General features: G+C 42.1%; 49 protein-coding genes, 16 tRNA genes and 1 pseudogene (1 of these 66 running past the window's edge). 56 read left to right on the forward strand and 10 right to left on the reverse strand.

All coding sequences use genetic code 11. The features are described from left to right. The first annotated feature begins 26 nt into the window (after positions 1-26). The 21 genes from ABEQ24_RS03130 (at position 27) to ABEQ24_RS03230 (ending at position 11,068) form a co-directional block, all read left to right on the forward strand. Positions 27-115, forward strand: a tRNA-Leu gene (locus tag ABEQ24_RS03130). 14 nt (positions 116-129) lie between these two features. Then, positions 130-206 (forward strand) — tRNA-Arg (locus ABEQ24_RS03135). Positions 207-210: 4 nt separating this feature from the next. Next, positions 211-287: transfer RNA gene (locus ABEQ24_RS03140), tRNA-Pro, on the forward strand. Positions 288-302: 15 nt separating this feature from the next. Then, positions 303-378, forward strand: a tRNA-Ala gene (locus tag ABEQ24_RS03145). A gap of 31 nt (positions 379-409) precedes the next feature. Next, positions 410-486: transfer RNA gene (locus ABEQ24_RS03150), tRNA-Met, on the forward strand. A 5-nt stretch (positions 487-491) separates the two neighbouring features. Beyond that, positions 492-568 (forward strand) — tRNA-Ile (locus tag ABEQ24_RS03155). A 16-nt stretch (positions 569-584) separates the two neighbouring features. After that, a tRNA-Ser gene (locus tag ABEQ24_RS03160) sits at positions 585-677 on the forward strand. Between the two features lie 127 nt (positions 678-804). Continuing rightward, a tRNA-Met gene (locus ABEQ24_RS03165) sits at positions 805-881 on the forward strand. Between the two features lie 3 nt (positions 882-884). Beyond that, positions 885-960: transfer RNA gene (locus tag ABEQ24_RS03170), tRNA-Asp, on the forward strand. 268 nt (positions 961-1,228) lie between these two features. Continuing rightward, positions 1,229-1,304 (forward strand) — tRNA-Phe (locus ABEQ24_RS03175). A gap of 40 nt (positions 1,305-1,344) precedes the next feature. Further along, positions 1,345-1,420: transfer RNA gene (locus ABEQ24_RS03180), tRNA-His, on the forward strand. A gap of 16 nt (positions 1,421-1,436) precedes the next feature. Next, positions 1,437-1,510, forward strand: a tRNA-Gly gene (locus ABEQ24_RS03185). A gap of 4 nt (positions 1,511-1,514) precedes the next feature. Further along, positions 1,515-1,591 (forward strand) — tRNA-Ile (locus ABEQ24_RS03190). A gap of 34 nt (positions 1,592-1,625) precedes the next feature. Further along, positions 1,626-1,700, forward strand: a tRNA-Asn gene (locus ABEQ24_RS03195). A gap of 5 nt (positions 1,701-1,705) precedes the next feature. Continuing rightward, a tRNA-Ser gene (locus tag ABEQ24_RS03200) sits at positions 1,706-1,796 on the forward strand. Between the two features lie 15 nt (positions 1,797-1,811). Then, a tRNA-Glu gene (locus ABEQ24_RS03205) sits at positions 1,812-1,883 on the forward strand. Between the two features lie 1,201 nt (positions 1,884-3,084). Then, the gene (gene glgB, locus ABEQ24_RS03210; RefSeq protein ID WP_430005431.1) at positions 3,085-5,016 is read left to right on the forward strand and encodes a 1,4-alpha-glucan branching enzyme; all 1,932 of its coding nucleotides are present in this window, start codon (positions 3,085-3,087) and stop codon (positions 5,014-5,016) included. Further along, positions 4,970-6,115: a glucose-1-phosphate adenylyltransferase gene (locus ABEQ24_RS03215; RefSeq protein WP_430005640.1), complete on the forward strand. Its 1,146-nt coding sequence runs from the start codon at positions 4,970-4,972 to the stop codon at positions 6,113-6,115. The genes glgB and ABEQ24_RS03215 overlap by 47 nt, the downstream gene beginning before the upstream one ends. Positions 6,116-6,196: 81 nt before the next feature. Beyond that, positions 6,197-7,225 carry a sugar phosphate nucleotidyltransferase gene (locus ABEQ24_RS03220; RefSeq protein ID WP_430005432.1) on the forward strand — a complete coding sequence of 343 codons (1,029 nt, stop codon included), beginning with the start codon at positions 6,197-6,199 and terminating at the stop codon, positions 7,223-7,225. Continuing rightward, a complete protein-coding gene (gene glgA / locus ABEQ24_RS03225; RefSeq protein ID WP_430005433.1) occupies positions 7,222-8,673 on the forward strand; it encodes a glycogen synthase GlgA in 1,452 nt (483 codons plus the stop codon). Before ABEQ24_RS03220 ends, glgA begins: the two co-directional genes overlap by 4 nt. After that, complete coding sequence (locus tag ABEQ24_RS03230) at positions 8,663-11,068, forward strand: glycogen/starch/alpha-glucan phosphorylase (protein ID WP_430005434.1); 2,406 nt, start codon at positions 8,663-8,665, stop codon at positions 11,066-11,068. The genes glgA and ABEQ24_RS03230 overlap by 11 nt, the downstream gene beginning before the upstream one ends. Before the next feature lie 235 nt (positions 11,069-11,303). Here ABEQ24_RS03230 and ABEQ24_RS03235 read toward each other — a convergent pair whose 3' ends face one another. Next, entirely contained in the window at positions 11,304-12,098 is a 795-nt protein-coding gene (locus tag ABEQ24_RS03235; protein WP_430005435.1) for a TIGR00266 family protein, read from the reverse strand. 105 nt (positions 12,099-12,203) lie between these two features. Between ABEQ24_RS03235 and ABEQ24_RS03240 the strand changes: the two genes are divergently transcribed. Continuing rightward, positions 12,204-12,656, forward strand: coding sequence for an SRPBCC family protein (locus ABEQ24_RS03240; RefSeq protein WP_430005436.1), 453 nt, complete (start codon positions 12,204-12,206; stop codon positions 12,654-12,656). A 101-nt stretch (positions 12,657-12,757) separates the two neighbouring features. Here the strand turns inward: ABEQ24_RS03240 and ABEQ24_RS03245 are convergent, their stop codons facing one another. Continuing rightward, positions 12,758-13,501 carry a TraR/DksA C4-type zinc finger protein gene (locus tag ABEQ24_RS03245; RefSeq protein WP_430005437.1) on the reverse strand — a complete coding sequence of 248 codons (744 nt, stop codon included), beginning with the start codon at positions 13,499-13,501 and terminating at the stop codon, positions 12,758-12,760. Positions 13,502-13,777: 276 nt separating this feature from the next. Continuing rightward, entirely contained in the window at positions 13,778-14,713 is a 936-nt protein-coding gene (locus ABEQ24_RS03250) for a 1,4-dihydroxy-2-naphthoate polyprenyltransferase (RefSeq protein ID WP_430005438.1), read from the reverse strand. Between the two features lie 299 nt (positions 14,714-15,012). On the opposite strand from ABEQ24_RS03250, the gene ABEQ24_RS03255 reads away from it, so the two are divergent. The 10 genes from ABEQ24_RS03255 to ABEQ24_RS03300 all read left to right on the forward strand — a co-directional run bounded on the left by ABEQ24_RS03255 (position 15,013) and on the right by ABEQ24_RS03300 (position 26,988). Next, positions 15,013-16,437: an isochorismate synthase gene (locus ABEQ24_RS03255; RefSeq protein ID WP_430005439.1), complete on the forward strand. Its 1,425-nt coding sequence runs from the start codon at positions 15,013-15,015 to the stop codon at positions 16,435-16,437. Continuing rightward, a complete protein-coding gene (gene menD, locus ABEQ24_RS03260; RefSeq protein ID WP_430005440.1) occupies positions 16,424-18,181 on the forward strand; it encodes a 2-succinyl-5-enolpyruvyl-6-hydroxy-3-cyclohexene-1-carboxylic-acid synthase in 1,758 nt (585 codons plus the stop codon). The genes ABEQ24_RS03255 and menD overlap by 14 nt, the downstream gene beginning before the upstream one ends. Further along, positions 18,178-18,981 (forward strand): 2-succinyl-6-hydroxy-2,4-cyclohexadiene-1-carboxylate synthase, encoded by an 804-nt coding sequence (menH, locus tag ABEQ24_RS03265; RefSeq protein WP_430005441.1) that lies wholly within the window; start codon positions 18,178-18,180, stop codon positions 18,979-18,981. The genes menD and menH overlap by 4 nt, the downstream gene beginning before the upstream one ends. A 28-nt stretch (positions 18,982-19,009) precedes the next feature. After that, positions 19,010-19,828, forward strand: coding sequence for a 1,4-dihydroxy-2-naphthoyl-CoA synthase (gene menB, locus ABEQ24_RS03270; protein WP_070878739.1), 819 nt, complete (start codon positions 19,010-19,012; stop codon positions 19,826-19,828). 152 nt (positions 19,829-19,980) lie between these two features. Further along, entirely contained in the window at positions 19,981-21,432 is a 1,452-nt protein-coding gene (locus ABEQ24_RS03275; RefSeq protein ID WP_430005442.1) for an o-succinylbenzoate--CoA ligase, read from the forward strand. After that, entirely contained in the window at positions 21,425-22,534 is a 1,110-nt protein-coding gene (gene menC, locus ABEQ24_RS03280) for an o-succinylbenzoate synthase (protein ID WP_430005443.1), read from the forward strand. The genes ABEQ24_RS03275 and menC overlap by 8 nt, the downstream gene beginning before the upstream one ends. Before the next feature lie 534 nt (positions 22,535-23,068). Further along, positions 23,069-23,995 carry a metal ABC transporter solute-binding protein, Zn/Mn family gene (locus ABEQ24_RS03285; protein ID WP_430005444.1) on the forward strand — a complete coding sequence of 309 codons (927 nt, stop codon included), beginning with the start codon at positions 23,069-23,071 and terminating at the stop codon, positions 23,993-23,995. Positions 23,996-24,010: 15 nt separating this feature from the next. Next, positions 24,011-24,769: a metal ABC transporter ATP-binding protein gene (locus ABEQ24_RS03290; protein ID WP_430005445.1), complete on the forward strand. Its 759-nt coding sequence runs from the start codon at positions 24,011-24,013 to the stop codon at positions 24,767-24,769. A gap of 6 nt (positions 24,770-24,775) precedes the next feature. After that, positions 24,776-26,101, forward strand: coding sequence for an iron chelate uptake ABC transporter family permease subunit (locus tag ABEQ24_RS03295; protein ID WP_430005446.1), 1,326 nt, complete (start codon positions 24,776-24,778; stop codon positions 26,099-26,101). Next, the gene (locus ABEQ24_RS03300) at positions 26,098-26,988 is read left to right on the forward strand and encodes a metal ABC transporter permease (protein WP_430005447.1); all 891 of its coding nucleotides are present in this window, start codon (positions 26,098-26,100) and stop codon (positions 26,986-26,988) included. The genes ABEQ24_RS03295 and ABEQ24_RS03300 overlap by 4 nt, the downstream gene beginning before the upstream one ends. A 78-nt stretch (positions 26,989-27,066) precedes the next feature. Here ABEQ24_RS03300 and ABEQ24_RS03305 read toward each other — a convergent pair whose 3' ends face one another. The 3 genes from ABEQ24_RS03305 to ABEQ24_RS03315 all read right to left on the reverse strand — a co-directional run bounded on the left by ABEQ24_RS03305 (position 27,067) and on the right by ABEQ24_RS03315 (position 30,117). After that, positions 27,067-27,225 carry a DUF1540 domain-containing protein gene (locus ABEQ24_RS03305; RefSeq protein WP_070878746.1) on the reverse strand — a complete coding sequence of 53 codons (159 nt, stop codon included), beginning with the start codon at positions 27,223-27,225 and terminating at the stop codon, positions 27,067-27,069. A gap of 471 nt (positions 27,226-27,696) precedes the next feature. Continuing rightward, complete coding sequence (locus ABEQ24_RS03310) at positions 27,697-28,740, reverse strand: cytochrome d ubiquinol oxidase subunit II (RefSeq protein ID WP_430005448.1); 1,044 nt, start codon at positions 28,738-28,740, stop codon at positions 27,697-27,699. Between the two features lie 21 nt (positions 28,741-28,761). Further along, positions 28,762-30,117, reverse strand: a complete 1,356-nt coding sequence (locus tag ABEQ24_RS03315; protein WP_430005449.1) for a cytochrome ubiquinol oxidase subunit I — start codon at positions 30,115-30,117, stop codon at positions 28,762-28,764. Positions 30,118-30,287: 170 nt separating this feature from the next. Here ABEQ24_RS03315 and ABEQ24_RS03320 point away from each other — a divergent pair, with 170 nt between their 5' ends. Then, positions 30,288-30,530 (forward strand): type B 50S ribosomal protein L31, encoded by a 243-nt coding sequence (locus ABEQ24_RS03320; protein WP_029566204.1) that lies wholly within the window; start codon positions 30,288-30,290, stop codon positions 30,528-30,530. A 73-nt stretch (positions 30,531-30,603) separates the two neighbouring features. After that, on the forward strand, positions 30,604-31,524 hold the full coding sequence (locus ABEQ24_RS03325) for a CobW family GTP-binding protein (RefSeq protein WP_430005450.1): 921 nt from the start codon (positions 30,604-30,606) through the stop codon (positions 31,522-31,524). Between the two features lie 30 nt (positions 31,525-31,554). On the opposite strand, the gene ABEQ24_RS03330 is transcribed toward ABEQ24_RS03325, so the two are convergent. Continuing rightward, complete coding sequence (locus tag ABEQ24_RS03330; RefSeq protein ID WP_430005451.1) at positions 31,555-32,622, reverse strand: metal ABC transporter solute-binding protein, Zn/Mn family; 1,068 nt, start codon at positions 32,620-32,622, stop codon at positions 31,555-31,557. A gap of 114 nt (positions 32,623-32,736) precedes the next feature. Next, the gene (locus ABEQ24_RS03335; RefSeq protein ID WP_430005452.1) at positions 32,737-33,912 is read right to left on the reverse strand and encodes a GTP-binding protein; all 1,176 of its coding nucleotides are present in this window, start codon (positions 33,910-33,912) and stop codon (positions 32,737-32,739) included. Between the two features lie 146 nt (positions 33,913-34,058). Between ABEQ24_RS03335 and ABEQ24_RS03340 the strand changes: the two genes are divergently transcribed. After that, a complete protein-coding gene (locus ABEQ24_RS03340) occupies positions 34,059-34,622 on the forward strand; it encodes a beta-class carbonic anhydrase (protein ID WP_430005453.1) in 564 nt (187 codons plus the stop codon). On the opposite strand, the gene yidD is transcribed toward ABEQ24_RS03340, so the two are convergent. Further along, positions 34,610-34,840, reverse strand: coding sequence for a membrane protein insertion efficiency factor YidD (gene yidD / locus ABEQ24_RS03345; RefSeq protein WP_029278789.1), 231 nt, complete (start codon positions 34,838-34,840; stop codon positions 34,610-34,612). The two genes, ABEQ24_RS03340 and yidD, sit on opposite strands and share 13 nt — an antisense overlap. A 140-nt stretch (positions 34,841-34,980) precedes the next feature. On the opposite strand from yidD, the gene ABEQ24_RS03350 reads away from it, so the two are divergent. From ABEQ24_RS03350 to ABEQ24_RS03385, 8 genes are all read left to right on the forward strand, one after another. Beyond that, positions 34,981-35,454 (forward strand): S-ribosylhomocysteine lyase, encoded by a 474-nt coding sequence (locus ABEQ24_RS03350; protein WP_430005454.1) that lies wholly within the window; start codon positions 34,981-34,983, stop codon positions 35,452-35,454. 126 nt (positions 35,455-35,580) lie between these two features. Beyond that, positions 35,581-36,402: a nicotianamine synthase family protein gene (locus ABEQ24_RS03355; protein ID WP_430005455.1), complete on the forward strand. Its 822-nt coding sequence runs from the start codon at positions 35,581-35,583 to the stop codon at positions 36,400-36,402. Next, positions 36,399-37,661, forward strand: a complete 1,263-nt coding sequence (locus tag ABEQ24_RS03360) for an opine metallophore biosynthesis dehydrogenase (RefSeq protein WP_430005456.1) — start codon at positions 36,399-36,401, stop codon at positions 37,659-37,661. Before ABEQ24_RS03355 ends, ABEQ24_RS03360 begins: the two co-directional genes overlap by 4 nt. 403 nt (positions 37,662-38,064) lie before the next feature. After that, on the forward strand, positions 38,065-39,564 hold the full coding sequence (gene nikA / locus ABEQ24_RS03365) for a nickel ABC transporter substrate-binding protein (protein WP_430005641.1): 1,500 nt from the start codon (positions 38,065-38,067) through the stop codon (positions 39,562-39,564). Further along, positions 39,561-40,496, forward strand: a complete 936-nt coding sequence (nikB, locus tag ABEQ24_RS03370) for a nickel ABC transporter permease (RefSeq protein WP_430005457.1) — start codon at positions 39,561-39,563, stop codon at positions 40,494-40,496. Before nikA ends, nikB begins: the two co-directional genes overlap by 4 nt. Before the next feature lie 83 nt (positions 40,497-40,579). Continuing rightward, positions 40,580-41,338 carry a nickel transporter permease gene (gene nikC / locus ABEQ24_RS03375; RefSeq protein WP_430005642.1) on the forward strand — a complete coding sequence of 253 codons (759 nt, stop codon included), beginning with the start codon at positions 40,580-40,582 and terminating at the stop codon, positions 41,336-41,338. Then, positions 41,338-42,135 (forward strand): ABC transporter ATP-binding protein, encoded by a 798-nt coding sequence (locus ABEQ24_RS03380; RefSeq protein WP_430005458.1) that lies wholly within the window; start codon positions 41,338-41,340, stop codon positions 42,133-42,135. Before nikC ends, ABEQ24_RS03380 begins: the two co-directional genes overlap by 1 nt. Positions 42,136-42,165: 30 nt before the next feature. Further along, positions 42,166-42,951, forward strand: a complete 786-nt coding sequence (locus ABEQ24_RS03385) for an ABC transporter ATP-binding protein (RefSeq protein WP_430005459.1) — start codon at positions 42,166-42,168, stop codon at positions 42,949-42,951. Between the two features lie 111 nt (positions 42,952-43,062). Here the strand turns inward: ABEQ24_RS03385 and dcd are convergent, their stop codons facing one another. Beyond that, positions 43,063-43,677 carry a dCTP deaminase gene (dcd, locus tag ABEQ24_RS03390; RefSeq protein WP_430005460.1) on the reverse strand — a complete coding sequence of 205 codons (615 nt, stop codon included), beginning with the start codon at positions 43,675-43,677 and terminating at the stop codon, positions 43,063-43,065. Between the two features lie 157 nt (positions 43,678-43,834). On the opposite strand from dcd, the gene sufU reads away from it, so the two are divergent. The 13 genes and pseudogenes from sufU to cntC all read left to right on the forward strand — a co-directional run. Beyond that, positions 43,835-44,293 carry a Fe-S cluster assembly sulfur transfer protein SufU gene (gene sufU / locus ABEQ24_RS03395; protein ID WP_430005461.1) on the forward strand — a complete coding sequence of 153 codons (459 nt, stop codon included), beginning with the start codon at positions 43,835-43,837 and terminating at the stop codon, positions 44,291-44,293. Then, a complete protein-coding gene (locus ABEQ24_RS03400) occupies positions 44,290-45,096 on the forward strand; it encodes an MBL fold metallo-hydrolase (protein WP_430005462.1) in 807 nt (268 codons plus the stop codon). The genes sufU and ABEQ24_RS03400 overlap by 4 nt, the downstream gene beginning before the upstream one ends. Then, entirely contained in the window at positions 45,093-45,338 is a 246-nt protein-coding gene (locus ABEQ24_RS03405; RefSeq protein ID WP_430005463.1) for a transcriptional repressor, read from the forward strand. The genes ABEQ24_RS03400 and ABEQ24_RS03405 overlap by 4 nt, the downstream gene beginning before the upstream one ends. A gap of 359 nt (positions 45,339-45,697) precedes the next feature. Next, on the forward strand, positions 45,698-46,897 hold the full coding sequence (locus ABEQ24_RS03410; protein WP_430005464.1) for a GTP-binding protein: 1,200 nt from the start codon (positions 45,698-45,700) through the stop codon (positions 46,895-46,897). An 83-nt stretch (positions 46,898-46,980) separates the two neighbouring features. Then, the gene (locus ABEQ24_RS03415; protein WP_430005465.1) at positions 46,981-48,093 is read left to right on the forward strand and encodes an NAD(P)/FAD-dependent oxidoreductase; all 1,113 of its coding nucleotides are present in this window, start codon (positions 46,981-46,983) and stop codon (positions 48,091-48,093) included. Next, positions 48,087-49,733 carry a nucleoside recognition domain-containing protein gene (locus tag ABEQ24_RS03420; protein ID WP_430005466.1) on the forward strand — a complete coding sequence of 549 codons (1,647 nt, stop codon included), beginning with the start codon at positions 48,087-48,089 and terminating at the stop codon, positions 49,731-49,733. The genes ABEQ24_RS03415 and ABEQ24_RS03420 overlap by 7 nt, the downstream gene beginning before the upstream one ends. A gap of 64 nt (positions 49,734-49,797) precedes the next feature. Continuing rightward, positions 49,798-50,751, forward strand: coding sequence for a CobW family GTP-binding protein (locus ABEQ24_RS03425; protein WP_430005643.1), 954 nt, complete (start codon positions 49,798-49,800; stop codon positions 50,749-50,751). 44 nt (positions 50,752-50,795) lie between these two features. Further along, entirely contained in the window at positions 50,796-51,731 is a 936-nt protein-coding gene (locus ABEQ24_RS03430) for an NAD(P)/FAD-dependent oxidoreductase (RefSeq protein ID WP_430005467.1), read from the forward strand. Between the two features lie 177 nt (positions 51,732-51,908). Beyond that, complete coding sequence (locus ABEQ24_RS03435) at positions 51,909-53,225, forward strand: MATE family efflux transporter (protein WP_430005468.1); 1,317 nt, start codon at positions 51,909-51,911, stop codon at positions 53,223-53,225. Between the two features lie 84 nt (positions 53,226-53,309). After that, a pseudogene (gene purU, locus ABEQ24_RS03440) lies at positions 53,310-54,159 on the forward strand (formyltetrahydrofolate deformylase). Positions 54,160-54,373: 214 nt separating this feature from the next. Further along, positions 54,374-55,972 (forward strand): staphylopine-dependent metal ABC transporter substrate-binding lipoprotein, encoded by a 1,599-nt coding sequence (cntA, locus tag ABEQ24_RS03445; RefSeq protein ID WP_430005469.1) that lies wholly within the window; start codon positions 54,374-54,376, stop codon positions 55,970-55,972. A gap of 103 nt (positions 55,973-56,075) precedes the next feature. After that, complete coding sequence (opp1B, locus tag ABEQ24_RS03450) at positions 56,076-57,008, forward strand: nickel/cobalt ABC transporter permease (protein WP_430005470.1); 933 nt, start codon at positions 56,076-56,078, stop codon at positions 57,006-57,008. Continuing rightward, on the forward strand, positions 57,009-57,671 hold the 5' portion of the coding sequence (cntC, locus tag ABEQ24_RS03455; RefSeq protein ID WP_430005471.1) for a staphylopine uptake ABC transporter permease subunit CntC. The gene runs 231 nt beyond the window's last position; 663 of the gene's 894 nt are visible here — the first part of the coding sequence; it begins with the start codon at positions 57,009-57,011; the stop codon falls past the right edge of the window.

Here is a 57,671-nt window from a genome sequence, read left to right on the forward strand (position 1 = left end):
GAATCCCGTCTTCCGCTCTTACTTGCGCCGGGGTGGCGGAACTGGCAGACGCACAGGACTTAAAATCCTGCGGTAGGTGACTACCGTACCGGTTCGATTCCGGTCCTCGGCACCACTTATTTCATAAATGCGCCCGTAGCTCAATTGGATAGAGCGTTTGACTACGGATCAAAAGGTTATGGGTTCGACTCCTATCGGGCGCGCCATATACGGGAAGTAGCTCAGCTTGGTAGAGCACTTGGTTTGGGACCAAGGGGTCGCAGGTTCGAATCCTGTCTTCCCGACCATTTCCGTTTTTAATTGGGGCCTTAGCTCAGCTGGGAGAGCGCCTGCCTTGCACGCAGGAGGTCAGCGGTTCGATCCCGCTAGGCTCCACCAATTAAATAGAATTAATTGACTTTGTTCCTGGGGCGGTGTAGCTCAGCTGGCTAGAGCGTACGGTTCATACCCGTGAGGTCGTGGGTTCGACTCCCTCCGCCGCTACCAAAAAAGGACCTTTAGCTCAGTTGGTTAGAGCAGACGGCTCATAACCGTCCGGTCGTAGGTTCGAGTCCTACAAGGTCCACCATTCTATTTAGTCATTCGGAGGTATACCCAAGTCCGGCTGAAGGGATCGGTCTTGAAAACCGACAGGGGAGTCAAATCCCGCGGGGGTTCGAATCCCTCTACCTCCTCCATTTTTATTATTAAAAATGGAATAACTTACTTCAGCGTACCGATTGAGCTGCATCTTCGCTAAGCTTTCTGAAATCGGGACAGAGAACGTGAATAATGAGCATTAAATAAGATTTATTTTATTACTGTCGCGGGGTGGAGCAGTCTGGTAGCTCGTCGGGCTCATAACCCGAAGGTCGCAGGTTCAAATCCTGTCCCCGCAACCAAATGGTCCCGTGGTGTAGCGGTTAACATGCCTGCCTGTCACGCAGGAGATCGCCGGTTCGATCCCGGTCGGGACCGCCATTTTTAATTAACAAAGCATAAACATCAGCGCACAAATTGAGCTGGTCCTTGGCTAAGCTTACTGAAATTTGGGCGAAGGTTTTAAGAATGAATTATCATTGTACTTCAAATTATAAAATGGCTTGGTAGCTCAGTCGGTAGAGCACGATCGAATAAGCTTCGAAGCATTAGCATCAGCGCACAAATTGAGCTGCTCCTTGGCTAAGCTTACTGAAATTTGGGCGAAGGTTTCAAGAATGAATTATCATTGTACTTCAAATTATAAAATGGCTTGGTAGCTCAGTCGGTAGAGCAAAGGACTGAAAATCCTTGTGTCGGCGGTTCGATTCCGTCCCAAGCCACCATTTACTTTAATGATGTAAATGTTAAACAAATATAATAGTGGCGGTTGTGGCGAAGTGGTTAACGCACCAGATTGTGGCTCTGGCATTCGTGGGTTCGATTCCCATCAGTCGCCCCATTTTTATATTTATATTGCGGGTGTAGTTTAATGGTAAAACTCTAGCCTTCCAAGCTAATGTCGTGGGTTCGATTCCCATCACCCGCTCCATAATGGGCCTATAGCTCAGCTGGTTAGAGCGCACGCCTGATAAGCGTGAGGTCGATGGTTCGAGTCCATTTAGGCCCACCATTCCTATTTTGGAGAAATAAGGTTTCAATATTATTCCGCAGTAGCTCAGTGGTAGAGCTATCGGCTGTTAACCGATCGGTCGTAGGTTCGAGTCCTACCTGCGGAGCCATATCTGGGGAAGTACTCAAGTGGCTGAAGAGGCGCCCCTGCTAAGGGTGTAGGTCGTGTAAGCGGCGCGAGGGTTCAAATCCCTCCTTCTCCGCCAGAAAGCCTTGTTTTTGGCCCGTTGGTCAAGCGGTTAAGACACCGCCCTTTCACGGCGGTAACACGGGTTCGAATCCCGTACGGGTCATACTTGAAAAAGCGCTGCACATCGTGCAGTGCTTTTTTTGTTGTATCAGAATTTATTTGTCCTAAGCTCCAAATGCAAGTGGAAACGTCCCGCAAAGCCGAATAACGGTATTAGATGGTAAGATTTCCAAGGATAACCTCTTCAAAAAAGAAAATACCTCCCGTTTTCCACTCCAGTGCAGCGGTCATCTTTCACCATCCAGATTCCTAAACCTGTTTTCGCATAAAAAGGCGGGACCAGGACTTTTCTGCCTGATATATCCAAGGCGCTTGCGCTTTTCTTAATGAATTTCTTAGTCTATCATATGTATTGATATTCCTCTCAATCTATTTGATGCAAACAATCCGCCGCTTCTATCTAACTAGCTGATTGTCATGGAGTAGAGGTAACTGGCAATTTCCTGACTGCAAAGTTTCTAACTCCTTGAGGCGGTTTTCTAACTCTAGGGCTACCGTTCTACGACTCATTATTCCTTTACTAGTTTTCAATGGCCATTTTATGAAAAGCCAAGCCTTGAAGAAATTGCAAAGTTCATCGTAAAATGAGAAATCTACCTTACAGTTCGAATTAAGACTCCAGCTCTCTGACACGCCTTTTGCTGATCTTATAATCGGATTGTTTTTCTGCAAAGCATATTTATAACCCCGCGAGACCTCTTAAATGATTCTGTAAAAATCCAACTCTAAAAATTCCAGGGAGTTCCTCTGAAAAAATGATTCACTTTCCTTTTCAAATGCTTAAAATATATTTTCAACAAATAATATAAATCATTTCATAATTCATTATGAAAGCAGGTTTGAGATATCTTTAGAAGAGGTATAAGTAATGGTACTAAAGTAAAAACAAAAGTTAAGAATAAAAATATTTCGACAATTCTTACTCATTTTGTCGAATTAATTATTTTTGCGATATAACTTACTTAAAATACACATTTAGAATATCCTGTTAAAAATACCTGTATTTTCTTCCGTATATTGATTTTTTTAGTATATTTGACTGATGTTCATTTCGCCAAATTCTTCGATTATTCTTATTTCTTTGATTTCCTCATTCGACATCATTTTAAAAGAATAGTTTTTTGAAAAATGAATAATGATTCATGACATATCATGTCAATAAGTAGAAGCGCTTACAAAAAAGGTAATCCTTCCTTCTGATTGAAATTAGAATTAAGATAAATTTATAGAAAGGGTGATTAGGAATGAATCTTGCTACGCCAACTGATTTTGAGGTTCATCTTTTCCATGAGGGAAATTTGTTTAAAGCCCATGAATTATTTGGTGCTCACAGCAGCGTTCGGAACGGTGTTTGCGGTACTGTGTTTACTGTTTGGGCTCCTCATGCGCTTGAGGTGCGGGTTGCAGGTGATTTTAATCACTGGGACGGCTCGGATCACAAGCTTGAAAGAGTGAATAATCAAGGGATCTGGTCTGCTTTTATTCAGGATATAAAAGAGGGTGACCTGTATAAATACGAGATTATTACTCGGAAAAATGAGAAAATTCTTAAATCTGATCCATTTGCCTTTTATGCAGAGGTGAAACCGAATACTGCTTCGATTGTTTATGATCTGGCAAATTATGAGTGGGATGATCAGAAGTGGCAGAAGAAGAAGCGGCAGAAGGAAATTTATAATCGGCCGATGTATATTTACGAACTTAATATTTGTTCCTGGAAAAAGAAAGAGGACGGCAGCCTTTATACATATTTGGAGCTAGCTGATATTTTGATTCCGTATGTTCTCGATCATGGCTTTACTCACATAGAGCTTCTGCCTATTATCGAACATCCTTATGACCGTTCATGGGGATATCAGGGAACCGGATATTTTGCGGCTACAAGCCGGTACGGAACTCCACATGAATTAATGAAGTTCATCGATCTTTGTCATCAGAGTAATCTTGGCGTCATCATGGACTGGGTGCCGGGCCATTTCTGCAAAGATGCTCATGGTCTGTATTTTTTCGATGGGGAACCGACATTTGAATATGAGAGATATGAAGACAGGGAAAATGAGGTATGGGGTACGGCTAACTTTGATTTAGGCAAGCCTGAGGTTCAGAGTTTCTTAATCTCCAATGCTCTTTTCTGGCTTGAAAAATATCATATTGATGGATTCAGAGTAGATGCAGTAGCGAACATGCTCTACTGGCAGAATACTGAAGAACCTCACGAAAATCCGTATGCAGTGAATTTCTTGAGAAAGCTGAATGAAAATGTATTTGCCTATGATCCTGGTGTATTAATGATAGCAGAGGACTCGACCGACTTTCCTCTGGTAACCTCACCTACCTCTGATGGCGGGCTTGGGTTTAACTATAAATGGAATATGGGGTGGATGAACGATATCCTCAAGTATATGGAAGCACCTCCGGAACAGCGGAAGCACCTTCACCACAAGGTGTCTTTTTCCCTGATTTATGCTTTTACTGAGAACTTTATCCTTCCGCTTTCACATGATGAAGTGGTTCATGGAAAACGTTCACTTCTGAATAAAATGCCGGGGGATTATTGGCAGAAGTTTGCTCAGTATCGTCTGCTTCTCGGGTATATGATGACTCATCCAGGAAAAAAACTGTTGTTTATGGGCGGGGAATTTGCCCAGTTTGATGAGTGGAAGGATCTTGAGCAGCTTGATTGGGTGCTTGATGATTTTGACATGCATCAAAAGGCAAGAACCTATTTCAAGGAATTGCTGGCTGTTTATAAAAGACAGCGTCCTCTGCATGAGCAGGATCACTCACAGGAAGGCTTTGAATGGATTGATGTGAATAATTCCGACCAAAGCATCTTTTCCTTTATCAGAAGAGGCCAAAAGCCTAATGAGCAGCTGGTAGTTGTCTGCAACTTCACGCCTCAAACCTACCACGAGTATAAAGTGGGGGTGCCGGCTGATACAAAATATATTGAAATCATGAACAGCGATGACACTGTATTTGGAGGATCAGGCCAAGTTAATAAGAAAGATCTTAAAGCACAAGAAGGCATTCAGCATAATCAGCCTTATCACATATCCATGACCATTCCGCCTTATGGAATATCCATTTTACGCGCAGTTAAAAAACGAGAGGAGACAATCAACCATGGTGAAAAAAAAGTGCGTCGCAATGTTATTGGCAGGAGGAAAGGGTAGTCGTTTAAGTTCTTTAACGCAAAACCTTGCAAAACCAGCAGTCCCATTTGGCGGAAAGTACCGCATTATCGATTTTACATTAAGCAATTGCTGCAATTCAGGTGTAGATACAGTAGGGGTGCTTACACAGTATCAGCCGCTAGTACTGAATTCTTATATCGGAATTGGCAGTGCATGGGATCTTGACCGCAAAAATGGAGGAGTTACTGTACTTCCTCCATACGCCGAGTCCTCTGAGGTGAAATGGTATAAAGGAACAGCAAGTGCCATCTATCAAAACCTTAACTATTTAAAACAGTATGATCCAGAGTATGTACTGATTTTATCCGGAGATCACATTTATAAAATGGATTATTCGGAAATGCTGGATTACCATGTGGAAAAAGATGCAGACGTGTCTATTTCTGTTAAAGAAGTGCCATGGGACGAAGCAAGCCGTTTCGGTATTTTGAATACAGATGCAAACCTTGAAGTCATTGAATTTGACGAGAAACCTCAAAATCCTAAGAACAACCTGGCATCAATGGGCATCTATATTTTCAAATGGTCCATTTTAAAAGAGTTCTTGGAAATGGATGAGCGTAATCCTTACTCAAGCCATGACTTTGGCAAAGACGTATTGCCTTTGCTGCTTGATGAAAAGAAAAAACTTGTGGCTTATCCTTTTAAAGGCTATTGGAAAGATGTTGGTACGGTTAAAAGCCTATGGGAAGCTAATATGGATCTATTAAAAGAAGTGCCTGATCTGGATTTATTTGATAACAATTGGCGCATCTATTCTGTGAACCCGAATCAGCCTCCTCAATATTTATCAGAGGGTGCGGAAGTTACTGAGTCTCTAGTAAACGAGGGATGCGTGGTTTATGGAACCATTCACCATTCGGTCTTATTTCAGGGCGTAACAGTGGGGCAGCATTCATTCCTGAAAAATACAGTTGTCATGCCGGATGCGGTCATTGGCAATAATGTTTATATTGAAAATGCGATTGTACCATCAGGATTAGTTGTACCGGATGGCATGGTCATTCGTTCGGATAAAGATATTGAAGAAGTTATATTAGTGACAGAAGAATTAGTAGAGCAAACGGCAGGAGCATAACCGGTAAGTACGATGTGCAAACAGCAGAGAAATCCTATTTATTTCCGATGAAAATAAACGAATGCGAGAGGTGGAACAGCTATGAATCAAAGGATGCTGGGAATTATTGATGCAACAACGTATACAAATGCCATCGAGGACTTAACGGTAAATCGGTCGATGGCTGCTATTCCGTTTGCGGGACGTTACAGATTAATCGATTTTGTTTTATCAAATATGGTGAACTCGGATATTGACAGTGTAGCTATTTTTCCGAAATACCAATATCGTTCTCTGATGGATCATTTAGGGTCAGGCAAGCAATGGGATTTAAACAGAAAGCGGGATGGACTGTTCTTTTTCCCATCTCCGCATTTAAACGACCAGTATAATGAATTTGGATCGATCCGCCAGCTTTCAGATCACATTGACTATTTCCTGAGAAGCAAACAGGAATACGCGGTAATTACAAACAGCTATACTGTCTGCAACATTGATTTTAAAGATGTTCTTGCGAAACATGTGAAAATGGGCTGCGATATTACAGAAATCCGCAAAGACGGGGAATCTTTGCATATGTATGTGATGTCGACGAAATTATTGCTGAATCTTATCCATGATAATAATCAAACAGGTTATAAAACCATTGCTCAAGTGATTATGGACAATACTCATAAAATGATGATTTGTGATTATGAGTTTGATGGATATGTTGCCATTATCGACTCTATTGAAAGCTATTACCGCCACAGTCTGGAAATGCTTAAGCCTGAAGTCTGGCAGCAATTATTCCTTAAAAACCGTCCTATCTTAACTAAGGTGAAGGATGAGCCGCCGGCAAGACACGGACAGAATGCTGTTGTGAAAAATTCAATGATTGCCAACGGCAGCGTGATTGAAGGACATGTAGAAAACAGTATTATTTTCAGAGCTGTTCATATTGGAAAAGGAACGGTCATAAAAAATGGCATCATCATGCAAAAATCTCAGGTTGGGGAAAATTGCGTGCTTGAGAATGTCGTTCTTGATAAGGATGTAAAAGTAGGCAGCGGCATCGAATTAAAAGGATCTTCGGATTTGCCGATCGTTCTTAGAAAAGGAACAGTACAAGGAGCGCTGATGAAATCGTGAAGGTATTATTTGTTGTATCGGAATGTGTCCCGTTTGTGAAATCCGGAGGTCTGGCGGATGTTGCAGGGGCGCTGCCCAAGGAATTAAAGCGTCTTGGGACGGATATTCGAGTGATTTTGCCTAAATACGGTCAAATTCCAGAACGTTTCCGCTCAAAAATGAAAAAGATGAAGGATATTGTCGTTCCTGTCGGATGGAGACGCCAATATTGCGGAATCGAACAGCTGGAATTTGAGGGAATCACGTATTATTTCATTGATCATGAATATTACTTTAAGCGTGACTCTTTATATGGCCATTTTGATGATGGGGAGCGTTTCTCTTTTTTCTGCAGAGCAGTTCTGGATTCGATTAAAGCGGTTGATTTCCAGCCTGATGTGATTCATTGTCATGATTGGCATACTGGCATGGTGCCATTCCTATTAAAAGAAGAATACGCCACTCAATCGTTTTATGAAAATATGAAAGCGGTTTTTACAATCCATAACCTGCAGTTTCAGGGGATTTTCCCAAGAGATATCCTCCATGATTTACTTGGTCTAGATGACAGGTATTTTAATGCCGATCAGTTGGAATTCCATGGCTTTGTGAACTTCATGAAAGCCGCTCTAGTTGCTTCAGATTTAATTACAACGGTAAGCCCTACTTACAAGAATGAAATCCAAACCCCGTACTTTGGCGAGCGTCTTGACGGCCTGCTGCGGGTGAAGGAAGCTTCCCTTGTGGGCATATTAAATGGAATTGATGATGCAATTTATAATCCGGGAGACGATCCATACATAGCGTTTCCATATGATGAGCACTCTGTCAAAAACAAAGCAAAGAATAAAAAAGAGCTTCAGAAGATGTTTGGTCTTCCGGAAAAAGAAGATACACCTCTTCTTACAATGGTTACTCGATTAACACAGCAAAAGGGCCTTGACTTGGTCGAGCGCGTGCTGCATGAAATGCTTCAATCAGATATGCAGATTGTCATTCTTGGAACCGGAGAGAAAAAGTTCGAGGATTTCTTCAGGCACATGGAGTGGCTGTATCCTGATAAATGCAAAGCGTACATCGGCTTTGATGAGCCGCTTGCACACCGCATTTATGCAGGGTCGGATTTCTTTTTAATGCCTTCGCAGTTTGAGCCATGCGGTCTTGGCCAGCTGATTGCTCTAAGATACGGATCGATTCCGATTGTCAGAGAAACTGGCGGCCTTAATGATACCGTAAATTCTTACCGCGATGATACAGGCGAGGGGAACGGCTTTACGTTCACGAACTTCAATGCACATGATATGATGAACACCGTTAACCGGGCATGCACGATTTATAAGAATAAAACCATTTGGAACAGCCTTGTCAAAACAGCTATGAAAGAAGACTACAGTTGGGCGCAGTCTGCGTTTAAATACAACCAGCTTTATGCTGATTTAATGACTAGGAGTGGGAGTCATGTTCTCTAACAAAAATGAATTTAAAGACAGTTTTCTAAAGCGCTTGGAAATGAGTTATGGAAAAAAATTCGCTGAATCAACAAAACGTGATCAATACCAAACGCTTGGAAATATGGTGAGAGAACATATCAGCAGCAATTGGATCTCAACAAACGAATGGAACCGTGCAAGCAACAACAAGCAAGTGTATTACTTGTCAATTGAGTTTTTGCTTGGAAGGCTGCTCGGCCAAAATCTTTTGAATTTGGGCATTCGTGAAGTTGTGCTTGAAGGATTCGCTGATCTTGGAATCGATCTTGAGGAGATTGAAGAAAGCGAAGCAGATGCTGGGCTTGGCAATGGCGGTTTAGGCCGCCTTGCTGCTTGTTTTCTCGATTCGCTCGCCTCATTAAATTTACCTGGACATGGTCTCGGCATCAGGTATAAACATGGTCTATTTGACCAAAAAATTGTGGATGGCTATCAGGTAGAATTGCCTGAGCAATGGTTAAGGCACGGAAATGTGTGGGAAGTCCGTAAACCCGATCAGGCAATTGAGATTCCATTTTGGGGTAAGATTGAACATTCACACGAAGATGGAAAGCTTGAATTCCGCCATGTTCACTCTGAAAATATTATGGCTGTCCCTTATGATATGCCTGTCATTGGCTATGAAACAAGCACAGTTAATACATTAAGACTGTGGAACGCTGAGCCGGCTCCGCATCCGCCTCACCGTGATGTACTTGCTTATAAACGCGAAACAGAAGCAGTCTCAGAGTTTTTATATCCGGATGATACACATGATGAAGGAAAGATTCTCAGGCTTAAGCAGCAATATTTCCTGGTTTCTGCAAGCCTGCAGTCCATTGTCCGGTCATACCTTAAAAAGAATGATACCCTGCATGAATTCCACAAGCATGTTGCCATCCATGTAAACGATACTCATCCGGTTCTTGCCATCCCGGAGCTGATGAGAATTCTGCTTGATGAAGAGCATATGGAATGGGAAGAAGCATGGAATATTACATTTAATACAATATCTTATACAAATCATACAACTTTATCAGAAGCGCTTGAAAAATGGCCCCTGCATATCTTTAAACCGCTGCTTCCAAGAATCTATATGATTGTCGAGGAATTGAACGAGAGATTCTGCAAAGAATTATGGAATCGTTTCCCGGGAGACTGGAAACGGATTGAAAATATGGCGATTATCGCTCACGGCGTCGTAAAAATGGCCCATTTAGCAATTGTCGGAAGCCACAGCGTCAATGGAGTTGCAAAGATCCATTCAGACATTTTGAAAAACCGTGAAATGAAACTGTTTCATCAGATTTATCCTCAAAAGTTCAACAACAAAACAAATGGCATCACTCACCGCAGATGGCTGCTTAAAGCCAATCCAGAACTGACCAATCTCATTACCGAAACAATCGGAACCGACTGGATTAAAAACCCGCACCTCATGATTGAACTAAAACGACATATCTATAATCCACTTTTAAAAGAAGAATTTGCTGCAGTCAAACGGAAAAGAAAAGAGATTCTTGCAGATCTTATTGAAAAGAAAACAGGAATTTCCGTTGATAAACATTCCATTTTTGATGTTCAGGTTAAGCGTCTGCATGCTTATAAACGCCAGCTCTTAAACGTGCTGCACATCATGTATCTCTATAACAGACTGAAAGAGGATTCCAATTTTACGATTTATCCAAGAACGTTTATTTTTGGAGCAAAGGCATCGCCAGGCTATTATTATGCGAAGAAAATCATTAAGCTTATTAATTCGCTTGCAGATAAAGTAAACAGTGATCCGAAAGTTTCAAAGGTGATGAAAGTCATTTTTATGGAAAACTACAGGGTCTCACTTGCCGAGCATATTTTTCCTGCGACAGATGTCAGTGAACAAATCTCTACAGCCAGTAAAGAGGCATCCGGCACAGGCAATATGAAATTCATGATGAACGGTGCGCTCACAATGGGAACATTAGACGGGGCGAACATTGAAATCTTAGAAGAAGTAGGAAAAGAGAACATCTTCACATTTGGCTTAAAAGCTGATGAGGTTCTGAACTATTACGAAAATGGCGGATATCGCTCATCTGAATATTATCATCATGATCTGCGGATCAGACAAGTGGTTGATCAGCTCACAAACGGATTCTTTCCTGATACCGAAGATGAGTTTGAAGCAATCAAAGATTCTCTTCTTTATGAAAATGATCAATACTTTGTACTGCGTGATTTTGCATCCTATGTGGATGCTCAGGAGCAGCTTGAAAAATCTTACAAAAACCAGGATAAATGGCTTGAAAAAGCTCTTCTTAATATAGCGCACTCAGGTTATTTCTCAAGTGACCGGACGATCCATGAGTACGCAGATGGCATTTGGGACATTAAGCCAATCCCTGTTCTTCATTAAGTTATGGAAAAACCCGCTTATTGAGCGGGTTTTTCTGCTGTCTGACATTTGGGATTCCAGCTGACAAAAGAGAAGATAAAATAAGATAGACGCATGAATTACATGGGTCTATCTTAAGAGATAAGAAGGTATAAATTTGCGCTTCTATGGCGAGCGGAATCGCTCAGGCTCCTTGGCCAGAACGGTTCTGCAAGTATTGGAAAAAAAATCGCCTTATTTGCTTGCGCTTTTCTTATTAACGATTATCCCCATCAAGCAACCGTCCAAGTCCGCCAAGGATGCTGCCTTCTCCTGAAGAGTGTCCGCCGGCGCTTGGCGCATTTGCAAAAATGCGGTCGGCAAGGCGGCTGAACGGAAGCGACTGCACCCATACAGTCCCAGGTCCTTGTACAGTTGCAAAAAATAATCCTTCACCGCCGAAGAAGGCCGTTTTGACTTTTCCGACATACTCCACGTTATAGTTCACGTCTCTCGTCATCGCGACAAGACAGCCTGTGTCGACTTTAAGACGCTCCCCGTCTGCAAGCTGCCGTTTATGTATTGTACCTCCAGCATGCAAAAAGGCAAGACCGTCTCCTTCAAGTTTTTGCATAATGAATCCCTCGCCGCCGAAGAAGCCGGTTCCTAATTTTTTCTGAAAATCAATACCGACTGATACGCCTTTTGCTGCACAGAGAAACGCATCTTTTTGGCAAACGACCTTGCCCTGCATTTGTTTTAAGTCGACAGGGATGATTTTTCCCGGATACGGAGCAGCAAATGAAACCTGCTTTTTGCCCCCCGCTTTATTGGTAAAGACCGTCATAAATAAACTTTCTCCGGTAATGACACGCTTACCGGCACCTACTAAACGGCTCATTAAGCCTTTTTGCTCTGATCCATCTCCAAAAATGGTTTCCATATCAATGCCGTCATCCATCATCATCATTCCGCCGGCTTCGGCTACTACACTTTCACTTGGATCGAGTTCAATTTCAACAAACTGCATGTCATCTCCATAAATCTTGTAATCAATTTCGTGTGCGTTCAAAAAGGTCACCTCTTTTCTTTTTTTGTAACCATTCGTCATTAAGGAAGAAAACCCTTCTGATTTTAATTTATAATGAAAGGAGTTCTTCAAAAAGGAGATAAGCCTATGCCAGTCATTAAAAACACCATTCTCATTAATGCGCCAATCGAAGTCTGCTTCGACCTTGCAAGAAATGTAGAGGTTCATACGAAAACGACCGGGAAAACAAAAGAGAAAGCGGTTGGAGGTGTAACATCCGGGTTTCTTGAAGAAGGGGATACAGTTGTGTGGGAGGCCGTGCACTTCGGTATTAAGCAAAGGCTGGCTGCCAAAATAACTGAAATGAACAGGCCGTATCAATTTACTGATATTATGGTTAATGGAGCTTTTAAGTCTTTCACTCATACACATACTTTCGCATCTTCTGGAAATGAAACAGAAATGATTGATTACTTTGTCTACCGGTCACCATTAGGATTGTTAGGCAAAGCGGCAGATTATTTATTTTTAATAAAGTACATGGAAAAATTTCTCTCAGACCGGGCAGCAGAGCTGAAAAAAATCGCAGAAGCAAAATGAAACAGAGTCCCAAAGCGGGAACTCTGTTTTTTTAAGCTCCATTGCCTGACTCATCGGTCAGAAAGGATCCGCCTTTCGCAGCTGACAAGGACAATTCGCACTTATTCACTATAAGGTTCTTTCTCTGATGCAGGCAGGTCCCCAAAAGGAGTCATCAGTCCTTCTTCATCAAGTGTATGTTCATACTGTCTATGCTGTATGTTTGGATAGACGGTTACGTTTTTGCCCTCGATATCTGTAGCTGCAAAGTTCTCATAATCTTCAACATACCCTGTTGGGTCATCGTTTTCCATATAAACGTCATTGTAAGAATCAACAGGATACTCCATGTCAGACGGAGTTTCAGAGTTGCCGAAGCGCTCTACATCCTGATATGTGTCTTCTGCATCATAGGCTTCAGAGTCGCTTTCATCGTATTCGAATTGACCAAATGCCGGCTCGAGGATGCTTTCCTCAATCGGTCTTGAACGGGAAATGGCCTGCTCAGGTGAATGTTCCTTGCATGTTGTAGCTGTGGGAAGCACTTCAAGTCTTTCTTCCGGTATGTCAGTTCCGCATACTTCGCAAACCCCGTAAGTTCCCTTTTCAATGGCTGCAAGTGCCCGGTTGATATCGCTTAATTCTTCTTCAACATGCTCATTTAATGCAATATCTTTTTCACGTTCATAAAGTTCTGTGCCTTCATCACCAGGGTGATTGTCATAGCTTGAAAGCTCTCCTGTAGAATCGTGTCCGAAGCTTTGCTCTAGCCCGAAATGTTTGCTTTCCTGCAGGTGCTGCTCAATTTCTGCTTTTCTTGCGTCAAGCTGTGAGCGAAAGGAAGCCAGTTGCCCGTTGTTAAGCATTCCATTCACGCTCCTTCCTTAAGAAGTAATTTCTTCTTTTCTTAGAGATAAGAAAGTATAGAATTTTGCGCATTGATGTCCAGCTCCAGCGCCCAACTCCTCGGCCAGAACAAAATCCCCCAAAAAAGTCAAACCCGGACTTTTTCGGTGATTTCTTATCTGTCATGCCTGAGCTAAACAGGCGCTTACGCTTTTCTTAGTATGAACAGAAAGGGCCAAATCATAATTGTAAATAATGCACAAAAAAACACGGCCCATTAAAGGGCCGTGTAATGGTTAGATTGTACTTATGAATAAACCGAGTGCGAGCAAGAAGCCGAATTGAATATTTGTTTGAGCAGTTGCTTTCATTGCAGGCATCATTTCAAGCGGAAGTGATTTGCCGACGAATTTTTTTACGGCACTGTATGCTTTAGGTGTGCTGATTAAGACTAAAAGCGCCCAAAAAGACAAGTGTCCGAGTGCAATCATGATCAATATGACCGCATATGAGGCAGCGAACATGGAAGCGAGGAAAATAATCGCATTTTTGCGTCCAATCAGAATTGCCAGTGTTTTGCGCCCGTTTTCTTTATCGCCGTCGAGATCACGGATATTATTTGACAGCATGATGTTTCCAACCAGGAAAGCGATCGGAATGGAAATAATGATGCTGATCACTGATATCGCACCAGTTTGAATGTAATACGCAAGGAGGATAATTACCATGCCCATAAAGAAACCTGCAACAAGCTCCCCAAATGGAGTGTAGGCAATTGGCATAGGGCCGCCTGTATAAAAATAGCCTGTAGCCATGCAGATTAATCCAATAACAGCGATCCACCAAGTGGAAGTCATGCAAATATAAATACCTAATAGTGCGGCCACGGCGAAAAATGCAAAGGCAAGGTTTAATACAGTCTTTGGTTTCACACCATTCCTGACAATTGCTCCGCCGATTCCGACAGAGTTTTCATTATCAAGTCCGCGTTTAAAATCGAAATATTCATTAAACATATTGGTTGCAGCCTGAATTAAAATGGATGCAATCAGCATAGCTAGAAATAATAAGATATGAACCTGACCTTCATTTAAAGCAAGCACCGTACCGATCGTAACAGGAATAAAGGCTGCAGACAATGTGTGCGGACGCAGCAGCATCCACCATACTTTCCAGCTTTTATCCGGTTTGATGGAAGGCACGTTTTGTGTCGTGTGCGATTGTGTATGCATCAAAGATTTCTCCCCTTTTTGTAAACCAGATGGAGCACGTTTGCTTCCCAGAATTAAGTGTAGGAAATTTACAATATTGTGTCAATCCTTTTACAAAAGTTTGAACAATCATTTAATTCCCTGACAGGGAAATTTCTTCCCCGAGAGCTTTTGATTTTAATGTTGTCAGGGTAGTAATATAATAAGGATAATAGTCGTTATTTCTATTATACCATTTCTTTGTCCAAGTACTATTGACACCTCTTTCCTCTGAGGTGTATCTTAATATAAGCGATTTTTCGGTTTTGGAGGGATTTCCAATGATTACGGCATTAAAACATACATTTACGGAGATTATGAAGCGTGCTTTGGAGGAAGCAAGACAGTTTGATAAACCGGTCATATTAAGTCAGGTCAAGCCGTTGAATGATTCGATGAACCCCCTCCATTTTTATGCGGCCGGCGAGCGGCTTTTTTTAGGCGAGCGGTTTTATTGGGCAACTCCCGGTTCACGCTTTACGATTACAGGCTTGGGAAACGAATGCACAGTAGAGAATGATTCTGCTGAAAGCGATCGTTTCGGGCGGATTGAGTCTGATTGGAAACGCTTTAAAAAAATGGTGCATTACGAAGATGGTGCACAATCTCATATAGGTACAGGCGCTTTATTATTCGGAGGTTTTTCTTTTGATCCGCATAACCGCAGAAACGAGCGCTGGAATAACTACCCTGAGGCAAAATTCTTTTTGCCTGCGGTTATGCTAACCGTAAAAGACAGTGTCTCTTATCTGACAATCAATCGAGTGATAAAGCCGGATGATGATCTTGAATCATGTGCCAAGCATTTCACAACGATTGCTGAAGAAGTTCTGACTGGAAAGACTAGCATGGGGGATGTGTCTGTAAATAATTACACTCTAAAAGAGGCGGATACGGACACATGGCTTTCAGCAGTGCAGAAAGCTACAGAAATAATTAAAAGCGGTAAGCTGGATAAAGTCGTGCTGGCACGTGAAGTACAGCTTGAGTTTGATCACAAAATTAATATTTATTCAGCTTTAAGCAAACTGCAGACAGAGCAGCCTACAAGCTTTATCTTTTCTTTTGAAAATGACCGGCAATCGTTCATTGGAGCGACACCTGAACGACTGATCAAAAAGGAAAACAGCAGGCTGCTTTCAACATGTCTTGCTGGTTCCATTAAAAGAGGGAAGAACAAGCAAGACGATACGGAGCTTGGAACAGAGCTTTTAAATGATGAAAAAAACCTGATCGAGCATGCGATTGTTGTGAAAATGATTAAAGATTCGTTTGAGGAATGCTGCAGTGAAGTGGATGTTTCAGATCACCCGCAATTATTAAAAACAAAAAATATTCAGCATTTATATACACCGATTGAAGGATCAATGAAAGCAGGTTATTCTTTATTGAACTTAGTGGAGAAGCTTCATCCGACACCTGCCCTGGGCGGATATCCAAAAATGGCTGCTGTTGAAATGATCAGAGAAATTGAGCCTATGGACCGAGGCTGGTATGCAGGTCCAGTAGGCTGGCTTGATGCTGAAAATAACGGTGAGTTTGCAGTAGCCATCCGCTCAGGTTTAATTGAGGGTGAGCAGGCAACTCTGTTTGCCGGGTGCGGAATTGTAGCAGAATCCGATCCTCAAATGGAATATCAGGAAACACTGATTAAGCTGAAGCCGATGCTCTCTGCGCTGGGAGGAGTCAATCATGAGTGCAAATAAATCTTTAACCCTTTATGCAGCAAGTTTCGTTGATGAATTAACTAAAGCGGGTGTCCGGGATGCAGTTATCAGCCCTGGTTCTAGGTCAACGCCTATGGCCATGCTGATGGCTGAGCATCCTGATATCACTATTCATGTTCTGATTGACGAGCGATCAGCAGGTTTTTTTGCCCTTGGCATGGCTAAGATGCAGCAAAGACCTGTTGCATTGCTTTGTACATCTGGAACGGCGGCAGCTAATTATTATCCGGCAGTTGTTGAGGCATTCTATTCAAGAGTGCCTTTACTTGTTTTAACGGCAGACCGTCCGCACGAGCTTAGAGATGTGGGTGCCCCGCAGGCAATCGATCAGCTGCATCTGTTCGGCCGCTATGCAAAATGGTTTGCTGATATGGCGATTCCGGAGCATACTGCTGAGCTTCTTCATTATGGAAGAACAATGGCCGCGCGTGCAGCGGGCAAAGCCATATCTTCTCCAGCAGGACCGGTTCATCTTAATTTTCCGTTCAGAGAACCTCTCGTACCTGATTTAGAATCTGAGGATTTATGGACAAGTTTGAATAGCCGCCCTAAACAGGTTCAAGTAACAGCAGGTTCTGCAGTTATTGCTGTTTCCGAAGTGCAGCGCTTAGCTGATCTCATGTCAGAAGAAAAAAAGGGATTGATTATATGCGGAGAGCTTCGCGATCCTGATTTCGCTCAAGCGGCGGTAAACTTATCTTCCATCCTGAAGTATCCGATTCTTGCTGATCCTCTTTCTAATTTAAGAACAGGTTCTCATGATCAATCATCTGTCATTGAATGCTATGATGCATTTATGAAGGATGAATACATAACAGAGCAGCTAAAGCCAGAAGTCATTATCCGGTTCGGAGCAATGCCGGTTTCAAAGCCGCTGTTTTTATTCTTGAAGAAAACGGCTGACATCTGTCAAATTGTTGTGGATGGACAAGGAGGCTGGCGGGAGCCGACCTTAATGGCCGCGGAAATGATTGAATGCAGAGAAAGCTGGCTGTGCAACGAACTTACCAAACAGGTCAAAACGCGGGAAGATGCGGATTGGCTGCAGTCATGGCAGAAAATAAATCTCATTTCGCGTGAGTTAGCAGGCTCAGCTGAAGACAAAGGCGGCGACCTGTTTGAAGGAAATGTCTTCCGTGAATTGCAGCATGCACTTCCCCAGAAGTGTCAGCTGATTGCAGGAAACAGCATGCCAATTCGTGACTTGGATAATTACTTCCTGAACACCGAAAAGGACATTGAAGTTTTTGCGAACCGCGGTGCAAATGGAATAGATGGGATCGTATCGACAGCGCTTGGAATGAGTGCGGGTGCCGGCACAGATTATCCCACTTTTTTAGTCATCGGCGACTTATCTTTTTATCATGATATGAATGGTCTGCTTGCTGCGAAAATGCACAAGCTCAATTTGACCATCATTCTCGTTAATAACGATGGGGGAGGCATCTTTTCGTTTCTTCCGCAGTCAAAAGAAGAGAAGCATTTTGAAACTTTATTCGGCACGCCGTCAGGTCTTGATTTCAAACATGCTGCCGATTTATATGATGCTGCCTATACATTGCCTGCAACATGGGAAGAATTCCGGGCAGCAGTGTCAGAAGCTGTCATTAAAAAAGGCTTAAATATCATAGAGGTGCGCACAAATCGTCAAACCCGTGTCGGCATTCATCGTGAATTGATGAATCGTGTTTCCCAGGAAATAAGAGAGAAGATCTTAAAATGATGCTGACGATAAGAGGAGTATCCTATCATGTCGAAACATATGGAGAAGGAACACCACTAGTTCTTCTCCATGGATTTACAGGTTCAGCTGAAAACTGGCATCCCTTTCTGGGCACGTTCAGTCAATATAAAGTTATTTTAATTGATCTGATAGGACACGGACAGACAAATTCGCCTTCAGAATTTGAACGATTCAGCATGGAGCAATCGGTGAAGGATTTACATGCTGTATTTGCAGAGCTTCATCTTAATAAGTTCATACTTGCAGGCTATTCTATGGGAGGAAGGCTGGCATTAACCTATGCCGTTTTGCACCCTGGACAGATTGACAAGCTGATCCTTGAAAGTGCCTCTCCTGGTTTAAAAACAGAGGCTGAGAGGATGAATAGAAGAGAAAATGACCGAAAGCTCTCTCAATTTATTAAAGAAAAGGGAATGGAATCCTTTATAGAATTCTGGGAGAATATTCCGCTTTTTGACACTCAGAAAGCTCTCTCAGAGGACGGACAAAAAAAACAGCGGAGACAAAGGCTGAAAAATGATGAGACGGGGCTTGCAAACAGTCTTTTAGGGATGGGGACAGGATCTCAGAGGTCCTTATGGGACAGCCTCGATACTCTAAACATTCCAGTTCTGCTGCTAAGCGGAGAGCGGGATGAAAAGTTCTGCAGAATCGCAAAAGAGATGAAAAATTTGCTCCCGCTTTCGACATTTATTAAAATAATTGGTGCAGGTCATGCAGTTCATGTGGAACAACCGCAAATCTTTGGTAGAATAGTAAATGAGTTTATTAATTCGTAAACGTATTCATAAGGAGGCAGTACGCGAAATGACAGTAGAATGGATTGCTGAACGCAAGTACGAAGATATTTTATATGAAACGTATAATGGGATTGCCAAAATCTCGATTAATCGTCCAGAGGTACATAATGCATTCCGTCCGAAAACGGTAATGGAATTAATTGATGCTTTTGCTTATGCAAGAGATGACGCAAATGTTGGGGTAATTATATTAACTGGAACAGGCGGCAAAGCATTCTGTTCAGGCGGCGACCAAAAGGTGCGCGGTCATGGCGGTTATGTTGGCGAAGACCAAATTCCGCGTTTGAATGTTCTCGATCTTCAGCGCTTAATCCGCGTGATTCCAAAACCGGTTATTGCCATGGTAGCGGGGTATGCAATCGGCGGAGGCCACGTGCTTCATATTGTCTGCGATTTAACAATTGCAGCTGACAATGCTGTTTTCGGCCAGACGGGTCCAAAAGTGGGCAGCTTTGATGCTGGTTATGGTTCAGGATACCTTGCCCGTATTGTCGGACATAAGAAAGCACGCGAAATCTGGTTCCTATGCCGTCAATACAATGCACAGGAAGCACTTGACATGGGTCTTGTCAACACGGTTGTGCCTTTAGAAAAGCTTGAAGAAGAAACGGTTCAATGGTGCGAGGAGATACTAGAAAAGAGCCCGACTGCCATTCGTTTCCTTAAAGCTGCATTTAATGCAGATACAGACGGCCTTGCAGGTATTCAGCAATTTGCGGGAGACGCAACTCTGCTGTACTATACAACGGATGAAGCTAAAGAAGGAAGAGATGCTTTCAAAGAAAAACGCAATCCTGACTTCAAGCAGTTCCCAAGATTCCCTTAAACAACATGCAGCAGCTTGATGATTTCATCAAGCTGCTTTCTTATAGTTTTGAATTTTAGTCTCTTGCATCTTTGTCTGGCGCAAGGGACCAGATCCCGGGAGCAGACCTTTTAGCTTGCGCTTTTCTACAATTTAAGGCGGTGAACAAAAAAATGAATACAATGCCCAATTGGTTAGAGCAGCGTGCCTATTTAACCCCTGACCGAATGGCGATGATAACAGAAGAGAGAACAATAACGTTTCGTGAACTGCATGAACTGACAGAACAAATAGCCTTTACTTATTATCAGCATGGGATCAGAAAAGGACAGCATGCTGCCATCCTTATGAAAAACAGGATAGAAATGGCTGCTGCTATTCATGCGCTCACATACATTGGGGCCACAGCCGTGCTGTTAAATACAAGATTGACTGCCTCAGAGCTTGATTGGCAATTAAGGGATTCAGAAGCAGCATTCCTCATTTGCGATGCAGCCCTTAATCAAAATTGGGAAAACCCAGACTGGATAACAATCGATAGCGCAGAGCTTGTAACAGCAGAAACAGCTTCTGTTCAATATGAACATTCATTTAATTTAGATATGACGGCAACTATTATGTACACATCTGGAACAACCGGAAAACCGAAGGGTGTTCTTCAATCATTCGGAAATCATTATTGGAGCGCTGCCGGTTCCTCATTAAATCTTGGGCTTCATCATGATGACAGGTGGCTTTGCGCCGTTCCTCTTTTTCATATCAGCGGTCTGTCCATCTTAATGAGAGGTGTAATCTATGGAATGACCGTCATTCTTCATGAATCCTTTCATCCCTTAAGAGCAAACCGCGAAATCATGGAGAACGGTGCAACAATCGTTTCTGTTGTCCAAACCATGCTCTCCCAGATGATCGATAAACTTGGAGAAGGTGAATATCCGGAGACTTTCAGATGCACGCTGTTAGGCGGCGGTCCGGCACCTATGCCGTTATTGAAGGAATGTGAGAAGAAAAAAATTCCTGTCTATCAAACATACGGAATGACAGAAACCTCCTCGCAGATTGTCACGCTATCACCTGAGTACAGCCTGACAAAGCTTGGTTCAGCAGGTAAACCGCTTTTTCCGTGCATGATTAAAATTATGAAGAACGATCAAGTCTGCCGCCCTTTGACAGAGGGAGAAATTCATGTGCATGGACCGAATGTAACGAAAGGGTATTGGAAACGTGATGCTGTTATTCATGATGGATGGCTGCAAACAGGAGATATGGGATATCTGGATGAAGAAGGATTTTTATATATCCTTGACAGACGTTCGGATCTGATCGTATCAGGCGGCGAAAATATTTATCCGGCCGAAATTGAAGCTGCCCTGCTTTCTCATCCTTCTGTGATTGAAGCCGGTGTAACCGGAATGCCTGATGCAAAATGGGGGCAGGTTCCGCACGCATTCATTGCGGCTAAAGATGAAGTGAGTGAGGAAGAACTGATTGCCTATAGTTCAGCCCAGCTTGCAAAATATAAAATTCCAAAACGCATTCATTTTATCGACAAGCTGCCTAGAAATGCTTCAAATAAATTAGTGCGCAGAATGCTCGCAGAAATTATTGGTGGTACACATGATTGATGTACAGGAAGTGACCCTTCATCACCTTGATATGAAGCTCGTTGCCCCCTTTCAATCCAGTATTGAAACAGTTTCCAGCCGGGAGAGTGTTCTAATTGAAGTACGTGATCGCAGCGGAAGAATAGGATGGGGAGAAGTTGTTGCATTCTCTTCACCCTGGTACACAGAAGAAACAATTGGAACGTGTCATCACATGCTGAAATCATTTCTTATCCCTCAGCTGCTTGCAAAACCATTTCAAGATCCGGAAGCATTCATTGATTCTTTTTCCTATATCAGAAGAAATCAAATGGCTAAGGCAGCGATTGAAGGTGCAGTATGGGATCTTCATGCAAAGTGTAAGGAAAAGCCGCTTGCAGCCATTTTAGGCGGTACGGCAGAGCAAATTGATTCAGGTGTTGTCGTTGGCCTGTCTTCAATGGAACACATGCTTGAAACAATTGAGAAGCATGTCAGCGAGGGATATAAACGAATTAAAATAAAAATCAAGCCTGGATTAGATGCTGTCCTGCTTCATGAAATCAGAAACCATTTTCCGTATGTTCCCTTAATGGCAGATGCCAACTCTGCTTATACGCTCGATGATATCAGCCTTTTAAAGGAACTTGATCAGTATAATCTTTTAATGATTGAACAGCCGCTTGCTCACGATGACATTATTGATCATGCGGTTTTGCAGGCTCAAATAAAGACACCGATTTGTCTTGATGAGAGCATTATTACGCTAAATGATGCAAAAAAAGCGATTCAGCTGGGCAGCTGCGGCGTCATTAATATTAAGCCGGGGAGAGTCGGCGGTCTTTTTGAATCGTTGAAAATTCATGATTATTGCATGCAGCACAATGTTCCGGTCTGGGTAGGAGGAATGCTTGAAACAGGGGTTTCACGGGCACATAACATCGCCCTTGCATCACTTCCGAATTTCACAATACCCGGTGATATTTCTGCATCTTCACGATATTGGGAAGAAGATATCATTTCTCCGCCGGTTACCGTTAATAATGGGAAAATTAATATACCTGCAGGTCCTGGGATCGGATTTGAAGTAAATCGGAGTAAATTAGCAAAATACTGTACACATATTGAACGTTTTACTAAATAAATTCGATTTTTCTCTAGGAGAAAATCCGATTTTCGCTCTGCATAATTTGATTTTGCGGTTTTGTGAAATTTCGCATTCCATGTTAAAAATATATGGAATGATGCTAGAGACATCATTTCGACAATCAGCCCTCTCTGCTTCAATCTTTGGCCAGCTATGTATGTAGCTGGCTCTTTTTGTTTTATATAGCATAATTCCCGCCTATGTCTAGCTCCTTCGCCTGACTCCTCGGCCGGAACAAAAAAACCCTGAGGACTTTCAGAATGATTTTTTACCAGGCATGACTGTGCTGATCAGGCGATTTTGCATTTCTTTTGTCGAGAAAGAATGATTGACAGAAAGCTTAAAATGCTTTAAATTGTTGCGTATAGGCAAAATAATTACACTCATCAACAAAACATGAAACAAGCTAACTTATTAGCACATGACCTAACTTTCTTTCATAAAATGGTTTTTGCGAAGGAAAGTCCTTTTTTTAATCAAAAATTTGCACAAGGGAAACATTTGTTGACGAAGGAAAGAGGAGGATTAAGAATGAAAAAGAGAATATTTATGCTGATTTCAATCCTTGCCCTGTCCGTTATGATGACAGCGTGCAGCCAGGGCGCAAGCGGAGATGGAAACGGAAAAATAAAAGTAACCACAACAACTGCTCAAATAGCAGATGTCACAAAAAACGTTGCCGGTGACGCTGCGGAAGTGCAGTCGCTGATGGGTCCAGGAATTGACCCCCATTTATATCAGGCATCACAGGGAGATATTCAAAAGCTGAATAAGGCAGACATTATTTTTTATAACGGTCTGCATTTAGAAGGCAAGATGGGTGAAATATTTGAAAAAATGTCGAATGAAAAGCCTACAGTGCCAGTAGCAAGTGCCATTCCGGAAAATAAATTAATAAATGATAAAACGAACGCGAAGATACATGATCCCCATGTATGGTTTGATATCTCGTTATGGATTCATACGGTTGATATCGTAGAAGAAGAACTCACCAAGCTTTCACCTGAAAATAAAGATAAATTTGCTGAAAATGCCGCTGCATATAAGAAAAAGCTTCAGGAAATGGACCAATATGCAAAAGAACAGGTTCAGACGATTCCTGAAGAAAGCAGAGTCCTTGTAACAGCGCATGATGCATTTACTTACTTTGGAAACGCCTATGGGTTTGAAGTGATGGGTCTGCAGGGATTAAGCACAGATTCAGAATACGGTCTCCGTGATGTGCAAAATTTAGTCGATGTACTGGTAGAGCGTGAGATTAAAGCAGTATTTGTAGAGAGCAGTATATCAGAGAAATCGATTAACGCCGTTGTAGAAGGCTCTAAAAAGAGAGAGCATGAAGTCGTTATTGGCGGACAGCTTTATTCTGATGCCATGGGTGAAGAAGGAACAGAAGAAGGAACCTATTTAGGAATGTTTAAACACAATATCGATACTATTGTTTCATCATTGAAATAAGGCAGGTGTTTGACAATGAATCCAGTAACTGTTGAAAATTTGACAGTAGCCTATCATAGAAAACCGGTTTTACAAGAAGTTGGTTTTGAAATTCCGGAAGGAAAATTAATTGGAATCATCGGACCAAATGGAGCCGGGAAGTCTACATTAATTAAAGCCGTTTTAGGATTGATTCCAGTGGCATCGGGAGAAGTTGAAATCTATGGCGATCATTATAAAAAACAGCGTAAACGCGTCGGATACGTCCCTCAGCGCGGATCGGTGGATTGGGACTTTCCAACGAATGCACTTGATGTAGTGCTGATGGGAAGATACGGCCATATTGGCTGGCTCAAGCGTCCGGGGAAAAAAGATATCGAATTTGCCCGCGGATGTCTTGAAAAAGTAGGCATGCTCGATTTCGCTGACAGACAAATCAGCCAGCTTTCTGGCGGACAGCAGCAGCGTGTGTTCTTAGCAAGAGCACTTGCACAGGATGCAGATGTGTATTTTATGGATGAACCGTTTGTTGGTGTCGATGCAGCAACTGAAAAAGCGATCATTTCCCTTTTAAATGAACTGAAGGCAAGACAGAAAACAGTATTGGTTGTTCATCATGATCTACAGACAGTCGAAGAATATTTTGACTGGGTTTTGCTTCTGAATTTAAGGAAGATTGCATTTGGTCCAACGAGTGAAGTCTTTACAATGGATAATCTTCAAAAAACATACGGAGGCAGGCTCACATTTTTACAGGAGAAAAGTGTGCTTGTGGATGAAACAAAACAGGAGTGAGTGGATATGATGGAAGAACTATTCTATCAATTGCAAAATCAGAATACTCAGTGGGTTCTGCTTGGAACGATGCTGCTTGGGCTTGCAAGCGGGGTTCTCGGAAGCTTTGCTCTCCTAAGAAAACAAAGTCTGATAGGAGATGCAATGGCACATGCTGCCTTGCCAGGCGTGTGTATGGCATTTCTGCTTTACGGGTCCAAATCATTAGTCTGGTTTCTTGTCGGAGCAGCCATTTCAGGGATGATTGCTGCTTGGCTGATCCAATTTATCATACAGAATTCGCGAATTAAAGAAGACTCAGCTCTAGGTCTGGTTTTATCCGTATTCTTTGGATTTGGAATCGTTCTGCTGACTTATATTCAGCACAACAGCGGCGGAAATCAAAGCGGCTTGAGCGATTTTATTTTCGGAAAAGCAGCATCAATGGTCGGTCAGGATGTTCAGATTATCACTCTGATTGCTGCCATTTTACTTCTTTTGACGGCTGTATTCTTTAAAGAATTTAAAATTTTGACGTTTGATCCCCAGTTTGCAAAAGGAATTGGACTTCCAACTTCTTTTCTGAATGGTTTGCTCATAGTTTTAATTGTTTGTGCAGTCGTAATCGGACTTCAAACCGTAGGGGTCATTTTAATGGCAGCCATGCTTATTACACCAGCTATCTCAGCAAGATATTGGACTGATAAGCTTGGGCATATGGTGATTATCGCTGGAATCATCGGAGGAATCTCAGGCGTTGCCGGAACCTTCCTGAGCACAACAGTAAAAGGAATGGCAACTGGTCCTTTAATAATCGTTGCAGCTACATTGCTCTTTCTGATTTCATTGATTTTTGCTCCAAAACGCGGGCTGGTTTCAAAAGCGTTAAAGCAAATCAAGCTGAGAAAAAGAACATCGGTTGAGCAGCTGCTTCTGTCTTTTTATGATCTAACAGAAAGTGCAGGGGGAAAATATTCTGCTGAATCCTTCTCGCTTGACGAAATTGTAAATAAAAGAAAAGCAGCCGGCAGTCTTGTCGGCAGATCATTAAAAGAGCTTTTGAAAAAGCGCCTGATCATGAAAGGCGAAGGGGATAGTTGGAGGCTTACAGAAAATGGCCTCCAGCTTGCCTATCATCTTGCTTTAAATCAGCGTCTTTATGAAATGTACCTTATGCATGAAATGGAGCTTGCCCAGCTTCAAATTACAAGCCGTGATGATGTTGATGTGGAAATGATGTCAAGCGATATGAAGGATCGGTTAATGAACCTGTTAAAAGATCATCATAGAGAGCCGATGCTGCTTCCTAAGACGAAGAATAGCCTGAGCAGGAAGGAGTGGCTGTATCAATGAGTTATGATGCTTGGATTTTACTGACAGGTTCTCTTGTCGGCATTACCTGTGCGATGATTGGCTGTTTCCTGATTTTAAGGAAAATGGCGATGCTTGCAGATGCAATCAGTCATTCTGTCTTGCTTGGCATCGTAGGTGCCTATTTTGTCAGCAGAAGCTTAGATGGGATTTCAATGTTTATCGGTGCCGCTGTTGTCGGATTGCTTACAGCGTTTCTAGTGCAAATATTAAATGCTAAAGGTGTTCAATCAGATGCTGCAATCGGAGTTGTTTTTACTTCTCTTTTTGCCATAGGTGTTATCCTCCTTTCGTTATTTGGAGGAAACATCCATCTTGATGTCAATCACGCCCTGATGGGGGAAATTACATTTGTGCCTTGGGATACGATCACCATAGCAGGTGCTGATATGGGACCGAAGGCCGTATGGATGCTTGGTTCCGTCTTCATCGTAAATCTAGTGCTGATCATTCTTTTTTACAAAGAATTTAAAATTTCTTCGTTTGATCCTCAGATGGCAGTTGCGATTGGGATACCAGTGCTTCTCATTCATTACCTGCAAATGGGGATGCTCTCGATTACAACGGTTGCATCATTTGACAGTGTTGGGGCGATTCTGGTTGTAGCCATGCTCATAGTTCCTGCATCAGCTGCCTATCTGCTGACGGATAAATTGCTTCATATGCTGATTATCAGTTCAATCATCGGAATTTTATCAGCAATATCAGGCTACTATGCAGCCACATGGATGAATGTCTCGATTGCAGGGGCAATGGCTACAGCTGCAGGTCTGATTTTTTTCCTGACATTTATCTTTTCACCTTCACACGGTCTGTTATCGAAGCTTCTTTCAAGAAGAAAATTTGCATCGGCCGAAGTTAGTGAATAAATTTTTATAAGCAGTGAATAAAAATGATTCTCATTATCAATAATAAAGAAAAAGGACAGCGAAATGCTGTCCTTTCTTTTACAGATCATGAGGCTTAAAGGTTTTGCAGTCTGTTTCCTCGCTGCGGGAAGCAGTATCTCCTTTATGGCTGACTACATAGATGGCATCAGCTGTACACTGATTGCCATTGCCCCAATACTCACAGTTATTGACTTCACACTTTACTTCTCTTGGCATTTATCAAAACCTCCTTCATTTAGGGTTCAACAGTTAGTTTTGCATGTTAAGCAGTTTTTCATACGCAGGATTTAAAAAGAGGCAGGGACAAAAGGTTTTCAGCCAAAGGAAAATCCGAACTATTATGTGAAATTCCAACTTGAATTTCGTTTTAGTTCGGATTTTTTCTTTGGCTCTTTTCATATGTCTGTTTGCGTATAGCTTGTTTCCACGATTTGATTTTTTTGCAACGGAAAGTGGAATCAACCGCATGCTATGATTCCGCGATTTAAGTTTTTGCACGGAACAGTGGAATCAACCAATCCCCTCTATTCTCCTGAAGAAGTCAAGGTCCTGCAGCGGAAAGGATTGGACATTATTTATCATGAAAAACATCAAATTATGTGGAAATATCCCTTTCTTTCAATGGTTTTCGCCCTATTCAATATTCGGTTTTAATTCAGGAGATTATCGTTACGTCCCAGGCATTTTTCATGATTCATTTTGCTTCAGATACCGTTTGTCCTTCATAAATAAACGCCAGAAGTAAAAGAACCCCGGAAAGAGAATTAAAAATCCAACGATGTAAGTAATAAACACGGCGTGGAAGGTGTTAGGGTGTGTAAAGCCATCCTGGATGGATACATCAGGGTACAGCATATAAGGCAGGTGTGCCCGCCCGTATGCATAGCTTGCAAGAAAATATTGAATGGTTACAGCTACAACCGCGATTCTAGGTCTGCCTAGTGTTCTTTTGTCTTTTTGGGACGGCAAAAACAGAGCACCACCTGCAATCATAAACATCGCAACAGATCCAATCAGGAAAGGCAAATACTTCATCATGTTCATATAGAGCCAGTTTGCCTCAGTTCGAAGGGTCAGCATAATTAAAAAACCCATTATGAGGGATAACGGACCTAATATCAGGGCATCACGCCGATACACCTTATATGCTTCCGGTTCATTGGCAACATTTGAGTAATCAGAAAGCAGCAGCGATGACAGGAAGAGCGTGCTTGTAATCGCGAACCCGCTGAAGGCATAGGCATTTGGGCTGGTAAATAATTTGTCGAGCTGAAGCTGATGCGAACCGTTTACTACTTCAATAAACCCGCCATGAGTGATGGGCAGAACCAGTAATAAAATAGCGGGAATAATGAAACCGGAAATCCCGGATACATAAGTAAGTGCTTTTTCATATCCCTTAGAGTAATGGGAGAATACGAGGAATCCGCTTCGAATCGCCAGAAGCAAGAGGATGATGCTTCCCGGTATGAGCAAGACGGTCCCCAGAATAAACGTAGCACCGGGGAAAAAGCTGAAAAGCGCTACGACTATGGCAACAATAAATACATTCGTAACCTCCCAGGTAGGGGATAAATAACGATTGGCAATATTGGTTGCGTTCGTCTTTTCTCTGTTAATGTAGATCATGGACCAAAAGCCTGCTCCGAAATCCATTGTCGCCATTACAGCGTAGATAAAAACAAAACCCCATACAACTGTAATGGCGAGCAGTGCATCTGTTGTAATCATCCAAATAACGCCTCCATTTCTTTAATAAACACTTACGCCATTACCATCACCTGAAGTCTTATCAAGTTCTTTTTCAACTGGATTCCGTTTGAAGTAATAGACCAGAACAAGTATGACAGCGAGTCCTAATATCGCATAAACAAGGGTGAAAAGAATAAAAAGGGTTCCGATTTGGCCGGAGGCTGTCACAACATCTTCTGTTTTCAGCAAACGATAAATAACCCAGGGCTGTCTTCCTGTGCAGGCAAAAATCCAGCCAAACTCAATCGCAAGCATGGAAAGAATTCCTGAAGGAACAAAAAGGACGAGCATCCATTTAGGAAAGTGCGGACGCTTCAATAGTTTGTACCAGAAGAATCCAAGAAGAGACAGGAAAATCAGCAGGCTGCCGATTCCAACCATTCCATTGAACAGCGTATGTACAAACAGCGGGGGCCAGTATTCCTCAGGAAAATCATTCAAGCCAATAACTTCGGTTTCAAAGCTGTTGTCAGCTAAAAAGCTCAGAGCCCAAGGGATTTCAATGCCCCATTTAACCTCCTGTGTTTCCCGGTCTGTAAAGCCTCCAATTGCAAGGGGGGCATATGTCTGAGTTTCAAATAAACCTTCAGCAGCTGCGAGCTTCTCAGGCTGATATTCATGGAGCATTTGCGCTGATTCATGCCCATTCAAAGCAGTAATAAATGAGAAAATCCCCCCTACAACAAGACCCATCATTAATGCTTTGCGGTGAAAACGGTAAAGGCGTTCATTTTTCATATTTCTCAGCATCTTATAAGCTGATATCGAAGCAATCACAAATGCACCTGTCATAAACGCTGAAACCACTACATGTCCAGCTGTAACGATAAAGCTTGGATTGAAAAAGGCAGCCCAAGGGTCAACATCAACAATTTCCCCGTTCTCAATTCTGAATCCGGCTGGCGTGCCTTCGAATGCATGAACATTTGTAATTAAGATGGCGGAGGCTGCAGCCCCGAGCAGGACAAGTGAAACACTGACAATTCTCATCCGGGGAGAAATTCTGTCAGCTGCGTAAACGTAAATTGACATAAACAAGGCTTCCACAAAAAAAGCATAGATTTCTATTTGAAACGGCAGTGCCATAACACGTCCGATAACCTCCATAAAACCGGGCCATAACAAAGCAAGCTGCACACCTGCGATTGTTCCTGTAGGAATCGCAACTCCGAGGAGCACGGCCTGTCCTTTTGTCCATCTTTTTGCCATGACTGCATAATCATGATCCTTTGTTTTTTGAAACAGCAGCTCTGCTATTAAAATCATAAGAGGGAGGCCTACACCGAGCGATGCAAAAATAATATGAAAGCCCATCGTCGTCCCGAACAAGGATCTGGCAAGTACGAGATCATCCATCTGTTTTCCGCCTTTCTTTACCATGGTTGTAACAATCTTTCCTTATTGTCCGCATTTTTCCAGAAAATATGCTATTAATGTTTCATTCTTTGCAGGCAGGCACGTTGACAAATTTCCTCAAAAAGAGTATAATATAAAACGTAATAATTACGATTAAAGGAGTGCTGAATATGAAACAGGGTATCCATCCGGATTATCATAAAGTAGTATATATGGACACAAACAGCGGCTTTAAATTCTTGAGCGGTTCCACACAGAAATCAAATGAAACAACAGAGTGGGAAGACGGCAATACGTACCCGCTGATCAAAATCGAAATCAGCTCAGACACACATCCGTTCTACACAGGTCGCCAGAAATTCGCAGACCGCGACGGACGCGCAGAACGCTTCAAGAAAAAATACAACATGTAATAAGACAGCCCGGGAGCAAATTGTTCCAGGGCATCTTTTTTATGTGATATTCTAAACGCAGGGAGGTTTTTGCATGAAGAAATTACCCGTTTATACGGTCAGCGGATTTTTAGGAAGCGGCAAAACAACGCTTCTTGTAAAAATGGCGCATGAGCTGAAAAATAGAGGACAAAAAGTAGGCATTATCTTAAATGAACTTGGTGATGAGAACGTTGAAAAGCATTTATTCAAAAATCAGCAGGTCCACGAGCTCTTAAATGGCTGCATTTGCTGCACCATTCAGGATGATCTTGTGAAGACACTAAAAGCTTTTAAATCAGAGCAATCTGTTGACGTTCTTCTTATAGAAGGAACAGGAGTGGCGAATCCGCTTGAAATCAAAGATGTGCTCCTTTCACCTTCACTGATTGATGATTTTGAGCTGATCTCGATGATCGGAATTGTTGATTCCAGTCATTACCTTGACTATCAAAGCATGTTCTCAAGCTCAAAGGAAATCCGGTCCCTGCTAAAGGAACAGATTATATCATCTGATTTTATCATCCTTAACAAAATCGATCTTGCAGGAGAAAAAGAGCTGGAAAAAGTAAAAAAGAAGATTCGCAGTACTGTTACCGATGATGTTGAAATCTATGATGCAGCTTATGGTGAGGTACCGTTTGAAAAACTGATGGAAAATCGTCATGCTGCCCTGACACTCAGTGAAGAGCAAGGCCACCATCACCATCATCACTCCATTGGCACGATCAAGATTGAGAATCCGCAGATCATGGATCTTTCAGAGCTTGAGTCTCTGCTTAGAGATATAGAGGGTCTCATTCGTGCAAAAGGACATCTTTTAGTCGAAGGTACAATGAGGGAAATGCAGTATGCTGCCGGGAAAGCTGTTTTATCAGAAGAAGTGATTGAGAGCGAAAAGACTGTTCTCATATTAATCGGGCAGAACCTGCCTGCAGATAAAATAAAGCAGATATTTGTAAAGAGTCATACATAAAAAATACCGGCCGAGTGGCCGGTATTTTTTTTATTGAAGTGCTGTTTTTAATGTTTCAAGATTGCGCTTCATGATGCTGAAATAATCTTCCTTGTTCTTCAAATCTTCTTCTGTAATGGTTTCAAGGTTTGAAAGTGTAAGACTTTCAGCGCCAATCTCATTTCTGACAATATCGGAAATTTTACTGTCTATGTTGTTTTCAAAGATGACGTAGCGGATATTATGCTCTTTTGCCGTTTCAACGATTGTTTGAAGCTGCTTTTGGGATGGCTCCTGTGTTGGAGAAAGACCCAGAACGCTGATCTGCTCAATGCCATAGCGTTCTTCCCAGTATCCGTATGCTGCATGTGAGACCAATAGTTCTTTCTTGTCAGCGGCAGCTATTGATTCTTTGAAATCAGCATCCAGTTTTTCAAGGTCTGCTTTAACTGTCTGGAAATTCTTCTCGAATTCTTCCTTTGATTCGGGCTGCAGCTCTGTTAGTCCATTTTTAATGTTTTCAGCCATTTCAACGGCAAGAAGAGGGTCAAGCCAGATGTGGGGATCTTTGTCGCCGTGATCGTGAGCATGTTCGTCATGCCCCTCTTCAGAGTGCTCTTCTTCGTGAGCATGTTCGTCATGTCCCTCTTCAGAGTGCTCTTCTTCGTGAGCATGTTCGTCATGTCCCTCTTCAGAGTGCTCTTCTTCGTGAGCATGGTCATCATGCCCCTCTTCAGAGTGTGAGGAATCAGCAAGCTCAATTCCTTCGCCGGCCTTGATGATTTTTACATCCTCAGATTTCAGGGTTTCAGTTGCTTTGTCTGCAAATCCTTCCAAACCAAATCCTGAGTAGATAAATGCACCTGCTTCAGCTATTGCCACCATATCTTTTGTAGACGGTTCATATGTGTGGGCGTCTGAATTTGCAGGGTAGACACTTTCAACTTCTATGACGTCTCCGCCAATCTTTTTGGCAAAATCCTGAATAGGAAAAATAGTTGCATAAACCTTCAGCTTGTCCCCGCCGTCTTCAGAAGAAGAATTTCCGCTGTCTGCACAACCAGCAAGTACAGATCCCATCATAAGGACCAGAGTCATAATTAAACCTGTTTTTTTCATTTTATACTCCTTATATATATAAAGATTTCGTTCCTTTTACCTAAATTATATCGTAACATTTACGATTTGAGAACCGTAAATTATCCAATGAAAAAAGAAAAATCATTCTCACAATTATGAAAAAGCAGGCAGCGGGTCTGGCATAGAAGTCCAGTCCTCTTTCATTTCACTGTCAATTAACAGACATTTATCAAGAGAAGTCTCCACCTGGCTGCGGTCAAGATCAATTCCGATAAAAACGAGTTCTGTCATCCGGTCTCCGAATTCCGCGTCCCAGCGTTCAAGCAGCTCAGGCTCTTCCTGCAGGGTTTGGATCCGCTCTTCCTCCGAATAAGCTGCCACCCACTCCCCTGCTCCCTGAATCATGATGGATGTGCCTGCCTGTGACAGAAGGCCGGATGTATCATTTCTTGATGCAAGCCAGAAAAATCCTTTTGCCCTTACAACGTCCTGAGGCCAATTTTCAAGCCAGCTCATGAACCTCTCCGGATGAAACGGCTTCCGTCTTCTGTAAACAAAGGAGGAAATGCCGTATTCCTCTGTCTCCGGCACATGTTCTTCGTTAAGTTCTTTGATCCAGCCTGCAGACTGGCTTACTTTGTCAAAGTCAAATCTGTTTGTGTTCAGGATCTCAGAAAGCGGAACGCGGCTGTAAGCTGTTTTCAAAATCTTTGCATCCGGGTTTAGTTTTCGCAGTACACCATATAATTCGTTCACATCTTCTTCTTCCAGCAAATCCGTTTTGTTCAGAAGAAGAACGTCTGCAAATTCAATCTGGTCAATCAGAAGGTCAATAACTTCTCTTGTATCGTTTTCATCTGTTCCCTGTTTCCGGTCCAGAAGATTTTCACCAGAAGAGAAATCCTCCCAGAATCGGTTTCCGTCCACAACCGTTACCATCGTATCCAAACGGCAGAATGAAGACAGATCAATGCCTATTTCCTCGTCAATGTAAGTAAATGTCTGAGCGACAGGCACCGGTTCGCTGATGCCGGATGATTCAATCACAATGTAGTCGATGTTCCCTTCTTTCACAAGACGCCCGACCTCAATCATCAGGTCTTCGCGCAGCGTGCAGCAAATACAGCCATTCTGCATTTCAACCAGTTTTTCTTCCGTCCGGCTGATGGTATTTTTAATCAGGCTTCCGTCAATGTTGATTTCGCTCATATCATTGACGATTACAGCGATTCGTCTGTTTTCTTTGTTCTCAAGAATATGCTTTAATAGTGTCGTTTTTCCGGCACCAAGATATCCGCTTAATACCGTAACGGGAATTTGTTTGCTCATCGTTATCCTCCAAAAAATAAATAGTAATCATTACGATTTACATCATATAGCAAAACGCGGCTAAAAAACAAGTGTTATGATATAGTAAATAAAAAGCTGCTCATTACGGGCAGCCCAACTATACCATTTTATAAGGAGAATAGCAGATGAGATTGTTAGAAGAAATGATTGAACACAATTCCCAGTTTGTAGAAAAGCGAGACTACGAAAAATACCAGACAACAAAATTCCCTGACAAAAAAATGGTCATTTTAACTTGCATGGATACAAGACTTGTCGAGCTTCTTCCGCAGGCAATGAACGTCAAGAACGGCGATGTTAAAATTGTCAAAAGTGCCGGTGCGATTGTTGCCCATCCGTTTGGGAGTATCATGAGAAGCATTCTTGTAGCAGTTATGGAGCTTGGAGCAGACGAAGTATGCGTCGTCGGACACCATGACTGCGGCATGAGTGCCCTAAATCCGGAGTCATTTCTTGAAAAAGCAAAAAACCGGGGGATTACCCAGGATAAAATCGATACGCTCCGTTATTCAGGTATTCAGCTTGACGATTGGCTGAAAGGGTTTAATAAAGTCGAAGACAGTGTAAAACACAGTGTAGACGTTATCCGCAATCACCCATTGCTTCCGGCTGATGTTCCTGTACACGGTCTTGTGATTGATCCGTCTACAGGAAAGCTTGATTTAGTAGTGGACGGCTACGGCGTCTGATCCTTCTTTTCCGGAACCGGATCAAACCCGCCGGGATGAAAAGGATGGCACTTCAGGATTCTCTTTACGGTCAGATAACCGCCTTTTAAAGCCCCAAACCGTTTGACTGATTCGAGCCCGTAGTGGGAGCATGTCGGATAAAAACGGCACGACGGGGGTTTCAGCGGCGACAGGAATTTCTGATAAAAGCGGATCAGTGCGATAAACAGCTGTTTCATTTTTGATCACCTCTCTGTATGCCTTTAGTATACTGCAAGAGAGAAAAAGTTAAAATTGGAAACACTTATTCAGACAAAAGTGATGAATTTTATCGGAATTAATTGTATGATAAAGAGAGACGTAATAAAGGAGTGGTACTATGCCATCAGTTGAAAGCTTTGACCTTGATCATAATGCAGTCGTTGCCCCGTATGTCAGACATTGCGGCGTTCATAAAGTAGGAACAGACGGACTGGTTAATAAATTTGATATCCGCTTCTGCCAACCGAATAAGCAGGCAATGAAGCCGGATGTGATCCACACACTTGAGCATTTGCTTGCATTCAACATCCGTACGCATGCAGAAAAGTACGATCACTTTGATATTATCGACATCTCGCCAATGGGCTGCCAGACCGGCTACTATCTGGTAGTGAGCGGTGAGCCGAAGGTGGAGGAAATTATTGATCTTCTTGAAGATACTCTAAAAGATGCCATCGAAATTACTGAAATCCCGGCAGCCAACGAAAAGCAGTGCGGCCAGGCTAAACTTCATGATTTAGAAGGAGCCAAGCGACTGATGCGTTTCTGGCTTGATCAGGATAAAAAGGAATTGGCGAAGGTATTTGGATAAGTACAGAAAGCAGTGCCCTGTGATGCAGGGCGCTGTTTTTTTTTGAGCCTTTTTACCTGATTGACGTGAGAAAGAAGAGAATGATACACTTCAAATCGTAATTATTACGTTTTGAGGAGAGGTAATTTGGAAGACAGATATACGTTTTTAGTGTCTATGAAAATTCTATTGCATGAAATAACAGAGTTATCGGCCTTTATTAAAAAAAGCAGCCCGTGCTGTGAAAGGCTGACAGAAAAACTGAACGAACTTTCTGCATTTGTCGTGGATGAAAAAAACGAAAAACAATGGCGTTTATGGGAAAGCGATCAGGAAATCAAAAAATATGCCAGTCTTCTGAGAGAAACATCTTCCGCTGCGGTAGCTGCCCTGGAAAAACATCAATCTGTTTGCACGACGAAAAGCAATGCAGATATGTCAGGTTATTTTTCATCTCTTTCCTCTGCTGTGAAAATGGATGCTGTCAGGTGCGAAATCTCAGGTACATCAGAGGTTTTCTTTATCGGGTCAGGGGCGTTTCCTCTTTCTGCGCTAACCATCGCAAAGGAAACAGGAGCACGATTAACATGTCTTGATATTGATGAGGAAGCTGTTGAAATGGGCAGGGAAATTGCCGGTCTGTCAGGTTTAAGAGATAATGTCCGGTTTACAAGCGCACCGGTTTCAGAGCTGCCTGCAATTAAAAGAGCCACGCATGTCGTAATTGCTTCCCTTGTGAAGGAGAAAACAGCCATTATTGAGCAGCTTTCATCTCTTCTTCCGCACCAAGCCAAAGTCATCCTGCGCTATGGAAATGGCCTTAAATCTATTTTTAACTATCCATATCATGATTCGCCAGAGTCCGTTTGGAAAACTGAACATGTTTACCAGGATAAACGTTTCTACGATACGCTGATTCTGACAAAAAAAGCGCAGGTATTGACAGGAAAGGAAGTCGAATATTCATGACCTTAAATTCGAAGGCTTTTGGGAACACGCTGATTGCGGGGGCGGGACCAGCAGCCTTTGCCGTTGCGGTCCAAGCTGCAAAAGGAGGGTACTCAAATAAATTGGGCATAGCCAACCGGGCTGGAGAACATTCCGAACAGCTTCAGGAATACTTTGAAATAAATGGATTTGAAGTGTCCTCCTTATTTGCTCCTCACTTAGATCAAAGCTTGAAAGGAAAGGCCTCCATTCATTATTTTCACCCATCTTTAGGTGAAGTGAACGATATATGGGAGACGATTATCCTATGCACGCCAAGCCATACATACATTGAAGTTTTAAAAGAAATAAACATAAAAAATCTGAAAAGAGCAAAACGAGTGGTACTTCTTTCTCCTGGAATTGGCTCCGCTTCAACGATCGTCGAGCAACTGGCAATAGATATAGAGGTTATCAGCCTGTCTGCTTATTATGCAGCGACAAAGCTTTCAGCAGAAGAACCGTTCACAGCTTACACAAAAGCTGTTAAGAAAAAAGTCTATGTGGGGTCCTCATACAAAAACTGCAGCTTTGCACATGTCCTGGCTGATTTCATAAGAAGTATCGGCCCGGAAGCAGAAATTCTTTCATCAGCAGTTGAAGCCGAGGCAAGAAGCATAACAACTTATGTTCATCCGCCATTATTTATGAACCCCGTTGCGATGAGAGAAATATTAAGAGAAGACAAGTCCGTAAAATCCATGTACAAGCTATATCCGGAAGGGCCGGTCAGCCAGCACGCGATAAAGGCTATGAATGGTCTTTGGAAAGAGCTGTCCGAAGTAGCTGCCTGTTTAGGAGCAAAGCCTATTAACCTGCTGGAATTTTTAAATGATGATAACTATCCAGTACACGAATACACTCTCTCAAGAAATGATATCTGCCAGTTCCCGACGTTTAGTCCGGAGAAGCAGGAATATTTGCTGTACATCAGATACACGTCTATTTTAATTGACCCTTTTTCGGTACCGGATGAGAATGGAACATACTTTGATTTTTCAAAGGTGCCTTTTGCCCAGGTGAAACGGTCCCGGTCAGGAAAGTGGGTGCTTCCAAGAGTTCCGCTTGAAGATTACCATAAGCTGAAACTGGTGACTGAACTTGCTTTTAAGGCTGGCATTTCTATGCCAGTGGCTCATTCATTGCTCAGGACATTTGAAGAGGAGACCGCACGGTTCAGCGAAACTCATCACGCTTCGTTTCAAAATTATATTCCTGCAGGGAGGGGAGGAACTTGCTGAAGAATGGAACCTTGCTTGCGGTTTTACCTCACTCGTTTTTAGTGTGATGGATGCCCCTGTTCGAGCGGCCAGCCCGAATGTTCATGCTTCAGAAATCTTGTTTTTCTGAAGCATAATCGGCACTGTCATCATTTTTGGAATGACGAGGCAGAGCAAAAACGTTGGAAGTCCCTTTGAGATCGATAAGACATTTCTAACAGATTAGTTTACTGGTGTTCTCTTAATTTATGTGATTTCCTTTCTAAAATGTATTGCTATTTTAATTGAAAAGAAATATCATGTAAAACGTAAGTGTTCCGTTTTATTATGCACTTTAAGGGCGGTAAAAATAAAAACCAATGAAAAAGGAGAAATTAAAGTGACACTGAAAAAGGCAAACAGTCTATCTATTATTCTGATTTTAATGCTTTTATTAACAGCTTGTTCTTCTACAGCCAGTGAAAAAGAAGCCAACAAAGCTGATAGTCATGCAAAAAAAGAAGTTACATTCCTCTCAAACTTCCCGTACGATACGCTTGATCCCCATTTGAACTGGACACCAATTAGAGCGGGTATCGTGGAAACACTAGTAAAAATAACAGAGGACTATAAATTAGAGCCTTGGCTTGCAACTGAATGGGAAACACAAGATAAGGGTAAAACATGGACTTTTCAGATAAAAGAAGATGTAACATTTCAAAATGGCAAACCTCTTGATGCCGAGGCAGTAAAGGCTTCTTTTGAAAGGAATATTAAAACCAGTGAAGCGATGAGTGCAGCATTGAAGATTGACGAAATGAAGGCAGATGGTCAAAAATTGACAATCATACTAAAAGAAGCACTTCCTGAGTTTCCTTCTGAATTAGTTCATCCGAACGCTGCCATCATTGATGTCAGCGAGGAAAATGTCGAAACTAAACCTATTGGGACAGGACCATTCAAAGTTGAAGCATTTGAATCCGCTGCTAAACTGGAACTAGTTAAATATGAGGATTACTGGGATGGAAAACCAAAGCTTGATAAAGTGATTTTTACATACAATGAAGATGCGAATGCACGCACATCTGCCCTTCAATCAGGAGATGCGGACATTGTTTACCGCCCGGCACTTGAAAGTCTTGAAACACTTGAAAAGGATTCATCCATTGTGACGGAAGTAGTTCCAAGTATGAGAACAACAATGCTGATGTATAATGGAAAGAAAGAAACGCTGCAGGATGAAAATCTTAGAAAAGCATTGGAAGCCTTAATTGATCGTGAAGAAGTGGTTGAAAATGTGATGGCTGGACAAGCTCAAATAGCAAGCGGCCCGTTTTTAGCCGATTCTCCAATTTCTCCTTCATATGAAGAAAAGAAATTTGGACTTGATGTTGCAAAAAAATACCTTGAAGAAGCTGGGTATACAATCGAAAACGGCAAGGCTGTGAAAGATGGGAAACCTTTAGAGTTAACGCTTGCTACGTACACATATCGTCCAGATCTTCCGTTGGTTGCCCAAATTCTTGAATCCAATGCGAAAGAGCTCGGAATTAGCATCAAAATCCAAATAGATGAAAATATTGATGAATACTTAATGTCAAAAGGTAATTGGGATTTAGCCATTTACAGTGCAAATACTGCACCAAGAGGTGATGCTGGCTATTTCTTAAACGCTGCATATACGGTAGATGGATCATTAAACTTCGGTAAAATACAAGATGATGAATTGACAGGCATGATACAGGAGTTTAACGGCACTGTCGAAGAAGAAAAGAGAAATGAACTAGCGAAAAAAGCTGTTAGCCTCATTGATAAAAAGAGATATAATTCGTTTATCGTTCACCCAAGCAACTATGCGGCCTATAAAGATTATGTGAAAAACTATCAAATTAGTAATAGCGAGTTTTATGTTATTACGAAAGACATCGATCTGGTTAAAAAATGAAACAGGTAGTAAGCCGGTTGTTGGAATTTGTTTTGTTTATTCTTATTCTCTCCATCATTAGTTTTGCTTTTATGAAGCTCGCCCCAGGCGACCCTGTCAGGTCTATGCTAAAAACAGATGATATTTCTGTCAGCGACGCCGAGGTGGAAGAGTTAAGAAACGAACTGGGCCTAAATGACCCGCTCGTTATGCAATATGGGAATTGGCTGAAAAGTTTCGTTGAATTTGACTTAGGCAATTCCTATATGACAAAGCAGCCAGTTATTCAAGAATTACTGAAAAGATTCCCTGCGACACTTGAACTGACATTAGCCTCGTTACTTATAATGATTGTTATTGCTGTTCCATTAGGGACGTTCTCAGCCATCTATAAAGACACGTGGGTGGACCATATAAGCAGAATATTTGCTTTAATTGGAGCTGCTATTCCAAGCTTTTGGCTGGGATTATTGTTTGTTCAATTATTTTCAGTGAAATTAGGAGTATTGCCATCCATGGGAAAGGGTGGCATTCTTCATTTAATTCTCCCTTCCGCGACACTGGGTATTGCTATGGCAGCTGTGTATGTAAGGCTGATCAGGGCCAGTCTTATCGAAAGTCTCGGCCAGGACTTTATTCGATCCGCCAAAGCAAGAGGTTTTACAAAAAGTAAAATCTTTTTCCTCCTGGCCTTTCGTCACTCTTTATTGCCGGTCATAACTGTTCTTGGTGTATCCATTGGCAGTTTATTGGGGGGAACTGTCATTATTGAAGTGATCTTCTCTTACCAGGGTCTGGGTAAATTTGTCATTGATGCTATTATGAAAAGAGACTATCCCGTTATTCAGGGATACATCCTCATTATGGGAATTCTTGTCGTCAGCATTAATCTTTTAGTCGATCTATCTTATCGCTATCTGGATCCAAAAATACGGATCAAAGGGAGGGAATAGAATTGGAGAGACTAAAAAAGACGTTTGGTAAAAAGCCATCAGTTGTTACAGCAATTGCCGTTTGTCTATTTTTTTGCCTGCTCATGCTGGCTGCACCTTTCTTAGCTCCACATGATCCATTAAAGGTAGAGATGGGCCAGCGATTGTTACCTGCAAGCTACACTAATTGGCTAGGAACAGACCACATGGGGCGGGATATTTTTTCAAGACTTTTAGTAGGAACAAAAACGACAGTAGGAGCTACATTCCTGATTTTAGCCTTATCCCTATTAATCGGTATACCAATCGGGCTCATATCAGGATACATAGGCGGATTGACGGACAGGATTTTAATGAGGGTAGTAGATGCCTTACTGGCCTTTCCTGATTATATCGTGGCTATTGTCATCTGCGGCTTGCTTGGTCCGGGTATGAGCAATTTAATTATTGCCGTAGTGATTGTAAAATGGGTTAAATATACAAGACTTGTCAGAGGAACAGTGCTATCTGAAAAACATTCTGATTATATAGCCATGGCGCGGGTCAATGGGTTGACCCCCTTGCATATCCTAAGAAGACATATACTACCGCACGTTATAGGAAATGTACTGGTGCTGGCCACTTTGGATGTAGGGAAAACGATCGTATTAATTGCTTCCCTATCCTATATTGGACTCGGCACTCAGCCGCCAAATCCAGAATGGGGTTCCATGCTTAATGAAGGGAATGCATTTTTTCACAGTGCACCTCAATTGATGATTATTCCAGGAATCACCATCGTCATCGTCGTCCTATTCTTCAATTTATTTGGAGATAAATTAAGAGATTATTTTGATGTAAAAAACAAACAAGGAGGTCTCTGATGAGCTTACTAATGATTGATAATCTGCAAATAATAAGTCAGGAACAGACCATTGTGGATGATGTGAGTTTTTCCATATCACAAGGTGAGTGGTTTGCGCTGGTTGGTGAGAGCGGAAGCGGGAAAAGTGTGACATCTGCGGCCATCGGAGGCATATTGCCTAAATCTCTAAAAGTAAGAGCGGGAAACATTTATTTTGAGCAAAGTAATATAATTTCCAACAGTGAAAGAGAATTTCAGAAGATTCGCGGGAAAGATGTTTCGTATATTTTTCAAGATTATGAAGGAGCATTTGCTCCTTTTTTAAGTATAGGCAGACAATTTGATGAGACATTGAAAATTCATACAGATCTATCCAAGAAAGAAAGAGTACGCCTTTCATTGCAAGCGATAAATGAGATGAACCTTCCTGAGAAAAAAATATATGACAGCTATCCCTTTCAATTAAGCGGAGGCCAGTTGCAGAGGGCAGCCATTGCTCTGGCCGTTCTGTTAAAACCTAAACTCCTTATTGCTGATGAACCCACTACAGCCCTTGATAGTGTGTCAGCCTCCGGTATTTTAGAACTAATTAAAAGGTTAAAAGAACAAATGAATTGTGCGGTTCTGTTTATTACTCATGATTTAAGACAAGTTAAGAGATATGCTGATACGATTGCTATTATGAGGCAGGGACGTATTGTTGAATCAGGAACGAAGAGGGAGGTTTTCGATCACCCAAAACATGAGTATACCAAAATGCTGTTTTCATCTGTGCCGCCTTTAAAGAATCCTCCTTCTAGACTGAAAACATTTTGAGTCATACCTTTGGGAAGGAGAGCGTGTTTTATGAAAAATAAACAACATAAAGTACTAGAAGCTCATGGAATTATTAAAAACTATAAAAATCATCGCGCCGTAAATGAGGTCTCTCTTACCATAAACAGAGGCGAATGTGTTGGTTTAGTAGGGGAAAGTGGAAGTGGCAAAAGCACACTGGCCAAGTGCTTGCTGCTGCTTGAAAAGATGAATCAAGGGGAACTATGGATAAATGGAACTCCAATGCACACAATTAAGGCGAGAGACTTACTTAAGAAGAGAATAGAAATTCAAGCTGTCTTTCAAAACCCGGCAGCTTCGTTAAACCCAAAACTGAAAATCATTGATTCCCTTATGGAGCCTTTAGATTTTCAAAAGGATAAAAAAGGCTATTTTCTAGATGATGTTCAATCGTACAATCGAAATGAGATCGCAGCTAAGTTGCTTACTATTGTTCATGTCCCCGATAGCTACTTGAATAAGTATCCTCATGAGCTGAGCGGGGGACAAAAACAAAGGGTTGTTATAGCCAAAGCAATAAGCACTGAACCCTCACTAATTATTTTAGATGAACCAACATCCAGCTTGGATGTTTCTGTTCAAGCAAAAATTTTAAACCTTTTAAAGGAACTGCAAGAGAGGTTTGCATTTTCTTATTTATTCATATCGCATGATTTAGCTGCGGTCAACTTTATGAGTGACCGTATTCTAGTTATGAAGGAAGGCTGTATCGTTGATCAGTGTGTAAAAGACAGCCTCTTTGACAAAGAGAGGCATGAATATACAAAACAGCTTATTCAAGTATATGAATCATAAATGAATCATAATTCTTATACAGCAGCCATACCATTCAGCTCTTATTTCTGCATCAATAAAGAATCCGTTTGATTAATCTGCAATCAAGACGGATTCTTTTATGTTTACGATCTATTTTGTTGTTTCTCTTACTTCCCTTTTGTCATGGTCTTTATAATCAAGCTCATTGAATTTACCCAGACCAGGGATAGAATGGTGACATTCTTCATCGAAGAAAATACGACTTTGAAAGGCTCGTTCCTGACCATTGTATTTTCCCGCATAAGCTGGGCCTGGCTGGTCAAGAGAGGCAAAAACAAGCTGGCATATTCGTCTCCCGGCTTGAAGCTCGATCGGTACCGAATTTGCATTATAAAGTTCCAGTGTGATGCGTCCCTCAAATCCAGGATCTACCCACCCCGCATTCTGGATAAACAATCCTAATCGTCCGATTGAACTTCTCCCTTCTACAAAAGCAGTTAAGTTGTTTGGAAGCTTAATCCACTCAAGGGTCGTGCCAAGGACAAATCCGTGCGGTGGAATCAGGAATTTTTCTTTCACGAATTCCGTGTATGTTGCATCCTTTTCTAGTGAAAGGTATGGAACGGATGTTTCATCAATAGCCAAAAAATGGTTTCCGAGACGTAAATCAATAGAGGCAGGCTGGAATTGAGCCTGAGTAATGGGATGAATGTCAAGTTTGTTTTCAAGTATCTTTTTCTGAATAGAAGCCTGGGAAAGAATCATTAATAATTACCTCCGATTGGAATGAGAGAGGAAATACCCTCTCTTGCAAAACGTAATGATTTCGATTTATACTAATAATCTAACAGTGTATGACAAGAAGAACAAGTTTTTTGTAATAGAAGCCCTTTGTTTCTTTACAGTTAGGGAGGCGTGAATAATGCTCGATCATTTATATCGGAGAGTCATTATGGATCATTATAAAAATAAGCGAAACTTTCATGAGCTTGAAGGAAAGCAGATCATTAAAACTCATTATAAGAACCCGACATGCGGAGATGTGATGACCCTGTTTTTAGAAATGAAAGGCTCCTCTGTGGAGAGGGCCTCTTTTCTTGGTGAAGGCTGCAGCATTAGTATGGCGTCGGCTTCCATGATGACTGAATTGATAACGAATAGACCATTAACTGAAATCCTTGTACAAAGAACAGCGATTGAAGAATTAATTCGAACCGGTGACACAAAAAACGAGACAATTCTCGGAGATAGCCTGTCACTTCAAGGGGTCAGTGCACTTAGAGCACGGCATAACTGTGCTTTGATGGCATGGCAGGCATTAGACAAAGCATTAAAAAATGAAGAGGGTTACCTCAAGATGGAGAAAGGAGAAAACAGATGATAGAAAAAAATGAAAACTGGCATATTCAGGTGGGATCCTTCAATCTTACAGTTTTATCCGACGGGGGATTTCCCGTAACCAAAGACTTTTTTTTCGCTGATACTCCCGAAGAAATCATTCAGCATATTCCGGATGAATTTAAAGCGCCTCTTAATTTTCTGCTTATTGATACAGGGAAGAATAAAATATTGATTGATGCAGGATTTGGAGAGGAGTATTTGCCGGAACGGGGGCAACTGTTAGAGCAGCTTCAAGAGGAGAAAATTTCTCCGGCAGATATACACGCAGTCATCATTACCCATGGTCATCTGGATCATATAGGCGGGATATCCCACGATGGAGCTCCTGTTTTTCCAAATGCTCAGCATTATATAAGAAAGGAAGAATGGGACTACTGGATGGGACGGCCAGAAACCTTGGAATATAAAAAATTGAGCCCTTTAAAAAATCAAGTGGTTTTTGTATCATCGGATGTCGATATTCACCCCGGTGTCCGGCTTCTGCATACACCTGGACACACAGAAGGCCATTTAGCAGTCTCCATTTCGTCAAAAGGTGTTCAGTTATTAGTGGCTTCAGATCTCCTCAATGATCCGGTTACTCTTGGTCATCTCTCGTCTCATATCGCAGCAGAGATCGATCCGGAAAAAGGCATGCAGACGCGGGTTTCATTTTTGAAGAAGGCTTATCTTGAATCGTCGCAGCTCTTTGTATGCCATTATCCTTTTCCTGGAATAGGTCATGTGAAGGAGGATAATGGGGTTTGGACGTGGCTCCCTGCCACAGTAATGGAAAGGGGATGATTGTCCTGCAGCTGCAACCATATGTAGATTATGTAAGAGAAAAGGGGTATAAATGTACGCCGCAGCGTATGGAAATCTTAGCATACTTCTTTTTACACAGAAACAGGCTGGTTTCTGCTAAAGAATTATATAAACAACTACACAGAACGCTTGGAAAAATAAGTTATGATTCGGATTATCGAAATCTTTCTTTGCTTACTAATATCGGCCTGTTAGAGTTCACTTATAAATGGGGTGAATGAAAACTTATATTACATAAGGAATGACAGGCATCATCATCTCTTTATCTGCAATAAATGCCTGTACACGAAAGAGTTATTAATTTGCCCTATGTCCCTCGTCGAAGATAACCTGGAAGGCTACACCATTCACCACCATAAGTTTGAAGTTTATGGTGTATGTTCTGCCTGTTTGTAAAGTACTAAAATGGCAGGCAGTTAGAATAGATTCATATTTTCAGGGTCTTTTTAACATGATGCCACTGCAAATGTACCGACAGCTAATTGAAGTAATGTCTGCCCAAAAAAGGATAATCCTTTTCACAAAATGAATCTTGTAGTATTATTAAATCGTAATGATTACGATTTAGGGAGGATAATAAATGAAGAAGATTCCCGTTACGGTTTTAAGCGGTTATTTAGGAGCAGGGAAAACCACCGTACTTAATCACATTTTAAATAACAGAGAAGGCTTAAAGGTTGCCGTAATTGTCAATGACATGAGCGAAGTGAATATTGATGCTGAAACCATTAAGCAGGGTGGAGGTTTAAAAAGAACGGAAGAAAAATTAGTGGAAATGTCGAACGGGTGCATTTGCTGCACGCTTCGAGAAGACCTGCTTATAGAGGTTGAAAAACTGGCGAAAGACGGGAACATCGATTACATTGTCATTGAGTCGACTGGAATCAGTGAGCCTGTCCCGGTAGCTCAAACCTTCTCTTATATAGACGAAGAACTAGGGATTGATCTAACGCGTTTTTGCACGCTTGATACCATGGTATCCGTAGTAGATGCCAATCGGTTTTGGCATGACTTTAGATCAGGAGACAGTCTGCTTGACCGGAAAGAGGCTTTAAGCGAAGAAGATGACCGTGAGATTGCGGACCTATTACTTGATCAAATTGAATTTTGTGATGTGCTGATTGTAAACAAGTGCGATCTTGTAGATGAAGAAGCCTTAATCCATTTAGAACAGGTTCTTCGCAAGCTTCAGCCGGAAGCGCGAATCATCCGAACGACGAGAGGAGAAATTCAAGCAAGTGACATTCTCAATACCGGCCTTTTTGATTTTGACAAAGCCAGTGAATCAGCTGGGTGGATTAAAGAGTTAACGGCTGGTCATCAGCAACATCAGCCGGAGACAGAAGAGTATGGCATCACTTCTTTTGTCTATAAAAGAAGACTCCCTTTTCACAGCCAGCGCTTCTATGAACTCATGCACTCTCTTTCTAAGAATATCGTAAGGGTAAAAGGTATTGCCTGGTGTGCGACAAGAAATGAATTCGCTCTTTCTGTGTCACAGGCAGGTCCGTCTATCTCAATTGAACCGGTTTCTTATTGGGTAGCGGCCATGCCTCGGCTTGAACAGGAGTCGATTTTACTTGAAAACCCCCAAATTAAACAAGAGTGGGATCCTGAATTCGGAGACCGAATGATTCAAATGGTATTCATTGGAACAAGTATGAATGAAAAAGAAGTAACGAAACAATTAGATGCCTGCTTGCTGACAAGTGATGAATTCGATTCAGATTGGAAAACATTAGAAGATCCTTTTGATTGGAATATACCCGCAAGAGCCTGATAAAAACCCTGCAAAGGGTTTTTATTATTAGGGATTTAATCAATGTAACACAAATTAATTTAAAAATGCAGAGGTGTCTGTCGATGCACTATAAGATTGCCATTGTTGGAGGAGGCCCATCAGGAATCGGGTTTGGGATCCTCTTAAAACAATTAGGAATTGAAGATTTTGTCATTCTTGAAAAAAATAAAGTCGGCTCCACATTCTTTAAATGGCCGAAAGAAATGAAGCTTATTACACCATCATTTACCGGACATGGATTTGGGCTGCTCGATTTGAATGCTATAACACCAGATACGTCCCCGGCCTATACGTATCAAAAAGAACATCTTGATGGAAAAGAGTATGGAGAATACTTGACGATGATGGCTGAGCACTTTGCATTGCCCATCATCGAAGGCAAGGAAGTATCTGATATCCAATTCATCAAGGATCACGTGTCCTTTAAAGCCGGGAAAGAACCCATGTCTGCCAATTGCCTTATATGGGCAACTGGAGAGTACCAGACTCCAAATGATCAACCTTTTGAGGGGGCTGATCACTGTCTTCATAACAGCAGGGTTGATTCGTGGGCAGACATAGAGGGAGATGATGTGGCCGTTATAGGAGGGTATGAGAGCGGCATGGATGCTGCCTATCACCTTATCCAAAATGGAAAGCGGGTTACCCTTATCTCGCGGAGTAAAGCATGGGAGTCAGAAGAAGCAGATCCAAGCCTCACTTTGTCTCCTTATACACAGGAACGATTTGAGCATGCCTGTCATTCCGGCCGGTTAACGCTTAGAGGGAAGAGTGAAGTCCTATTAGTGAAAGAAAAAGATGCCCAATACCACCTTTATCTTTCTGATGGAACGGTTCTGCGAACCAAAACAAAGCCCATCTTAGCGACTGGTTTTAAATCAGGAGCCAGTCAGCTAAACAACTTTTTTGATTGGGGAGAGGACGGGGTTCCCAATCTTACAGATAAAGATGAATCCACCAAACAGCCGAACTTGTTTTTGCTGGGTCCGAGTGTCCGTCATAAGAGTGTGATCTTCTGCTTTATATATAAATACAGGCAGCGTTTTGCGGTGGTAGCAAAGGAAATCATTGATCGATTGAATATGACTCACGATGAAATGGTTTTTGAAAAATACAAACGAAATCAGATGTATCTTGATGATCTCACTTGCTGTGAGGTTAAATGCGAATGCTAGCGAAAGCAGAAATCACTCATAGAATCGCAATCATAGGAATGGAGTCTTCCGGGAAAACGACCTTTTTTTCCAAACTGACCAATCAGGCATTAGGAGAGGAATCCAACGTTAAAGGGAGTACATACAGTGTGCGGACTCACCGTGTCAAACACATTGAATATGTGGACACTCCCGGGATTCATGCAAGTGAGACATTCTCAAATGAGATGGTAAAAAAGGAAGTGAACAAAGCGACCGGAGTTGCCCTCATTGTCAGGGGGACGCATTTAGAAGAAGAGATAGCCCAGCTGGCCCCATATTTCAAAGAGCTTAAGAGTCCAGTATTGATTGTTGCTACTTATGCAGATAAAATGACCGGCCGAAGCAAAAACCTGCTTAAAAAGCAGATTCTTTCTCTAAAACTTCCTTTGATCTTGTTGGATTCACGTAAGGTATCACAGGATCAAATGGAAAACTTTCACGCATGCATAGAGGAAGGACAATCCATCACAGAGCAAAAGATAAATCAACTATTAGATTTGCCGTTGGACCAGGTGGATCCTGATCCTCTTTGGCTGGATGACCCTTTTTGGGGGAAATGGGTTTCTGTTCTGCTCTTAATCTCTATGTTTCTTTTGCCCGTGATGGCGGCCTATTGGATCGGGGATGCCCTTTCTCCATTAGCAGATCAATATGTGATCACCCCTATGCAAAAAGAATTTTCATCTTTTCCATCCCTTCTTGAAAATGTGCTGATAGGGAATTACGGCCTGCTGTCACTGGGGATTTATTCATTCATTTGGGCTTTTCCAGTCGTTTTCCTCATCGGATGCTCAACTGCCATAGCGGATGAAACGGGAATCAAAGACCGGATCGTTGATTCACTCGACTCTCCTCTTCGCAAAATCGGGTTAAATGGAAAAGATCTTATTCCGGTTCTGTCTGGATTCGGGTGTAATGTCGTCGCGGTATTTCAGTCCAGAGGCTGCAGCCTGTGTACGCGAAAGTCATGTGTATCTTTGATATCTTTTGGTTCAGCCTGCAGCTACCAAATTGGTGCAACTTTATCCGTATTTAATTCTGCTCAAAAACCTTGGTTGTTCCTTCCGTATCTGCTGCTTCTAATCATTGGCGGCATTCTGCACATGAGGCTGTGGAACCATCAATCTGTAAACCTGGTAACCCCGGTATTGAGGAAGGCCTTTCTTCAAAAACCAACAAAGAATGGCTTTTTATATAGGCTGAAGTCAGACTTGAAAAAATTCTGCACACAAGCTTTACCCATTTTTTTCATAATTTGTATAGTGGCCTCTCTACTGTACGAGGCTAAACTTCTTCAATACCTATCTGTCATCTTCCATCCTGTCCTCAAACTGATGGGCCTGCCGGCTGAAGCTGCATACGGCCTGGTCTTTTCGATTATACGGAAGGATGGAATATTGGTCTTCAATGAAGGAAACGGTGCTCTATTGGCCCAGATAAATGACTTCCAGCTGATTATTCTCGTTTTTATGGCCTCGACTCTGACAGCTTGTGTTGTAACCATGATGACGGTTTGGAAAGAACTTGGGCGGGTAAATGCGCTGCAGCTAATAGGCAAGCAGATGGCCACTTCCATTCTTTGTACAGGAATTCTCTTTAGCACTAGCATATTTTTTTAATTGTTCTTAAGAGACCGGCAGGGAAAAAGTGAATCGAAATAAAAGCGAAAAGGCGGGAATCGATATGCAAAAAAAGGTTGAAATCTATATTTTGGCTGGCTTTCTAGGAAGCGGAAAGTCTACACTGCTGAAGAATTTACTAATAGAAGAGAAGGAAAAAGGCCGAAAAGTGGCTGTATTAATGAATGAGCTTGGTGAATATTCTGTCGACTCCGGTATCATTGGAACCGATATTGCCCTCAGGGAACTTCTGAATGGCTGCATCTGCTGTACAATGAAGGATGAAGTAGAGATTCAGCTGCTCATGCTCTATCAGCAGGAACAGCCGGATGTTATTTACATTGAAGCAACAGGTGTTGCTCATCCTGTCGAAATACTGGATGCGTGTTTTTCACCAGTCATTGCGCCTCATGTTGAAGTAAAATCCATTATAAGCCTCGTGGACTCAAAACGGTGGATGGATCGCAGCCGATTAAACAATCAGCTTCAAAAATTATTGGAAGAGCAAATCAGATTCGGGGATCAAATCCTATTAAATAAAGCTGATCTCCTATCTTTAGAGGAGCAGGATAGAATCCAGACAGAAATCGTGGAAATCAACCCAAGAGCCAGGCAATACATGACCACCTTCACAGATGTTCCATTGAAGGAACTGAGAATCAGCCGGGATGAGATCGAAATCTCAGGTCAGGAAAAACTGCATGTCCATCAGCACCTTCACATCCAAACCATGACTTATCAATTTCAAACAGAAATCTCTAAATCAGCATTCGAGAAGTGGCTGAATGCTCTTCCTCCTTCCATATTCAGGGTTAAAGGATTTGTTCGGTTTAAAGGGGACTCTATGACCCATTTAGTCCAATATTCGTATGGAGTACCGTACATGTATGGGCAACCGATTCATTTCCCTAAAAACTTAGTGATGATTGGAGGTGATTTGAATAAAGAAGAGATGAAGAAGGGATTGGCTAAACTCGAAGGAACAGCTGAGGGAATTCAAATCTTACAAAAGGTGTAAATAGTTCCATTAAAATCCAATACGCATACAGGAGGTTACAAATTATGTCTGCTAAGGATAAGGGTTTGTCTTTGGATGTTATTATTATAGGCGGCGGTGCTGCAGGATTAAATGCTGCACTGGTTCTCGGCAGGGCAAGGAGAAAAGTGCTGGTGATCGATGAGGAAATGCCAAGAAATAGAGTGACCCGGGAATCACACGGATTTTTGTCCCGGGATGGCATATCACCAAGTGAATTTCGCCGGATTTCACGGGAACAAATTTTGAATTATCCATCTGTTTCTTTTGAATCAGATGTTGTGAATGCTGTGACAGGAAGTGATGGAGACTTCCGTGTTGCTGTAAAATCAGGAAATATTTTCAGCAGCCGAAAAGTTTTGTTTGCTACGGGCATGAAGGATGTATTGCCTGCTGTCGACGGGCTTGTGGAAGTTTACGGCACAAGTGCCTTTGTCTGCCCGTTTTGTGACGGCTGGGAATTAAGGGACCGAAAAGTTTGCGTAATTGGAACAAACGAAATGGTTTTTCATTTAGTGAAAGTCCTCAGCGGGTGGACAAAGGATATAACGCTGCTTACCAATGGAATGGAAATTTTAACAGCTGGTGAATTGAATGAAGTAGAGCGTCACAATGTGAAGGTGAGCAAAGACATCATTAAACAAATTGAATCCGTTCATGGAGAGGTGAAAACGATCACCTTTAAAACAGATGCCGCCATTGAATGTGAAGGGATTTTCTTCACCCCAAATCTGGTTCAGGCTACTTCTATTCCAGCTTCGCTTGGCTGCAAAATGACTGATGACGGCCCTTTCACCACGATTGCAATAGATCAGATGGGGCGCACCAATGTAAAGGGTGTTTACTCTGCAGGGGATGCATCGACTAAATTCTACCAGTTGATATCTGCTGCCTCAAGTGGAGCAATGTCAGGCGCATCTATTCAACTTGATCTGCTTGAGGTAGAATGGGAAAGGATTTAGCAATGAAATGCAGCTAAGGCTGTGGAGATTTACTCTTCACTGCTTGTAGCGGAGGCAGGGAGCATCATAAAAAAAGGGAGGGATTGCAGTGGATGCCTTCACAGTAGAGGAACTCTTTAAGGACACTCGGCTTCAATATTCAAAACTGCTGACAGAAGCAGGGAGGGACAAAAGGGGATGAGTCATAAAAGCTATCTTATGCTTGCTCTTCCTCTGATTGCATCAACCATTACAACACCGCTGCTTGGAGCTGTCGATACTGCCGTAGTCGGTCAGCTTCCGGATTCCGCATATATCGGAGGAGTCGCAGTCGGGGCGGTTCTTTTCAGCACGCTGTACTGGCTTTTGGGTTTTTTGAGGGTCAGTACATCAGGCTTTACGGCTCAGGCACATGGAGCGATGGATGAGGAGGAAATAGCAGCATCATTTATAAGACCTTTCATTGCAGCATGTGTAATGGGGATCCTGTTTGTTCTGCTCCAGGAGCCGATTAGTAAGCTTGCAATGTCATTTATTGAACCTTCAAAGCAAGTGGAGGAACATGCCATAACCTATATCGGAATCAGAATCTGGGGCGCTCCATTTGCGCTGATGAATTATGTCATACTCGGCTGGCTGATGGGGCTTTCTAAAATTAAGCTCGCTTTTTACTTGCAAGTCGGGATGAATGTTTTGAATATCTCGCTGGACTTCCTTTTTGTTTTCGGATTTTCCTGGAATGTGGCTGGTGTTGCGGCCGCGACACTGATTGCTGAAGCAGCAGCAGCGCTGGCAGGGCTTCTCTATATTATAAAACGTCACAGAAGACTGCTTAGGCTTTCAGGTTTGAAGGTGACGGCAGATCTCCCTTCTTTAATGAAAATGATGGCAGTGAACCGTGACTTGCTTCTTCGCACTGTCTGCCTTTTGATCATGATCAATCTGTTTACTAAATTCGGAGCATCTTTTGGGACAGATGTGCTTGCTGCAAATGCCATATTAATTCAAATTCACTACATCATGGCCTATTTTTTTGACGGATTTGCCAATGCTTCTAGTATTCTGTCAGGAAGGGCAATCGGAGCAAAAGACAAAAAGGGATTTGAACGGGTTCTTACGTTGTCCTTTCAATGGTCCGTTCTGGCTGCTTGTCTGATTACGGCCGTTTATTTCTTCGTTAAAGACCTGGCAATCGGGCTGTTTACCATTCTCCCTGATCTTGCAGACCATTCTTCTTATTATGGAAACTGGCTCCTGTTGTACCCTCTTTCGGCTTGTGCAGGTTTAGTCATCTATGGTGTGTTCACAGGGGCGACTTCAGTCGTGTATGTCAGAAATTCGATGATTCAGTCTTTAGCGGTGTATCTCATTATGCTCTGGGTCTTGCTGCCTGTATACGGAAACCATGGGTTGTGGATGGCCTTTATCGGGTTCAGCTTTTGCAGAACATTTTTTTTAGTTCTGTATGTGCCGCGTTTGAGAGAAAGTGTGTTTCCTGCAAGACAGGTTGGCTGACATAATCCATTCCTCTATACTGTTTTCAATGGTTGTACATATGTACGTGCACAGAAAACATATCCTGATTTAGGAGGAGTCAGAGTGATAGGAAGATTATTGATTTCATGTGAGGACCGGCCGGGAATTGTCTCTGCTGTGTCTCGTTTCTTAGCCATTGAAGGGGCTAACATTATTCAGTCAGATCAGCATTCGACTGACCCGGTCGGCGGTCTTTTTTTATGAGAATTGAATTTCAGCTCCACGGTATTGAATACCGTGTGAAGGAGCTTAGAACACAATTTTAACAAACAGCTGCTTCTTTTCAGATGAAATGGCGAATGACCTGTGCAAGTGACAAAAAGAAAATGGCTATTTTTGTCTCTAAAGAAGATCACTGTCTTCAGGATCTTCTGCAGCGCTACCGTCTTTGCGCGCTTTCAGCTGACATTTCCATGATTGTCAGCAATCATGAAGATATGCGTGAGGTTGTTGAATGTACGGCATTCCGTATCACCGTGTCCAGGCAACGAAGGAAACAAGAGAAGAAGCGGCAAAAACACATCTTGAACTTTTGGAAAAAGCGGGTGTGGATACCATCGTTCTTGCAAGATATATGCAGATTATCCCTCCTGTCTTGATTGAACGCTATTAAAATCAGATTATCAACATTCATCACTCGTTTCTGCCTGCCTTTGTAGGCGGCAAGCCATATAACCAGGCGTATGAACGCGGTGTTAAAATCATAGGGGCAACCGCTCACTATGTTACAGAAGAGCTTGATCAGGAACCGATTATCGAACAGGATGTGGAGCGGGTAAGCCACAGGCATCAAATAAAAGATTTAAAACGGGTTGGAAGAGATGTTGAGAAACTTGTGCTTTCAAGAGCAGTTGGCTGGCACTTGGATGATAAAGTGCTAGTTTATGCCAATAAAACGGTTGTATTCCCATAATCAGAAAATAGTGTTCGTAAAACAGCAGGGAATGTTCCCCTTCTGTTTTTATGGATGCTGTTAATTATTCAAGACAGATCATGTAAATTAAGGGTTGTCATAACCAAGTAAAAAGTATATCTTTTAAATAGTAAAGATTACGATTTACAGATTGTCAGGCATCTGATTAAAGAAAACTGATGTCAAAAGAAAAATCGAGAGGGAGAGAAAGTCTGTGATTCAAAAAAAAATAAAAGCTGCAGCACTGCTTATTCTAATAGCAACCCTATTGGTAGCATGCTCGGAAAATGAAAAAACCTCTTCATCAAATAAGGAAAATGAACTGATCTATGCTATAACGAAAGATATTGATGATATGAACCCTCATTTATATGCAGGAGCAATGTCTGCACAGGGAGTGGTGTACGAATCCCTGGTTGAGAATACGAAAGAGGGAATAAAGCCTCTGCTTGCGGAATCATGGGAAGTTTCAAAGGATGGGAAAGTTTATACATTTCATTTAAGGGAAGATGTGACTTTTCATGATGGAGAACCCTTCAATGCAGAAGCTGTAAAGAAAAACATAGACGCGGTCCAGCAGAATAAAGAAAAACATTCATGGATTAAGCTTTCTCAAAAAATTGCAGATATCAGGGTTGTTGACGAGTATACAGTAGAGTTGGTACTTACAGAGCCGTATTACCCGGCGCTGGACGAGTTGTCCATGACAAGACCATACGTATTTATCTCTCCGAAAGATTTTAAAAACGGCGGAACGAAAGACGGAATTAATGGATACAACGGAACAGGACCTTATGTTCTTACTGACCACAAGAGAGATAAAAATGCTTCATTTGAAGCCAATAAAAACTACTGGAACGGAAAACCTGAAATAAATAAAATGACGGCTAAAGTTCTTCCATCTGGAGAGACAACCTTTCTAGCCCTTCAAAAGCAGGAAGTGAACTTTTTATTTACAGATGACAGAGGAGCAAACAGCATCGATGATGAAGCAATGGGTCAATTAGAGGAAACTGGATACCAGGTCGTTAAAAGCGACCCGATGAACACGAAATTAATTGTCGCCAACAGCAGTAAAAAAGATAATCCTGTGAGTGAGACTGCGGTCAGGGAAGCCATTTGGCATGCGGTAGACAGGGAGACCATCAGTAAAGATTTGCTGAATGGAAGTGAAAAGCCAGCGGAAGCACTTTTCTCCTCCAATGTAAAATATGCAGACGTTGAATTGGAAAAACGGGACTTTGATCGGAAAAAAGCTGCTGAAATACTGGATGGCGCAGGCTGGCAAATGGAACAAGGCTCAGATGTACGGACGAAGGACGGAAAGAAACTGGCTATGGATTTTTTCTATGACAGTAATTCTCCTGCACAGAAGTCACAGGCGGAGTTCCTTCAGGCTTCGATGTATGAAATTGGAATTGAATTGAGCATTAAAGGGGAAGAGTCATCATCAATAGCAAATCGAAGAAAAACAGGGGATTATGATCTGTTGTACAGCCAAACGTGGGGTCTTGCTTACGATCCGCAAAGCACAATCTCTGCTTTCACAGATATTTCGTACAACCTTCATTCGACAAAAGGAATCAAGCAGGCAGATGAATTGTACAAAAAAATCGATCAAGTCATGGTCTCGACAGACGAAGAGGCAAGAAAATCTTTATATGCCGACATCTTGACGATTGTCCACGATGAAGCTGTATTTATCCCTATTACTCATGGCGGGGTCACTGTCGTTGCTCCGGATGATTTACAGGGCATTTCGTTCAAACAGACACAGTATGAACTCCCATTTGAAAAATTGAATGTCAAATAAATGAAATAAAGGGGGAAGTTTCTTTCCTCTTTTTATTTTTCGACACATGAGTGATGAGAGAACGGATAGGTCCTCTCTCATGAATGAAAGAAAGGAGTATGTCATGGGAAGGTACATAGTTAAGAGACTTTTGGCCATGATCCCGTTGCTGGTTGTTATTTCCTTTTTGACGTTTGTTTTTATTAATTTGTCTCCTCTGGATCCTGCAGAAACCGTTTTAAAAGCACAGGGAGTTCCTTCCATAACCGATGAATTACTAGCTCAGACGAAAGAAGAACTGGGATTAAATAAGCCGTTCATCTTGCAATATGCTGATTGGCTCGGTTCAAGCATGCGCTTTGATTTCGGTCAGTCCTATGTCACTGGGCAGCCTGTCTCAGAATTAATTGGACCTGCGTTTGTCAACACATTCAAACTGACTGTCATTTCTTCAATCGTAATTGTAGCATTGTCTATTTTTCTTGGTGTGGTGTGTGCTCTGAACGAAGGCAAGGTTTTGGACAAAGCCACAAGGAGCTTTTCGTTTTTGCTGATTGGAATGCCATCCTACTGGCTTGCTGCTTTAATGATCTGGTATTTTTCTGTCAAACTTGATTTAGTACCGACGAGCGGTATGGACAGTTTTAAAAGTTATATACTCCCGGTTGCCGCAATAACAGTCGGCTATACCGGCATTTACTTTAGGACGGTAAGAAGTTCTATGTTAAGCAATTTAAATGAGGGCTATGTTTTATATGGCAGGGCGAGCGGTTTACCCGAGAAAAAAATAACGCTCCATATTCTCCGCAATTCGATGCAGGTGGCCATATCCATCTTTTGCATGGGGATTCCTACCATATTGGGCGGGGCAGTTGTGATCGAGAATGTATTTGCCTGGCCGGGGCTTGGCAGTTTAAGTGTGAAATCTATATTGAACAGAGATTTTCCGGTCATTCAAGCGTACGTATTGATTCTGGCGGTTGCTTTTGTCCTGTTCAATACATTGTCTGATGTACTCAATATGGTGTTAAACCCGAAGTTAAGGAAGGGCATGTAAATGAGAATCATTCAGAATTTATTTCAGAATAAAATCGGCGCTGCATCATTTATCATCATCATGTTCACCATCATTGCGGGCATATTTGCTCCACTATTCGCACCTAACGATCCGTTGAAAATTCATATGGATTTAAAGTATGCCGGTCCATCCTGGGAGTATTTGCTTGGAAATGATCATTTGGGCAGATGTGTTTTATCCAGACTGATATATGGCATTCGCCCCAGTGTGTTATGGGTAATGGCTGCTCTGATTATTTCTGTTTCTATCGGTGCCGTTATGGGTTTTATTGCTGGGTATTTCAGAGGGAAAATCGATGCTGTAATCATGCGGATATGTGACGTTATGCTGTCCTTCCCGGGATATGTCATGCCGCTTGCTTTTGTGGGTATTTTCGGGGTTGGTCTGGAAAATATTATGATTGCGTTTATTCTGATAAAATGGGCCTGGTTTGCCAGGGTCATCAGGACCTCTGTCATGCAATATGCAGAGCTTGAATACGTGAAGTTTGCCAAAGCATCGGGGGCAAGCCATGCAAGGATTATTTGCAGACATATTGTTCCGGTCACATTTGCAGACATAGCGGTTATTTCAAGCAGTTCAATATGCTCCATGATCCTGCAAATATCAGGTTTTTCATTTTTAGGATTAGGAATTCAGGCA

It is taken from the genome of Metabacillus idriensis (genome assembly GCF_050483325.1).
GTDB lineage: Bacteria > Bacillota > Bacilli > Bacillales > Bacillaceae > Bacillus_P > Bacillus_P idriensis_A.

Bases quoted from the DNA above. Each gene is read 5' to 3' on its own strand.
- ABEQ24_RS03330 (WP_430005451.1), bottom strand. From the start codon at position 32,622: ATGAAAAAAACAGGTTTAATTATGACTCTGGTCCTTATGATGGGATCT.
- ABEQ24_RS03275 (WP_430005442.1), top strand. From the start codon at position 19,981: ATGAATACAATGCCCAATTGGTTAGAGCAGCGTGCCTATTTAACCCCT.
- ABEQ24_RS03250 (WP_430005438.1), bottom strand. From the start codon at position 14,713: ATGCATACACAATCGCACACGACACAAAACGTGCCTTCCATCAAACCG.
- dcd (WP_430005460.1), bottom strand. From the start codon at position 43,677: ATGATTCTTTCCCAGGCTTCTATTCAGAAAAAGATACTTGAAAACAAA.
- nikA (WP_430005641.1), top strand. From the start codon at position 38,065: ATGCTTTTATTAACAGCTTGTTCTTCTACAGCCAGTGAAAAAGAAGCC.
- menC (WP_430005443.1), top strand. From the start codon at position 21,425: ATGATTGATGTACAGGAAGTGACCCTTCATCACCTTGATATGAAGCTC.
- ABEQ24_RS03405 (WP_430005463.1), top strand. From the start codon at position 45,093: ATGATTGTCCTGCAGCTGCAACCATATGTAGATTATGTAAGAGAAAAG.
- ABEQ24_RS03340 (WP_430005453.1), top strand. From the start codon at position 34,059: ATGAGATTGTTAGAAGAAATGATTGAACACAATTCCCAGTTTGTAGAA.
- ABEQ24_RS03285 (WP_430005444.1), top strand. From the start codon at position 23,069: ATGAAAAAGAGAATATTTATGCTGATTTCAATCCTTGCCCTGTCCGTT.
- ABEQ24_RS03320 (WP_029566204.1), top strand. From the start codon at position 30,288: ATGAAACAGGGTATCCATCCGGATTATCATAAAGTAGTATATATGGAC.
- ABEQ24_RS03415 (WP_430005465.1), top strand. From the start codon at position 46,981: ATGCACTATAAGATTGCCATTGTTGGAGGAGGCCCATCAGGAATCGGG.
- ABEQ24_RS03380 (WP_430005458.1), top strand. From the start codon at position 41,338: ATGAGCTTACTAATGATTGATAATCTGCAAATAATAAGTCAGGAACAG.
- ABEQ24_RS03410 (WP_430005464.1), top strand. From the start codon at position 45,698: ATGAAGAAGATTCCCGTTACGGTTTTAAGCGGTTATTTAGGAGCAGGG.
- ABEQ24_RS03360 (WP_430005456.1), top strand. From the start codon at position 36,399: ATGACCTTAAATTCGAAGGCTTTTGGGAACACGCTGATTGCGGGGGCG.
- ABEQ24_RS03315 (WP_430005449.1), bottom strand. From the start codon at position 30,117: ATGGATGATCTCGTACTTGCCAGATCCTTGTTCGGGACGACGATGGGC.
- ABEQ24_RS03305 (WP_070878746.1), bottom strand. From the start codon at position 27,225: ATGCCAAGAGAAGTAAAGTGTGAAGTCAATAACTGTGAGTATTGGGGC.
- yidD (WP_029278789.1), bottom strand. From the start codon at position 34,840: ATGAAACAGCTGTTTATCGCACTGATCCGCTTTTATCAGAAATTCCTG.
- sufU (WP_430005461.1), top strand. From the start codon at position 43,835: ATGCTCGATCATTTATATCGGAGAGTCATTATGGATCATTATAAAAAT.
- menB (WP_070878739.1), top strand. From the start codon at position 19,010: ATGACAGTAGAATGGATTGCTGAACGCAAGTACGAAGATATTTTATAT.
- ABEQ24_RS03220 (WP_430005432.1), top strand. From the start codon at position 6,197: ATGAATCAAAGGATGCTGGGAATTATTGATGCAACAACGTATACAAAT.
- ABEQ24_RS03420 (WP_430005466.1), top strand. From the start codon at position 48,087: ATGCTAGCGAAAGCAGAAATCACTCATAGAATCGCAATCATAGGAATG.
- ABEQ24_RS03295 (WP_430005446.1), top strand. From the start codon at position 24,776: ATGATGGAAGAACTATTCTATCAATTGCAAAATCAGAATACTCAGTGG.
- ABEQ24_RS03230 (WP_430005434.1), top strand. From the start codon at position 8,663: ATGTTCTCTAACAAAAATGAATTTAAAGACAGTTTTCTAAAGCGCTTG.
- ABEQ24_RS03400 (WP_430005462.1), top strand. From the start codon at position 44,290: ATGATAGAAAAAAATGAAAACTGGCATATTCAGGTGGGATCCTTCAAT.
- nikC (WP_430005642.1), top strand. From the start codon at position 40,580: ATGCTGGCTGCACCTTTCTTAGCTCCACATGATCCATTAAAGGTAGAG.
- ABEQ24_RS03310 (WP_430005448.1), bottom strand. From the start codon at position 28,740: ATGATTACAACAGATGCACTGCTCGCCATTACAGTTGTATGGGGTTTT.
- ABEQ24_RS03255 (WP_430005439.1), top strand. From the start codon at position 15,013: ATGATTACGGCATTAAAACATACATTTACGGAGATTATGAAGCGTGCT.
- ABEQ24_RS03430 (WP_430005467.1), top strand. From the start codon at position 50,796: ATGTCTGCTAAGGATAAGGGTTTGTCTTTGGATGTTATTATTATAGGC.
- ABEQ24_RS03350 (WP_430005454.1), top strand. From the start codon at position 34,981: ATGCCATCAGTTGAAAGCTTTGACCTTGATCATAATGCAGTCGTTGCC.
- ABEQ24_RS03300 (WP_430005447.1), top strand. From the start codon at position 26,098: ATGAGTTATGATGCTTGGATTTTACTGACAGGTTCTCTTGTCGGCATT.
- ABEQ24_RS03385 (WP_430005459.1), top strand. From the start codon at position 42,166: ATGAAAAATAAACAACATAAAGTACTAGAAGCTCATGGAATTATTAAA.
- ABEQ24_RS03435 (WP_430005468.1), top strand. From the start codon at position 51,909: ATGAGTCATAAAAGCTATCTTATGCTTGCTCTTCCTCTGATTGCATCA.
- opp1B (WP_430005470.1), top strand. From the start codon at position 56,076: ATGGGAAGGTACATAGTTAAGAGACTTTTGGCCATGATCCCGTTGCTG.
- ABEQ24_RS03240 (WP_430005436.1), top strand. From the start codon at position 12,204: ATGCCAGTCATTAAAAACACCATTCTCATTAATGCGCCAATCGAAGTC.
- ABEQ24_RS03325 (WP_430005450.1), top strand. From the start codon at position 30,604: ATGAAGAAATTACCCGTTTATACGGTCAGCGGATTTTTAGGAAGCGGC.
- menD (WP_430005440.1), top strand. From the start codon at position 16,424: ATGAGTGCAAATAAATCTTTAACCCTTTATGCAGCAAGTTTCGTTGAT.
- ABEQ24_RS03245 (WP_430005437.1), bottom strand. From the start codon at position 13,501: ATGCTTAACAACGGGCAACTGGCTTCCTTTCGCTCACAGCTTGACGCA.
- ABEQ24_RS03335 (WP_430005452.1), bottom strand. From the start codon at position 33,912: ATGAGCAAACAAATTCCCGTTACGGTATTAAGCGGATATCTTGGTGCC.
- nikB (WP_430005457.1), top strand. From the start codon at position 39,561: ATGAAACAGGTAGTAAGCCGGTTGTTGGAATTTGTTTTGTTTATTCTT.
- ABEQ24_RS03425 (WP_430005643.1), top strand. From the start codon at position 49,798: ATGCAAAAAAAGGTTGAAATCTATATTTTGGCTGGCTTTCTAGGAAGC.
- menH (WP_430005441.1), top strand. From the start codon at position 18,178: ATGATGCTGACGATAAGAGGAGTATCCTATCATGTCGAAACATATGGA.
- ABEQ24_RS03290 (WP_430005445.1), top strand. From the start codon at position 24,011: ATGAATCCAGTAACTGTTGAAAATTTGACAGTAGCCTATCATAGAAAA.
- glgB (WP_430005431.1), top strand. From the start codon at position 3,085: ATGAATCTTGCTACGCCAACTGATTTTGAGGTTCATCTTTTCCATGAG.